Origin of the sequence: Clostridium sp. MCC353 (assembly GCF_018785315.1) — a bacterium.
Lineage (GTDB): Bacteria > Bacillota > Clostridia > Lachnospirales > Lachnospiraceae > CHH4-2.
In genome coordinates this window covers 1-41,499 of the sequence record NZ_WQPN01000048.1, presented here as the reverse complement: position 1 = coordinate 41,499, position 41,499 = coordinate 1, and the positions used below count along the sequence as shown (strand labels likewise).

Genomic DNA, 41,499 nt, shown 5'->3' with positions numbered 1-41,499 from the left:
GGATTTTCGAAAATGGCTTCCCCCTTTACTGTAAAGGGGGAAGCCATTTTCGAAAATCCCTTAGCCCTCTATTTTAAAAAAGGACAGAAAAAACCCCGTATTCATAAAATACGGGGCCGCTTTTCTTTAGGATTAGGATTTTTCAAAAAGGTTGGAAGGATAAATAGTTTTGTTAGTACATTTCTTATGATGGTTTTAGTATAACATACCGCTCGGGAAAATGTTTGTATATTGTTTGAATAGATTATGAAGATTTTCTTAATATAAATATTAACAATATAAGGGGAATGTAAATAAAATTACGTTAAAGGTCAACAGGAAATTTATATAAAAAAGTGTGCCCGTCCCGTATGTTTTTTATCCCCGGCATAGAATTTGCGGAAAAAATACCATCTGAAATTCCGAAATTCTCCCGGCCGCAGATTAAGAATATCAGAAAATCATGTTTTCCGCAAGTGTTATCAGTACGGCCTGGCATCTTAAAATGTCTTCGCATGGAACCGATTCATCCGGTTTATGCGCCAGTTCCAGATCGCCGGGGCCGTAGGACATACAGTTCATATTTCCTAAGGCGCCTGCAATGACGGCGCTGTCCGTATAACCTGGAAAGAAAGTGACGGCGGCATGTTCTCCTGTCACCTCTTCACATGCATGCTTGAGGGATTTCAGCAGAAATGAACGGTCGTCCCTTTCCACATAAGGCCGGTCCCCGGTGATCACATAGGAGGCGCGTATGCCGGGTACCTGGGCAGCCGCCTGGGTTATGGCTTCTTCCACCATATTGGCAGCGTCTTTTGTGGTAACAGGCGGAGCCAGACGCATATCAATCCATGTTTTGCACTTGTCAGGAACCACATAGGGCCGGTAACCTCCGGTTATCTGTCCGAATGTGACCGTAGATGCGCCCAGCTCTTCGTGTTTTGGACAGGCCGTGATCCGTTTTCTGATCCCGCAGATAATTTCGGCCATTCCCGCGATGGCGTCCGCGCCCTTCCACGGCGTGCTGGCATGCGCGGTGATTCCTTCCACATCCACCTCGAACCAGGCGCGGCCTTTGTGGGCAGCCTGAATCTGGCCGTTGGTGGGTTCCGTATCCAAAACCCAGCTGTTTTTTGTTACCCAGCCGCTTTCAATGGCTTTTTCCACGCCCCGCATGAAATCTTCTTCGTCAACTGTGGCGATCAGGGCAAAGCTGTGTCTGGGCTTTTGACCGCTTTGGGCTGTTTTGGCCGCAAGTTCCAGACAGGCCGACATGGCGCAGGCCAGCCCGGATTTCATATCACAGGCGCCTCTTCCGTAAATTCTTCCATTTTTGTATTCACCGCCCAAGGGATCACAGGTCCAGTTTTCCCCGATTACAACCGTATCCATATGGCAGATGAAGATCAGAGCGGGATCGTCGGTCTCTCCCTGGATTTTTGCCATGATATTGAACCGTCCCGGTAAAACCTCTTCTTTTGTCAGTTTGATCTGGGGATGATCCAGGGTTTTCCATATGAATTCCCCGATTTTCCCCTCATAGGAGCCCGGATCGGTGCTTTCGATACGGACTAACTGCTGTGTCAGCGTAATTGCATCAGTTTTCAACATAATATTCCTCCATTCCGGAGCGTTTTTATGCGCAAATTTTAGTAAACGCAAATCTTGGTAAACGCAAATATTGCTGAACGTAAATATTGCTGAACGCAAATCCTGCGTTGCGTAGGCACGCGCTGAGAATTTCAGATTCCCAGCTGCGATTCAAATTTGTGGCTCCGGCACAAATTTGAGTGTGAAAAATAAGCCATCAGGATTATTTTCCACAATCCCCCCCAGAAAATATGATGGTTTTAATTATAGGACTTTTTTCCCCGGATGTAAATCCATGGATGAGCCGCGGCCCCATGTTCCGCCGCCATTTGGAAATGTCCCGGGCCGGATTACGCTGTCACTGTTCACAGCCCCTGGACAATGTATTTGACAGGCGCAGTAACAATGGATACAATATATGTAATCTGATGTTTCATGACCGGTTTTTTCGGCCATGAGGATAAGCCGTCAGGAACGGCTGCCAATATATAATAGAAACTATGACAGAAAGAGAAAATAATTATGTATACTTGCGCAAAATGTAAAGTCTACGCCTGCCGTGGGAACCAGGCCGCAAAGCTTCCGAAAAATTGTCCCATAAGAAACCAGGAGGTTTTAAATGAAGCCCTGGAAGAGTATAAGAAAGAAGAAAACATTCAATTCTACATCACTTCGGCCGAGATCGAACGGCTGGGATACGGCCAATGGGTGCGCGTCCGTGAAACCATGGAATTCTGTGACCGGATGGGGTATCACCGCATCGGGCTGGCCTTCTGCGGCGGATTGTGCGGGGAGGCGGAAATCGTTTCAGACCTTCTGACAAGACACGGGTTCGAAGTGGTTTCCGTAATCTGCAAGGCAGGCGGCATTGATAAGGCGGAAATCGGCATTCAAGAAGAGTATAAGATGCATCCCAATGAATTTGAGCCCATGTGCAATCCGGTTTTCCAGGCGCGGCTTTTAAATGAGCAGAAAACGGACTTCAACATAGCCCTGGGCCTCTGCGTCGGTCATGATTCATTTTTATACCGCTATTCCGAAGCCATGGTGACCACTCTTGTGGTGAAGGACCGGGTGCTGGCCCATAATCCGGCAGGCGCTATTTACTGCGCAAAAGGGTATTATAAGAACAAATTTGGAGATGAGGTATAAGAAATGGAAACTGTTCAGGCAGTTCAGACCAAAGACTACATTATCCGGGCGATCCGTGATGAAATACTTTCGGGCCGTATGAAGCCGGGAGAAGAACTGGCCCAGGAAAATGTTGCCCAGATGCTGGGAGTGTCCCGCATGCCTGTGCGGGAGGCGCTTCAGGCGCTGGCCCAGGAAGGATTTCTGATCCGCCTTCCAAACCGCCATATGCAGGTGGCCGGAATGGACTGCAGAGAGGTCATGGATACATTTTCTGTGGCTGCGGCCATGGAAACCGAGATTTTAATGCTGATCCCTGAAAATGACCGGGATATTTTCTTCGGGGCCGTCCGCCGCTGTCTGGAAACCGGAGGAAAAGAGGACCAAAGCCGCGCAGCGGAAATGGAGATCGGGATTCATAAAACCGCGGTCTCTCTTTTGAGGAATGTGTACGTCAGCCGGCTTTTTTCAAAACTGCTGGACGGGTACATTTCCCATGCCGTTATGAACCGGAAAGGCAGAGAGGGAGACCGGGAACATTTTCTGTCACGGATATTGAGGGCATATGAAGCTTGTGACGAGAATGGATTGAAACAGGCGGTGAAGGCATACTATTCTGATTTGGCAAAGTCATTACTGAATTTTGAGGAGGGGCGGAATGAATAATCTGGGAAAAGTGAAATTACTGCCTGCCAGAGAGCAGGTGGCGTCCATACTGAGAAAAGCAATTCTGTCGAGAGAGCTGACGGAAGGGCAGGAGATCACCCTGGAAGGGATCGCGTCCCAGGTGGGAGTGTCCGCAACCCCTGTGAGGGAGGCATTTCAAATCCTCTCCGGAGACGGCCTGATAAAGCTCCGTCCCAACAAAGGAGCCGTGGTCTTAGGCGTTAATGAGAAGACGATCCGGGATCATTATGAGACGAGGGCTGTTCTGGAAGGGGAGGCCGCCGCCCGGGCCAGCAGGCCGGGAGTGGATCTTACAGAAGTTGAACACGCATTTTCTATCGCTGAAATGGCCTTGGAAAACAATGATTCCAAAGAATATTCAAAGCATAACCAGGCATTTCATATGGAAATCTGGACCGCTGCCGACAATGAGAAGATGAAGTCCCTGCTGTCCTCCATGTGGAACGGTTTATCCATGGGACATAAGGTGACGGAAGAGGACTATGCTAAGATATCCATTTTTGAACACAGACAGATTCTGGACGCGGTGAAGGCAAATGACGGCGAACTGGCCCGGAAGAGGATGCAGGATCATATAATCCGCAGCATGAATAATATTTTGACCAGGTTTGAAGAAAAATAGCATTGGAAAAATGTATCCTGCCACCATATCATATTGACAAACCAAATGCGCAGGTATATGATGGAATTAATAAATGGATACATTATCAAATATATAAGATAGTATATTTCATTAAGAAAATAGGAGGACACGACAATGAGTAAAGAACAGGCTGCTGCCCGGATGACAGACATCATGGCAAAATTCATTGCTTATTCCGGTAAAGTGCTGCCGGATGACGTTTATGCGAAGCTGGAAGAACTGAGGGAAAAGGAAAACAGCCCGCTGGCAAAAACAATTTATGACACCATGTTCAGAAACCAGGAACTGGCGGTGGAATTGGACCGGCCATGCTGCCAGGACACCGGAGTTTTACAATTTTTTGTAAAGTGCGGAGCTTCATTTCCTCTGCTGGGCGAATTGGAAGGCCTGCTTAGGGAGGCAGTGATGGAGGCGACTGTGAAGGCTCCCCTGCGCCACAACAGCGTTGAAACATTTGATGAGTACAATACCGGAAAAAATGTAGGTAAAGGCACGCCCACCGTATTCTGGGAGATTGTCCCGGATTCCGATTCCTGCAGCATTGACACCTATATGGCCGGAGGCGGATGCACGCTGCCGGGCAAAGCTATGGTGCTCATGCCCGGCGCAGGATACGAGGGCGTGACAGAGTTTGTGATGGATGTTATGACCAGTTATGGGCTGAATGCCTGCCCCCCTCTCCTTGTAGGCGTCGGTGTGGCCACATCTGTGGAAACCGCGGCCCTGCTGTCCAAAAAAGCCCTGATGCGCCCTCTCGGAAGCCGTAATTCCAACGAACGGGCCGCCGCCATGGAGAAACTTTTGGAAGACGGGATCAATAAGATCGGCCTTGGGCCTCAGGGAATGGGCGGAAATTATTCCGTCATGGGCGTACATATTGAAAATACGGCGCGCCATCCGTCCACAATCGGCGTGGCGGTCAATGTGGGATGCTGGTCACACCGGAGAGGCCACATTGATTTTGATAAGGATTTGAATTACACGATTACTTCACATAAGGAGGTAACTTTATAATGGAGAAGAGAGTATTGACAACGCCGGTTAAGGCGGAAGAACTGGAAGATATTCATGTTGGTGATATTATTTATTTAAGCGGGCACATAGTGACCTGCCGTGATGTCGCCCACCGGAGGCTGATCGAAGAGGGAAGGGAACTTCCTGTTGACATAAAAGAAGGGGCTATTCTGCATGCAGGTCCCATTGTGAGGCCGATTCCGGGCAGTGATGGACGTTTTGAAATGGTATCCGTAGGTCCGACTACCAGCATGCGCATGGAAAAATTTGAGAAGGAATTTATAGAAGAAACCGGAGTGAGGGTGATCGTGGGAAAAGGCGGCATGGGTGATAAGACTGTGGCCGGATGCAGAGAAGGGAAGGCCATTCAATGCGTTTTCCCGGCAGGATGCGCAGTGGTGGCCGCCGCCACCGTGGAAGAGATTGAGGACGCGCAGTGGACCGATCTGGGCATGCCGGAAACCTTATGGGTATGCCGGATCAAGGAATTCGGCCCATTGATCGTGGCCATTGACACCCATGGAAGGAACCTGTTTGAAGAGAATAAGGTGATTTACAACCAGAGAAAAGAAGAGGCCATGAAAGAGATTTTCAAACATGTAAGTTTTATTAAATAGTGTGAAAAGAATTTTGTTCAATAATAGTAACAGTTCAGACTTGTCTGAACTGTTACCAATAATAAGAAATCATTTGCCGGCCGCTGAAAGATCGGGGCAGATTGGAAAAAGGAGACCATTTTTATGAGAATAACTAAGATTGAATCGATTTTGGCCGGGGGAAGGTATCTTTTCGTCAAGGTCCACACCAACTGCGGCCTGGTTGGAATCGGCGAATGCGGGGCCTGGAGCTATCAGGAGGCGACGGCCACTGTTTTAAAACAGATGGAAAAGCTAATTGTGGGCCTGGATCCCATGCGGATCGAATTTATCTGGGACGCATTGACCCGAAATCTGCATTTCAGAGGGGCCGTGGTGCAGGCGGCGGTCTCGGGAATCGATATCGCTTTGTGGGATTTAAAAGGCAAATATTTAAATGTTCCCTGCTACGAACTGCTGGGCGGAAGGGTTCGGGATAAAATTAAGATTTACGTAAATGCCCGGGGAAAGAATGGGGAAGAAATTGCGGAAAGCGCCGGTAAGATTGCCGCAGACGGATTCAAAGCCATCCGTTTTTCCATCGGGCATCCAAAAGATGAAGACGGCAGATGCGGCGAAAGTTTCACAGCTTTAATTGGACGTGTGGAAGATACGATGAGACGGGTCCGCCAGGCGGTGGGCTGGGAGGTGGATGTGGCGGTGGAATGCCACCGGGGCCTGCGCACGGCGGAAGCTATTGAGCTGGGGCGCGCTCTGGATCAATACCGGCCTTACTTTTATGAAGATCCAATCCCTGACAATATGGAAGCCATGGCAGCGCTGATCGGCCAATGCAGGATTCCGGTAGCTACCGGAGAGCGGTTTATAAATCCTGCGGAATTTGATACGCTCATTTCCCATGCCAATGTACGCTATATCCGCCCTGATATGTGTGTGGCAGGCGGCATTACGGCAGGAAAAAAGATCGCCGCCCAGGCGGAGGCCAAAGGCATTTATCTGATCCCCCATAATCCGTTGGGGCCTGTTTCAACAGCGGCCTGTCTGCAGTTAGATGCCTGCATTCCAAACTTCGAAATTCAGGAATACCCTATGATGAACGGAAAATGCCGTCTGGACAGGGAGATGAAGGTTCCGTTTGCGGTTGAAAACGGCTATATTCTGCTCCCCCAAGGGCCGGGCCTGGGAATCGAATTAATAGACCATATAGAAGAAGTATTTCCTTTCGAAGGCAAATACGGAGGGATTCATCTGCATGAAGACGGTTCTGTCGTAGACAGATAGAGTACGGCAGACCATAATCTGATTATCCGTTTTTGAAGGCTGTAAATCCGTGGAACGGGTTCCCAGCTAAAAAAGATTACATATCTTAATAAAAAAGGGAAAAAAGGTTAAAATGTGAATCAAGTAAAAACATGGATTCATTGCGGCGAAGCCTACCACGCCGGTTATACCGGAAAAGGGGTGGGCGTTGCCGTTTTGGACACAGGTATATTTCCGCATGTCGATTTTGATGACAGAATCATTGCGTTTGCAGATATGGTACAGAAGAAACGAAAAGCCTATGATGACAATGGACACGGAACCCATATATCCGCAATTATCGGAGGAAGCGGGACAGCTTCCGACGGAAGATACCAGGGGATTGCGCCGGAATGCAATTTAATATCGATCAAAGTGCTGGATGAAAAGGGCAATGGATTTGCCTCCGATGTGATGGCCGGGCTGAACTGGATCCGCTATCATAAAGAGGAACTTGGAATCCGCATCATCAACATTTCCGTAGGCTCCTATAACCGGAAAGGGATGAATGAGAATTCCGCATTGGTCAAAGCCGTCAACGCGGCATGGGACGACGGCCTGGTGGTAGTGGTAGCGGCCGGGAACCAGGGCCCCAAGCCCATGACCATCACCACTCCCGGAATCAGCCGGAAAGTGATCACAGTCGGCTGTTCCGATGATGACAAGGAAGTGAATGTGATGGGCAACCGCATGGTGGACTATTCCGGCCGCGGCCCCACCAGCGCCTGCATCTGCAAGCCGGATATCGTAGCCCCCGGCTCGGGAATCGTAAGCTGTTCCAACGTGGCAGGACGCTATGCGGTGAAAAGCGGAACCAGCATGTCCACCCCGCTGGTATCCGGAGCCATCGCCCTTCTTTTGGAAAAATACCCCTATATGAATAACAGGGATGTGAAACTGATGCTTAGAGAACGGGCGGTGGATATGGGCCTGCCGAGGAACCGGCAGGGCTGGGGGCTGTTGGATGTGGGGGCGCTGCTGAGGTAGGAGAGGGTTTTTTATGTAAAGCGTGAAGGGATTTTCGAAAATGCCTTAGGGGTTTAAAGTAAAGCGTGAAGGCTTTTTTAAAAATGCCTTGAGGCTTAATGTAAAAATTGATCCAAAACAAGCCGGAAAGCGGAGAGCCATCGGTTATAGCCCCTCCCCGCTTTCCAGCGTATCTTTCAGAAATTCACTCTTCTGGCTGCTACAATTCAATTCCCAGCCATTCCAGCACCTTAAACCGCACCTCCACATCCCCTCTCACCAGCTCCGAATAATCCTCCGGCGCCAGCAGGTTTTTCAAAGTATTTTTGGAAGTATCGGGAACCTCAGCGTATACGGCGTCCGTAAAGCAGAGAGGCGGGTACAGCACGCACCACCAGTTATGGCCTGTTCCGCTTCCAATGGCTACGGTCACAGCCTCGTACTCTCCGTTGGGAAATGTCATGTCCCCATATGTTTTTTCGGGAAAATATTGGTTTGAAATCTCTATGGAAGTTTTATATTCAAAGCCCTGAGCTTCAATAAATGTATCAGAAAGCCGCTCTAAATCCGTTTTTTTTCGTAAAATGTAATCTTTTATCTCTTCTTTACTGGCAGAACTCCCTAAATCGTCATAAATAGTATTAAGCAGATAATCCCGGACCTGTAATTTCAATTCCTGGTCCTTTTTGCTGTCACTGTTTGCTCTCACATGAAAGCGTATGATTTCCGGTGCAATTCTGGAGGCCAGGTGCTCTCCGTGCTGTCTGTAGCCGTTCATGGCCAGTAAAAATACCATCAGGCCCAGGCTGACTGCGGCAATCAGCATCTTTTTGTATTTCATGATTTTAATCCTCCTTTTTTTCTGATCCTATTGGTAATTATTGACGCCTGTGTTATAATGTAAACCTGAAAAGCAAAATAATTTCCGCGGCGCCGGAGGGCGGTTGTCTGCACAGAGCAGCAGGCGGCGGAGACCAAGGTAATTGTGTCCGTAAAAAGGGCAGAAAGGTGTATAGATAAGATGGAAAAGCGTATGATAGCGGTAATTTTTGGCGGACAGTCATCAGAGCACAGTGTGTCCTGTATGTCGGCGGCCAATATCATTGAACAGATAGATGAAACAGCGTATGAAAAGCTGCTGATTGGAATTACAGAAGACGGAAACTGGTTAAAGGCCGGGAGCCTGGAAGATATCCGTACCGGTGAATGGAGAAACAGCAGGATCGGCGCGGTCATTTCCCCGGACGCCACGGAACAGTGCGTGATCCTTACCGAAGGGGAAGAGGTGGAGAAGATCCATGTGGATGTGGTATTTCCTGTCCTTCACGGATTATACGGCGAAGACGGAACTATCCAGGGGCTGTTGGAACTGGCTCAGATTCCCTATGTGGGCTGCGGCGTACTGGCGTCAGCGGTATCTATGGATAAGTTGTATACCAAGATCATTGTGGACGATCTTGGCGTGAAGCAGGCGGATTATGTGCCTGTGATGAAGCATCAGTTGAACGATATGGATGCGGTATTGAATAAAGTGGAGGCAAAGTTCTGCTATCCGGTATTTGTAAAACCGTCCAACGCAGGCTCTTCCAAAGGAGTGAGCAAAGCGTCGGACAGAGAGGAACTGGCAGCGGGACTTTTAGAAGCGGCAAAACATGACCGTAAGATATTGGTAGAGGAGATGATCCAAGGACATGAAGTGGAATGCGCCGTGTTCGGAGGAGGCGCCGCCCCTGTAAAGGCATCCGGCGTCGGTGAGATCCTGGCGGCTGCGGAGTTCTATGATTTTGACGCCAAATACAACAATGCGGAATCCAGAACGGTGACAGACCCAAAACTTCCCGGCGGCGCGGCAGAACGGATTCCCGAGATCGCGAAGAAGATCTTTCAGGCGGTGGACGGATACGGCCTGTCACGGGTTGATTTCTTCGTTAAAGAAGACGGGGAAGTGGTTTTCAACGAGATCAATACCATGCCGGGATTTACGGCTATCAGCATGTATCCCATGCTGTGGGAGGCCAGAGGCATTTCCAAAAAACAGCTGATTAAAGAGCTGATAGACCATGCCTTTGAGAGAAAACAGTAAAATGCCAGGGAGAGTGTGTGATATGGACAGAAATGCACCGGTCGGGGTATTTGACTCCGGCGTTGGCGGGCTTACCGTGGTGAGAGAGATCGTCCGGCAGATGCCCAATGAACGGATTGTTTATTTTGGAGACACCGCCCGCCTTCCTTATGGAAGCAAGTCAAAGGATACGGTTATCAGGTATTCACGCCAGATAATCCGGTTTTTAAACACCCAGGGAGTGAAGGCCATTGTAATCGCCTGCAATACAGCCAGTTCTTATGCCCTGGAGGAAGTGAGCCGGGATTTGGATATACCCATCATTGGCGTGATCAATGCCGGGGCCAAAACTGCGGTAAATGCAACGAAGAATGGAAAGATAGGGGTGATCGGGACAGAAGGAACGGTCAGCAGCGGCATTTATGAACAGACGATGAAGCAGATGAAAGACGATATAGAAGTGACGGAAAAATCCTGTCCCCTGCTGGTGCCGTTGGTGGAAGAGGGGCTTTTGCACGACTCCGTTACCGATGAGATCGCGTCCCGCTATCTGAGCGAATTAAAAGGGAAGTATATCGATACCTTGGTTTTAGGCTGTACTCATTATCCGCTTCTAAGATCCACCATCGGCAGGCTGATGGGGGAAAGCGTGACCTTGGTGAACCCGGCCTATGAAACTGCCCTGGAACTGAAGCAGCTTCTGGCGGACGAGGGATTAATTCGTACCCAGGCGGCCGGTTCAGATGACCAATACCGTTTTTTTGTCAGTGACCTTGCGGATAAATTTACCAGATTCGCCACGGCAATCCTGCCGGACCAGGTGAAAGAGACAAAGAAGATTAATATAGAGGAGTATTGATATGACGAAAGATGTGTTAATCAGCATCAGCGGAATACAGATCGCTGACGGGGATAACAGCGATGTGGAAATGATCACAACCGGCGATTATTTCCTGAAGAATGGAAAACATTACATTGTATATGATGAAGTGATGGAGGGATTTGACGGCACGGTGAAGAACACCATAAAGATCCATCCCGGCTGCCTGGACATCATGAAAAAAGGCATTGCCAATGTCCATATGGTTTTTGAAGAAGATAAGAAAAACATAGCCTGTTATGCCACCCCGTACGGGGATATGATGGTTGGAATCAACACCAATCACATTTCCATTGATGAAAGTGAAGATAAATTAAAGGTCCGCGTGGACTACTCCCTTGATATCAATTATGAACATGTGTCGGAATGCAATATTGTGGTGGATGTGCAGTCAAGAGACAAAGCGGAAATCTGTTTGTCTTAAAAAAGGAAGCGCCTGGAAACAGGGCTTCTTTTTTTGTCAGCGGAGTAATTTGGCAGGCAGTTCTGCAAAAGCAGAACTTGGCCTGAATAAGTACATGCATCTAAGCGGAATTGTATAGATTTTCCGGGGAATCGTCCATGTCAGACCAGCCGTAACCGCTTTATAATGGTCTTATACAGACAATAAAAAGCGGAAAGGAGTTTATCCAATGTATAATAATTTCTCATCATCCATCCCTAAAAATCCCCGCAATGAAACAATAATGAAGTCGGTCATTAAGGCGGCGCAACTCTATGGGAACCAGGAAATAAAAGAACTGCCGTTCAGCAAATATAAAATTTATTTTGAAACTGGCAGCAGGGTGGAATATGAAGCCTGCTATATTGAACACAGGCGGAGATTGAATGTATACACGGCCATGGCTTTGTATTCCCATGAAACCTGCTGGATCCATGGTCTGGAAGACATTCTGTGGGCGATCTGCGGCGAATTCACCTGGGCATTTCCGGCCCATATCAAAGATGAGAAAAACCTGCCGGAAAGCAGTACCACCATCGATTTATTTGCATCTGAAACCGGCATGGCGCTCAGCGAAACCTGTTATTTATTGTCTGACCGGCTTTCCCCAATGGTGAAAGAACGTGTCAAAAATGAAGTCTGGCGGCGTCTGATTATTCCCTATACAAACCGGGATATATCATTTTATAAGGACAACTGGTCGGCCGTATGCGCCGGATGCATAGGCATGGCTGTGATGTACTGGGGAAGCCGTGATGAATTCACACGAATAGAAGATAAATTGATGAGGTCCATGGAAGATTTCATCGGCAGCTATCAGGATGATGGGTGCTGTCTTGAAGGAGCCCTGTACTGGGGGTATGGGTTTGGCTACTTCTGCTATTTTGCCGAAATGCTCAGGGAGTACACATCAGGCAGGACGGATCTGTTTAAATGGAATAAGGTAAAACAGACCGCGCTGTTCCGTCAAAAGGTATATTTGGAGAAAAATGTGGTGATCCCCTTTGCGGATGCGCCCCACAATTACAGTTTCCACATAGGGCTTGCGCATTTTCTGGCAAAAGAATACGAAGAAGTGCAGGTTCCGGACGAAGCTTACGGAGCCGCATTTGACGATGACATCAGACACAGGTATGCTGATTTTATCCGGGATCTTTATTGGTATGACCCACGGCTTAAAAAAACGGAAAATGTCGAAAATACCTGCATATTCCCCCAAGCCCAGTGGTATATAAAAAAGACGGAAGACTATGCCTTTGCGGCTAAGGGAGGGAGAAACAACGAGCCCCATAATCACAATGACATAGGCAGCTTTATCATATACTGCGGAGGGAAATTCATCCTGGATGATCTGGGGTGGCCGGAATATGACGGGTCCTATTTTGGTGAACAGCGTTATGAAAATTTGTGCGCTTCTTCGGCCGGGCACAGTGTCCCCATTCTGGCCGGGGCTTTCCAGGAGAGAGGAAGAGCGCACCGATCGGAACTGCTGGAAGCCGGAAGCCGTTCCCTGCGCCTTGATATGGCCGGAGCTTATGGGAACGGGATCTGTGAAACGCTGATCAGGTCTTTTGTTCTGGAGGAGAAAACAATCCGGTTAAACGACCGGATAATCGGTGTGGACGGAGAGATCAGAGAGCGGTTTATTACCCGGATTCCTCCGGTGAAAACTGGACAGGGTGTGAGGATAGACGATTGGGTGATCTCCTGCATAGAACAAGACGCGGATGTAATTATTACGCAAAGAAAGTTTAAACCCAGGCTGAGCATTTGTAAAATGGATATGAAGCCGGTTGAAACGGCGTATTTGATCGATTTTGTGATGAAACCGGATGGAGGGGATAGAGAAATTGGGTTTTTAATTGCCAAAGGCCAGGTCATTTAAGGTTAAAGACCAGGCCGTTTACTGTGAGCGGCCTGGCCCTCGGTTAAAATACTGCTCCTCCCATTATACCTTTGGAGGCTTTATTTGATTATCCGGTTCCTGATTTTGCAGATACTGCCGCGGCGAACACCCTTCAATTTTTTTAAATACTCTGCTGAAATAAAAGGAATTTTCAAAACCCAGCTGTGCGGCTATTTCATAGATTTTCATATCCGTATGAAACATCAGATATTTGGCTTTTGAAACCTTTGCCTGCGTCACATATTCATTGAACCCCATGGAGGTGGTCTTTTTAAACAGATGGCCAAGATAGTTGGGGCTGATGGAGAAAATAGCGGCCACATCATTTAAAAGCAGTTTTTCATTTATATGATTTTCCACATACTGCATGATGTTTTGGATCAGCGTATTTTTCAGTTCCTTATACCGGCTTTGGTAGAAATCGATCACGGATTGGCTGAAAAGATCCAGCCAGTCCATCACCTGTTCCGTATTCTTTTGATTGTATAGAGACCGGTAGGAATCCCGGTATTGCGAAAATCTCTCGGCAAGATATTTTTCGCTTTCAGGGATCATGGTAAGGCACAAATGAAGGATGTTTGAGGTGACGTCCATGGCCTGGGCAAATCCGCCCGGACGGGAGCGGAAAAGCGTGCTGATGGAACCGGTAATATGCTGGAAGGCCCACATATCATACTCTTCAAAGGCTTTACGGATATCTTCTTTTAAGATTGTGATGTTAAATGTATTCTTAAATGGCGGCAGCTCCTGCTGCATCTGATTCTGGTAAAACAGGACAGGTTTAGCTTCTGTACACACTGGGAGAAGCTGGCGGGCTTCCTGATGGGAATCGGAAATCAGATGGATATCATCTTTATATCCGCCCACCGCACAGAAAATGGTGACATTAAAATAATTATGAATCATTTCAAACGCATCACTGAGCATTTCTGAAAATGCCTGCTGGCTATAATATTGGGAATTTTCATAAAATTCGAATAATATACAAAAATGCTTCATATCCAGGGAAACCATATGAAAGGAACTATATTTGCCAAGCAGGTTGGAGAGCATGGAAAATGTGTTCTGAAACAAGGTCATATATTGCTCATTTCCCAGGGAAAGCGGGCTGCAGCCGGAGATCAGGCAGTAGGCGGCGGCATACTTATCGGCATGGAAAGAGAGATTCAGCTCCCTGGCCTGAAGGGTGAACTGCTCCCCGCTGTCGAACAGGTTATGAAGCAGTTTTAATATGAATTTATCCTTATAGTTCTGTAAAAATATGGAATCATCAGTATGGGCGGAGGGCGCCTGTTTTTTTTCGGCCTGAATTTTCTTCAATGCCCGTTCCACCGCCTGGCATAATTCGCTGGGTTTCAGGCCCAGTTTGATGATATAATCCACTGCCTGGAATTCCAACGCCTTTTTGATATAAGGAAAGTCTTCATAGCAGGTTAAGATAATGAACTCAGGGGTGGGCTCCGGAAGGGATTTGCTGGCCTCCATGAGCTCCAACCCGTTCATAATCGGCATTTTGATATCGGTTATCACAATATCGGGGTGAAGGGAACGGATCATTTCCAGGGCCTGTCTGCCATTGGACGCGGTTCCGCATACAGATATCTGAAAATCAGACCATGTGATCATGGATTGAAGGCCGATCTGAACCAATGGTTCATCATCAACAATCAGGGCTTTATACAAGTTCTTCACGCTCCTTTCTTTGGCAGGGAAGGGTTATTGTGACTGTGGTGCTGCTTCCGGGGCAGCTTTCGATGGTGACGCCGTAGCCGGAGCCATAGGCGTACTGAATCCGCTTTTGGATGTTATTGATTCCTATTTTGCGGAACAAGTCGGAAGAATCCGGTTCATTGTTAAGGGCATCCGCGATTTGGGATTCGGTCATGCCGATGCCGTTGTCCGTGACCGAGATCACAATATCATTGCCATCGTTTAGATGACGGACCCATATTCTGATCATGCCGGGAGAGCCTTTTGGTTCAATTCCGTGGAAAATGGCATTTTCCACTACGATCTGGAGCAGGAATTTTAAAACCATGCAGTCGTAAAGATCTTCCTGTTCCACTGCGGTCTCCAATGAAAGGCCTCCGCCGTAGCGGTACTTTTGGATTAAGAAATAATGCTGAAGCAGATCCAGTTCTTCCCGTAACGTATGGAGGTTCGCCTTCTTTTTGGAAATGGACTTGAGCAGAAGGGACAGGGAAGACGCCATTTCAACAATTCCATTAGAACCCTGTGCGGCTGCCATCCATATGATGGAATTTAACGTATTGTATAAGAAGTGCGGGTTTACCTGATTCTGTAAGATTTCATATTCCATCTCATATTTTTTCTCCTGATCTTCCATTCTGGACTGGATCAAATGAGAGATGTCTTCTCCCATGGAATTGACGCCCTTTCCTATTTCCCCCAGTTCATTTTCCCATTCGATGTTCGGATCGGGCGAAAAATCGCCTGATGACACAGACCGCAGTTTCTTCTGCAGCCTGCGCAGGGGAATGTTGATGGTACGGTGAATGTAAAAAGTAAATGCCAGTCCCAGAGAGATTACTATGCTGATTATTAACAGCAGAGAAGACATGTAGATTAACGTCTGTTTGTACAGTGCGGTATGGGAAATAGTCTGGCTAATGTACCAGCCGCTGCCAGGAGGTTCATAGGAAACGAGTTTGTGAAACCGCCCCGCCTCATTTTGACCTGGTGTAAACGCAGATGGGACCAAACTGCCGGCGTCCGTTAACGACTGGTCTTCCCAGATATAGGTTTTCTCCCCTAATGTGATATAAAGACTGCTGTCGGAAGGGAGGTTATAACTTTTCAGCCGGTTTGTGAAGATTCCCGGCGTTATTGCCAGATAGCACCAGCCGGATACCTCTTTGCCGTAAACCGAATAGATCGGGCGCACAATGGGAAGCACCAGGTTGTTGGGAGAAAACGGGGTGATGGGATCTTGAATAAAACCTGTCCAAACATGGGTTTCGGCATCATACAGAGTGTCAAAAAACGGCTGTTCTTTTATGAGTTCGGCACATGGTAAATTTTGGTAGATGACAGACGGAGAGATCTGAATATAATTGTTAGTTAGATCGGAAACGATGATGCGGTTGAGATAGAGGGAACTGCTGTTGCTCAAATATTCTTCCTGAAGCCTTTTCCAGGCGTGGTTGGCCAGGGAGACGGTGTTATCCTGCTGCCGGTTGGACGCCTTTAAGTAGGAAGTTATGGTGCTGTTGGAGGTGCAGAAATCAGTTAAAGCCACAGCGTTGTTTATGTCATACTGAATGGTCTCCGCCAGAAGCTTGAGGCTGTATTCCGTGGACTGCTTCAAACTGTCATAGAGTATGGTCTGATAAGAAAAATAACAGTAGGTGGAAGTCAATAAAGCCACTGCCAAGGTGAAAAATGTGGTGATCAGGAGCAGCCTTTTTTTAATGCTTTTAAACCTCTTTTTATTATTCATGGTATTAACCCCTTAAAGATCAGTTTCGTTATTATTTTAATCATACTAAAGGGTCCCTGGCCTGTCAATGCGGCTGCAGCGGTCCCGTTGAATTGTATATAATTATAGTTAAAAAATGCAAATCCATATAAAACTAAGGTGCATATGGAAAATAATGAGTGGAAAATGATATGTAAACCTGTGTAAATAACAGATACAATATAATTATCAGAAAATAAGAGGATGGAGGTCTCTATTATGAAAAAACAAATGAGAAGATTGTCATTGATCATCGCATCGGCCGTCTTGCTTCAGTCCCTGGCCGGATGCAGAGCGCCGGAGAGACCGGCAGAAACCAGCAGCGCGCCGGAAAGCCAGGCGCCCGCGGAGAGCGGGGCCGGCCGGGAAGAGGCCAAAACGAAAGAAGGGAAGGACGGAAAGAAGGAGCTGAAATGGGCGGTATGGTCCGCCGATACCCAGCCATACTGGAGACCCATAGCGGAAGAATACATGAAACAGCATCCTGATGTTTCCATAGAATTGGTGGATTTAGGAGCCACTGATTATTCCACCGCACTGGCCACACAACTGGCAGGAAACAACGCGCCTTTTGACGTAGTGGCCATAAAGGACAGCGGAAGCTATATCAGTTTAATTTCAAAGGGGATTTTAAAGGAACTGGACAAAGAAAAAATCGGGGAAGAAGTCTACGGAGAGACTTTGAAGAACCTGATGTGGCAGGATCAGTACTACACCCTTCCGCTGAGAAGCGATTTTTATGTCATGTTTTATAATAAAACAATTTTCGACAAAGCCGGGGTATCTTATCCGACAAATGACATGACCTTTGAAGAGTATGACCAAATGGTTAAGAATCTGACTGATACCACATTTGGTGCGGAAACCTATGGATCTCATTATCATACCTGGAATTTCTGCGTACAGGGCATGGCGGCCGTAGGCGAGGGGAAAAATGTCCTGGAAGGGGATTACTCTTATATGAAACCTTATTATGAAATGGTGCTGAACCAGCAGGATGAGAAAGTGTGCATGGACTATTCGACCTTAAAGACCAGCGGTTTACATTATATGGGAGCTTTCGGCCAGGGAAATGTGGGAACCATGCTTATGGGGACCTGGGCGATCGGAACCCTGATAACCAGAATCAACGAAGGCCAGTATCCCGATTTAGGAGAATGGGCAGTTGCGGCCTATCCTCATAAGGAAGGAAAGGAACCTGGGGATACCCTTGGCAATTTCGTGGGCGTGTCGGTTGTGAAGGCGTCAAAAAATGCTGAGACAGCGGAAGACTTTGTCCGCTTTGCCGGAGGGCCGGAAGGCGCCAAGCTGGTTGCAGCCAAAGGATATATGCCGGGCGCCATGTCGGATGACGCCATGGATGTGATATTCTCCGTAGAGGGCTTTCCGATTGACGAACAGAGCAAAGAGGCCATTTTAGGCGTAAAACGGATATATCATGAGACGCCCATTGGCGAGAACTGCCCGGAAATCGACCAGGTGCTGAATACGGGCCATGACTATATCATGACCGGGGCTATGACGGTCGATGAGGGAATCTCATATATGAATGATGAAGTGGCCAAGTTAACAAAATAAACTGATACCCGTGATGAAAAGGGGGATAATGTGAAAAAGTTAAGCAAAAAAACAAGGAGAAATATGGTGGCATACTCGTTCATAGCCCCTAATTTCATCGGTTTTTCTATCTTTACTTTAGGGCCCGTGATCTTTGCTTTTGTGCTGGCCTTTCATTCCTGGGACGGCAACAACCCCATAGAATTTGTGGGTCTGGCCAATTTTATAAAAATGAGTTCTGACACCAGGTTTTGGGCGGCGCTTAAAAATACAATCGTATATACAATCTGTGTGGTTCCCTTCACCATGGCGGCTGCGTTAGGGCTGGCGCTGCTTTTAAACTCCAGGATAAAAGGCCGGGAAATATTCCGCACAATCGCATTTTTCCCTTATGTGGCATCTTTAGTGGCCTGTGCGGCGGTTTGGAATATAATCTTCAGCCCCGGAGCCGGTTTGGTTAACATCATTCTGAATTCCCTGGGGGTTCAGAATCTGCCTAAATGGGCGGCCGACCGGCAGTGGGCCATGTTTACAATTGTGGCTTTCAGCATCTGGAAAGATATGGGATATTATATGGTCATTTATCTGGCGGGATTACAGGGGATATCCGGCGATCTGTACGAAGCGGCAAGTCTGGACGGGGCCAATGGCAGGCAGAAGTTTTTTTACATAACATGGCCACTGTTAAAACCCACCACTTTTTTCATTATTATAATGCTGACAATCAACGGATTCAAAATATATGACAGAGTCCTGCTTATTACAGAAGGAGGGCCGGGTACGGAGACGCTGGTGCTTGTTTACCATATCTATGATACGGCTTTTGGCAGCAGCCAGTTCGGATATGCCAGCGCCATTGCGGTTGTTTTGTTTGTATTGGTGCTGTTTGTCACCCTGGTCCAGTTTAAAGGAGAGAAAAACTATGCGGGCAGTTAAAAAAAGCGTATTCCTGTATACAGGGCTGATCCTCTTTTCCATGGTATTTTTAATACCGTTTTTATGGATGGTTTCGTCATCACTAAAACCGGACAAAGACGTGCTAACCGTTCCGATCCAATGGATACCGGAAATTCCCCAGTGGCGGAATTACATAGACATATGGAACCGGATTCCTCTATTGCAGTATACGTTCAATACAGGAAAGATTACCGTCTGCACCACTCTGATCCAGCTTTTTACCAGCAGTTTTGCGGCATATGCATTTGCAAAATTGGAGTTTAAGAACAGAGACCGGATTTTTCTGGCTTATATTGGGACCATAGCGGTTCCGTGGCAGGTTTATATGGTGCCCCAGTTCATTATGATGAGAAGCATACATTTAAACGACACTCACCTGGCAATCATCCTCCTTCATGCGTTTACTGCGTTTGGAGTGTTTCTGATGAGACAGTTTTATATGAGCATTCCCGACGAGCTGTGCGAGGCGGCACGCATTGACGGCATGAGCGAATACAGGATCTATGCTAAAATCATGCTGCCCCTGTCGAAGCCGGCCTTATCCACCCTGGCAATTTTTACATTTGTCAACACATGGAATGATTTTCTGGGACCGTACATTTATCTGACCACAAAAGTGAAAAAGACCATTCAGATCGGTCTCAGGGTTTTTATGGACGACTACACCCAGGAGTACGGCATGATTATGGCGGCGTCCGTGCTTTCCCTGATACCGGTATTAATCATATTTCTGTCGCTTCAGAGATATTTTGTGGAAGGGATTGCTTCTGCCGGTGTGAAAGGATAAAAAAATAAAACCTCTGCTGGATGTTTCCCGGGTATTGGAATATAATAATGGGTATAACTATATTATGGATGCCATTTCGGGAGCACGCAGTGCTGAGTAATATGCGGCATCTGAGTTTAAGGAAAGGAGTCTGCATGGATAACAGAGCGATGTTCAAATTGGGGTACGGCCTCTATGTATTGACTGCCAGAGACGGCGAAAAGGATAACGGCTGCATTATCAACACGGCGATTCAGGTCACTACAACACCAAACAGGATTTCCGTAACCGTGAACAAACAGAACTATACACATGATATGATTCAAAAAAACGGAGAGTTCAATCTTTCTGTCTTAACCACTGAGACGCCGTTTGACGTATTCCGTCATTTCGGGTTCCAGAGCGGGAAGAACGTGGATAAATTCGAGGGATATGAGGGGGCGGAGAGAGCGGAGAACGGGATTTGCTATCTGACCGGTCCGGCCAACGCCTATTTATCGGGAAAAGTGATTCAGGAACTGGATCTTGGAACCCACACCATGTTTATCGCTGATGTGACGGCGGCTGAGGTGCTTAACGATACTCCTTCGGTAACGTATACCTACTACCAGGAGAACATTAAACCCAAGCCGGAAGCGAAAGAAGAGAAAAAGAAAGGGTTCCGCTGCCTGATATGTGGTTACATATATGAAGGCGATGAACTTCCGGCAGATTTCATCTGTCCGATATGTAAACACGGAGCAAGCGATTTTGAAAAAATATAATAATGGCGGCGGTTCAGAACTGTCTGAACTGTTCCATAAAATCATCGGAACATGATGTAAAAATGGGTGATGCAGCTTTATACCGGAGCGTTCCGGCCAGGCTGCATCACCCATATAAATTCTATTTATTCTTTTTATCTTTCTTATCTTTTTTAAACTTGTCCCAAAATCTCTTTTTCTTAGGCGGTGCCGGAATCGCTCCCCCGCGCACGCTCTTGATCTCTGTTATGTAGATGCCGCTGACAACTACTTTAACTTCAGTTTTAACCGGAAGTACGGCAAATACCTTTTCGTCAGCCATCATAGTCATAACTCTGGGGCCGACTTTTGCTTTTACTACGGGAACCTTTGCCCAGCGCATATACTTTGGAGTCTGCTCATATACGATCTTAGGAAGTCCGGCTTCTTTTAGTTTCATGCGTTTCTTGTCGATGACAAGCATGGAAACCGTCTGTGCTGCCGCTTCCAAAGCTGACTGCTGTTCGACCTGACGCTTTTCCAACTTGCGGCCAAGAAAATAAAGTACGACTAATGCGATGGCTATAATGAGCAAAATTACGACTAAAACGTTTAAAAATCCTCCCATGGGGAATACCTCCAATAGTTCTTTTAATAAGCACGTCTTTTTACTTATTAAAAATAAGTGCGCTTATCTGGAATAGTATATCATTGTTTATGGGAAAAAGCAAGCAAAAAATCCTTGACTCCTTGACAACGCTATGATAAGATGGAATGTGCACTATTGTGGCCTCATGTGCTCTACGGGAGCAGTGTGCCCAAAATTAGAATAGAAAACAGGGGTGAAACGTCAATGGAGAAAAGCAGAATGCGTCCCGTTAAAGCCGGGAAGAGCTTAAGAATGAGCTACTCAAGACAGAAAGAAGTCCTTGAGATGCCAAACCTGATTGAGATTCAAAAAGATTCCTATCAGTGGTTCCTTGATGAGGGATTGAAGGAAGTCTTTGAAGATATCTCTCCAATCGCCGACTTTGCAGGTCATTTAAGCTTGGAGTTTGTTGACTTTACATTATGTAAAGATGATATCAAATATACAATCGAAGAGTGCAAGGAGCGCGACGCAACCTATGCCGCACCTTTAAAAGTAAGGGTAAGACTTTGCAATAAAGATAAAGACGAGATCAATGAACATGAAATCTTCATGGGTGATCTTCCGCTTATGACGGATACAGGTTCTTTCGTAATTAACGGCGCAGAACGTGTTATTGTTAGCCAGTTGGTACGTTCCCCAGGAATATATTACGGCGTAGGGCATGATAAAATTGGTAAGGAATTATATACCTGTACGGTAATTCCAAACCGTGGAGCATGGCTGGAATATGAAACCGACTCCAATGACATTTTTTATGTCCGTGTCGACAGAACCAGAAAGGTTCCCGTTACTGTGCTGATCCGTGCGCTTGGTTACGGAACCAATGCTGAGATTATCGACTTATTTGGCGAAGAGCCAAAATTGCTGGCCAGTTTTGGTAAGGATACTTCCGACAATTACCAGGATGGTCTGCTGGAATTATACAAAAAGATTCGTCCGGGCGAGCCTTTATCCGTTGATAGTGCAGAGAGTTTATTAAATAGTATGTTCTTTGACCCGAGAAGATACGATTTAGCAAAAGTAGGAAGATATAAATTCAACAAAAAACTTCATTATAAGAACAGAATCACAGGCCAGACCCTGGCTGAGAATGTGGTTGACCTGTCCACAGGCGAGATTCTGGCAGAAGCTGGGACAACGGTTGACAAGGTTTTGGCCACACAGATCCAGAATGCCGCGGTTCCGTTTGTTATGATCCAGGGGATTACCCGCAACCAGAAGGTTATTTCCAACATGATGGTTGATCTGGCCGCATACGTTGACTTTGATCCGGCTGAGGTCGGTGTTTCAGAGTTAGTATTTTATCCTGTGCTCCAGAATATTCTGTCAGAAGCTGGAAGTGATGAAGAACTGAAAGAAGCGGTCAGAAAGAACATCCATGAATTGATTCCTAAGCACATCACAAAAGAAGATATAATCGCTTCTATCAACTATAATATGCATCTGGAAGAAGAAGTGGGCAATGCCGATGATATCGACCATTTGGGCAACCGCCGCATCCGCGCCGTGGGCGAACTTCTTCAGAACCAGTACAGAATCGGACTTTCACGTATGGAACGTGTTGTCCGTGAGAGAATGACAACCCAGGATATGGACGGCATCACGCCCCAGTCCTTAATCAACATCAAACCTGTAACCGCGGCGGTAAAAGAATTCTTCGGAAGTTCCCAGCTGTCACAGTTCATGGATCAGAACAACCCGCTGGCTGAACTGACCCATAAGAGACGTCTGTCCGCATTGGGACCAGGCGGTCTGTCCAGAGACCGTGCCGGATTCGAGGTACGAGACGTACACTATACCCATTATGGCCGTATGTGCCCCATCGAGACCCCTGAAGGTCCTAACATCGGTCTGATCAACTCCCTGGCTACCTATGCCCGGGTGAATGAATACGGATTTATCGAAGCGCCTTACCGCGTGGTGGATAAAACCGATCCGATGAATCCGATCGTAACCGATGAGGTTGTTTACCTGACCGCTGATGAAGAAGATAACTTCGTAGTGGCCCAGGCGAATGAGCCTTTGGATGAAGACGGACATTTCATTCATAACAACGTTTCCGGACGTTTCCGTGAAGAGACTTCCGAATTCCAGAAAAAGAACATCGATTTGATGGACGTATCTCCTAAGATGGTATTCTCAGTCGCTACTTCCATGATTCCTTTCCTGGAGAACGACGATGCCAACCGTGCGCTGATGGGATCCAACATGCAGCGTCAGGCAGTTCCGCTTCTGACTACGGAAGCCCCTGTGGTAGGAACCGGTATGGAATCCAAAGCCGCAGTTGACTCCGGTGTCTGTGTGCTTGCCAGAAACGCAGGTGTGATTGAGCGCTCCGCGTCCAATGAAATCATCATTAAAAGAGATTCCGATGGAAACAAAGATGTTTACCATCTTACGAAATTCAAGAGAAGCAACCAGAGCAACTGCTACAACCAGAAACCAATCGTCTATAAAGGCGACCACGTGGAAGCCGGCGAAGTGATTGCGGACGGACCTTCCACACAGAACGGAGAAATCGCCCTGGGCAAGAACCCGCTGATCGGATTCATGACCTGGGAAGGTTATAACTACGAGGATGCGGTTCTTCTCAGCGAAAGACTGGTTCAGGAAGATGTCTATACCTCCGTTCATATTGAAGAATATGAAGCGGAAGCCCGCGACACCAAATTAGGGCCGGAAGAGATCACCCGTGATGTTCCCGGCGTTGGTGAGGACGCGTTAAAAGACCTGGATGAAAGAGGCATTATCCGGATCGGTGCTGAAGTACGCGCCGGGGATATCCTGGTCGGCAAGGTAACCCCTAAGGGAGAGACGGAACTGACTGCGGAAGAAAGGCTTCTCCGCGCCATTTTCGGTGAAAAAGCCAGAGAAGTGCGTGATACTTCCCTGAAAGTGCCTCATGGCGCTTACGGTATTATCGTGGACGCGAAAGTGTTTACGAGGGAGAACGGAGACGAATTATCACCGGGTGTAAACCAGACGGTGCGCATTTATATTGCCCAGAAGAGAAAAATCTCTGTTGGTGATAAGATGGCCGGACGTCATGGAAACAAGGGTGTTGTTTCCCGTGTGCTTCCTGTAGAAGATATGCCGTTCTTACCCAACGGCCGTCCTCTTGATATCGTATTGAACCCTCTGGGCGTGCCTTCCCGTATGAACATCGGCCAGGTGCTGGAGATCCATTTGAGCCTTGCCGCAAGAGCTCTTGGATTCAACATCGCAACGCCGGTATTCGACGGTGCAAACGAGATTGATATTATGGATACCCTGGATGTGGCTAATGATTATGTTAACCTGCCATGGGATGAATTCCAGGATAAATACAAAGATCTGCTGAAACCTGAAGTGGTTGAATACCTGGGGGATCATCTGGATCACAGAGAATTATGGAAGGGCGTTCCGTTAAGCCGTGACGGTAAAGTAAGACTTCGTGACGGACGTACCGGAGAGTACTTTGACAGTGCGGTAACTATTGGACACATGCACTACCTGAAGCTGCATCACCTGGTAGATGATAAGATCCATGCCCGTTCCACAGGCCCTTACTCACTGGTTACACAGCAGCCGTTGGGCGGTAAAGCCCAGTTCGGCGGACAGCGTTTCGGTGAGATGGAGGTTTGGGCTCTGGAGGCATACGGCGCTGCTTATACCTTACAGGAAATCCTTACTGTTAAGTCGGATGACGTTGTAGGCCGTGTTAAAACTTACGAAGCTATTATTAAGGGTGAGAATATCCCTGAACCTGGTATTCCGGAATCATTTAAGGTGCTTTTAAAAGAGCTTCAGTCACTTGGACTGGATGTGAGAGTGCTCAGAGATGACAATACGGAAGTTGAGATGTCTGAGAGCGTGGATTACGGCGATACCGACCTGCGTTCCATCATCGAAGGCGACCGGCCGTTCAACCGTGAGGAGACAGAATCATTCGGCGAATTCGGCTACCAGCAGAAAGAAATCCAGGGTGAAGAAATGGTAGACGTTGAAGACGATTTTGAGGAAGAAGAGGAACTGTTTGACCTGGAAGAATCCATTGATGAAGATTCCTCTGATGAAGAATAATAGAAGGGAGTAACGCTCATGCCTGAGACAAACGAAACCACCTATCAGCCAATGACATTTGATGCCATCAAAATCGGTTTGGCTTCTCCTGAGAAGATTCTGGAGTGGTCCCATGGTGAAGTGAAAAAGCCTGAGACGATTAACTACAGAACACTGAAACCGGAGAAAGACGGTTTGTTCTGCGAAAGAATCTTTGGACCGAGCAAAGACTGGGAATGTCATTGTGGTAAATATAAAAAGATCAGATATAAAGGTGTTATCTGTGACCGATGCGGTGTTGAAGTTACCAAGGCCAGCGTTCGTAGAGAACGCGTAGGCCACATCGCTTTGGCAGCTCCTGTATCCCATATCTGGTATTTTAAGGGAATCCCCAGCAGAATGGGACTTATTCTGGACATTTCTCCAAGAACCCTGGAGAAAGTCCTGTACTTCGCGTCTTATGTGGTTCTGGATCCTGGTACGACCAGCCTTCAGTATAAGCAGGTATTGTCTGAAAAGGAATACCGGGAAGAGACGGAGAAGTATGGCTACGGCACATTCCGTGTGGGAATGGGCGCGGAAGCGATTCAGGAACTTCTGCAGGCCATTGACCTGGAAAAAGATTCTATGGAATTGAGAAAAGGCCTGAAGGACGCAACCGGACAGAAGAGGGCCAGAATTATCAAAAGGCTTGAAGTTGTGGAAGCGTTCCGTAATTCCGGCAATAAACCGGAGTGGATGATCATGAATGTGATTCCGGTCATTCCTCCGGATATCCGTCCTATGGTACAGTTGGACGGCGGCCGTTTCGCCACTTCCGATTTGAATGATTTATACAGAAGAATTATCAACAGGAACAACCGTCTGGCAAGGCTGCTGGAATTAGGCGCTCCTGATATCATTGTCCGCAACGAGAAGCGTATGCTTCAGGAAGCGGTAGACGCTTTGATCGATAACGGCAGACGTGGAAGACCTGTAACCGGACCTGGAAACAGGGCGCTGAAATCCCTTTCCGATATGCTGAAAGGTAAACAGGGCCGTTTCCGTCAGAACCTGCTTGGAAAACGTGTTGACTATTCAGGACGTTCGGTTATCGTCGTAGGGCCGGAACTGAAGATTTACCAGTGCGGACTTCCGAAAGAGATGGCCATCGAGCTGTTCAAACCTTTCGTTATGAAGGAGCTGGTATCCAACGGAACCGCTCATAACATTAAAAATGCCAAAAAGATGGTTGAAAGGCTTCAGCCGGAAGTTTGGGACGTACTTGAGGACGTAATCAAAGAGCACCCGGTTATGTTAAACCGTGCTCCTACCCTTCACAGACTGGGTATCCAGGCATTTGAGCCGATCCTGGTTGAAGGTAAGGCGATTAAACTGCATCCTCTTGTATGTACCGCGTTCAACGCCGACTTTGACGGTGACCAGATGGCTGTCCATCTGCCTCTTTCCGTGGAAGCGCAGGCGGAATGCCGTTTCCTTCTGCTGTCACCCAACAACCTGCTGAAACCTTCCGACGGCGGCCCTGTTGCCGTTCCTTCTCAGGATATGGTGCTTGGTATCTATTACCTGACCCAGGAAAGACCTGGTGCCAAAGGCGAAGGCATGATCTTTAAGAATGTAAATGAAGCCATTCTGGCATATGAGAACGGAGCTGCAACCCTGCATTCCAGAATCAAGGCCAGAGTTACCAAGAAGATGGCTGACGGAACTGTTAAGATGGGAATTGTGGAATCCACCATCGGCCGCTTCATTTTCAATGAGATCGTTCCTCAGGATCTGGGCTTTGTGGACAGAAGCATTGAAGGCAATGAATTAAAACTGGAAGTTGACTTCCATGTGGGCAAAAAGCAGTTAAAACAGATTTTGGAGAAAGTTATCAACGTTCACGGCGCAAGCCAGACCGCTGAGACTTTGGATGATATTAAGGCAATCGGTTACAAGTACTCCACAAGAGCGGCCATGACGGTTTCCATTTCCGATATGACTGTGCCTGAGAGCAAACCGCAGCTGATCGCGGACGCCCAGGCTACTGTGGACAGAATCGCCAAGAACTTCCGCCGTGGTCTTATCACAGAGGAAGAGCGTTATAAAGAAGTTATTGAAACATGGAAGGCTACCGATGACCAGCTGACCCATGACCTGTTGACCGGCCTGGATAAGTACAACAACATTTACATGATGGCCGATTCAGGAGCCCGTGGTTCTGATAAGCAGATCAAACAGCTTGCCGGTATGCGTGGTTTGATGGCCGATACAACCGGTCACACCATCGAACTTCCTATTAAGTCCAACTTCCGTGAAGGTCTGGACGTATTGGAGTACTTTATCTCCGCTCATGGAGCCCGTAAAGGACTTTCCGATACCGCCCTTCGTACCGCCGACTCAGGATATTTGACCCGCCGTCTGGTAGACGTTTCCCAGGATCTTATCATCCGTGAAGTGGACTGCTGTGAAGGCAAAGACATTCCGTACATGGAGATCAAAGGATTCATGGACGGACAGGAGACCATTGAGAGCCTCCAGGAACGTATTACAGGACGTTATATCGCTGAAACCATCACGGACCCGGATACCGGCGAAGTGGTTGTGAAAGCTAACCATATGTGTACGCCAAAACGTGCGGCCGCAGTCATGAAGGTGCTTGAGAAACTTGGCAGGGATTCTGTCAAGATCCGTACCGTACTGACCTGTAAATCCCACATCGGCGTATGCGCGAAATGCTACGGCGCCAACATGGCAACCGGCCAGGCCGTACAGGTAGGTGAGGCGGTAGGTATTATCGCGGCTCAGTCTATCGGTGAGCCCGGTACACAGCTTACCATGCGTACCTTCCATACCGGCGGTGTTGCCGGCGGCGATATCACACAGGGTCTTCCCCGTGTCGAGGAGCTTTTCGAGGCCCGTAAACCTAAGGGTCTTGCCATCATTGCCGAATTCGGCGGTGTGGTCAGCATCAAGGATACGAAGAAGAAGCGTGAAATCGTGGTAACAGATCCTGAGACAGGAAATACCAAGACTTATCTGATTCCTTACGGTTCCAGAATTAAAGTTATGGATGAGCAGGTATTGGAAGCCGGCGACGAACTGACAGAAGGTAGTGTGAACCCCCATGATATCCTGAAAATTAAGGGCGTCCGGGCTGTTCAGGACTACATGATCCAGGAAGTTCAGCGTGTTTACCGTCTGCAGGGCGTTGAGATCAATGATAAGCACGTTGAGATGATTGTCCGTCAGATGTTAAAGAAGATCAAGATTGAAGAGAGCGGTGACAGCGACGTGCTGCCAGGCGTTTCTATGGATGTTCTTGATTATAATGATATGAATGAAAAACTGATAGCCGAAGGCAAAAAGCCGGCGGAAGGAAAACAGGTTATGCTGGGTATCACCAAGGCATCTCTGGCAACGGATTCCTTCTTATCGGCAGCATCCTTCCAGGAGACCACCAAGGTATTGACGGAAGCCGCTATTAACGGTAAAGTGGATAACCTGATCGGCCTCAAGGAGAATGTTATCATCGGTAAACTGATTCCGGCCGGTACGGGTATGAAGAGATACCGCAATGTGAAGCTGGATACAGATGTGACTATGGATGATGAGATTCTGCTCTCTGATGACGACATTCTGTTGTCGGAAGATGGGGATGATTTTGATGAGGTTCTGGACTTCGGGGACGAAGATCAGGAGATTTAATAATTAGAATAAAAGAGGCTGCGGTGCGGAAGAATTTTCGCACCGCAGCCTTTTTGTGCAGAATGACGGGAACAGCGAACACAAAACTATATACATACTGCATAAAAATATATAAATAATATTAGTGTATACATACAAATAATATAAAATATGTTGACAAGTTACCGGACAGGCATTATAGTAAATTCATGGTTAAAGAAGGTAATAGTTCAGACCTGTCTGAATTGTTACTAAAGAAGGCCAATGTCAATTAAGAGGAGGATGTATATGAAAGTATTAAAACGTGCAACAGCTATGGTTCTTGCAGCATCGATGATCGCTTCACTGACTGCCTGCGGTTCTTCCGGTAAGGAAGCAGGAGGAACGGATACCACGGCGGCGAAGACAGAAAGCAAAGAAGAGACAAAAGCGGAGGCCACAGGTGAGAGCCAGGGAGAAAACCAGGCAGCGGCTTCTGACAGCGGTGAGACCGTGAATATCCGCATGAGCTGGTGGGGAGGCGACAGCCGCCACGAGGCTACCATCGCGGCTATCAAGGCATTTGAGGCGAAATACCCGAATATAAAGGTGGATACGGAGTATAGCAGCTGGGATGGATGGGCTGAGAAGTGCTCAACCGCTCTCGTTGCAGGAACTGCTCCTGACGTGATGCAGGTAAACTGGAACTGGTTATACCAATTTTCAGCCGACGGATCGAAATTTGTGGACCTGAACGAATATAAAGACACGATTTCCCTTCAGAACTATCCTGAGAAGACCCTGGATCAGTGTGTGGTAGCGAATAAGCTGCAGGCTCTTCCGATCGGCACCACGGGCAAATGCTTTTTCTGGAATAAAACTACATTTGAAAAGGCAGGACTAAAAACACCTGAGACCATTGATGATCTGATGAATGCGGGAACGGTATTTAAGGAGACATTGGGCGACGACTATTATCCCATTGCCATGTTCGGCTATGAGAGAATGCTTCTCATGCTCTACTATCTGCAGTCCAAGTACGGAAAACAGTGGGTGGAAGACGGCAAAGTGAACTACAGCCTGGAAGAGGTGAAAGAAGGTCTGGACTGGATCTGTTCTTTAGAGGAAAAGCATGTGATGCCTACTATCGCTACTCTGATCGGTTCCGGTTCCAACGTTCTGGAGAAAACCCAGGGCTGGATTGAAGGAAAATACGCCGGATTCTATGAGTGGGATTCCGCACAGCCTAAGTTCGAGCAGGCACTTGATCCGGGACAGGAATTCGTTCTCGGAGATTTCATCACAGGCATCGGTGAATACGAAGCTGGCCTTACAAAGATCTCCCAGTGCTTCGCCATTACGGAAAGCAGCCAGCATAAAAAAGAAGCGGCTATGCTGGTGGAATTTTTGACCTCTGATCCGGAAGGCGTATCAATTCTGGGGACGGAGAGAGGAATGCTGGCCAGTTCAGAGGCCAACAGGATTCTGGAAGAGGAAGGCAAACTGGAAGGTCTTACTTATGAAGCCAACCAGGCGGTTATGAAAGTGGCGAATTTCTCATTTGATCCCAACTTCGAGGATTCTTCTTTAAAAGACAGCACCGGCGTTTATTATGAAGTATTCGAGGCCATCAGCGACGGCGAAGACACCCAGGAATGGGCTGAGTATCTGATTGATTCTGTAAATGAATTGAATGAAAAGAAATCTTATTAATCCGGGGACTGCCTTTATTGTACAGGAAGGAAATGTATGGACATGGTATTTGAAAAAGCGATCCTCTCTTACGCTGAAACGGCGAAAGAGAAAAAAAGATGGGAATGGAATGGAGAAACAGCGCTTTTTTTATCAGGAATATGGAGTTTATATGAGACTACAAAGGAATTAATGTGGCTGGATACGGTGAAGGCGGCCATGGAGCAGCTGGTACAGGACTTAAAAGACCAGGGGGACAAGAGTATCACTTATGGATTATTAGGATGTGGAAGGTATCTCTTTCCTTTATACAGGCTGGAAAAGAAGGCGGCATATGAGACGGCAGCCGGGAAAATGTGGCGCTGGCTTCAAAAACGGCAGGATCTTCTGGAGGGGGACTGGGCGGAAAAATTCTATCTTTCGGTATCGTTTGATCTGGAATATGAGAATCAGTTCCATGGGAAAGAAGGCTATCACAGAATCCAGAAAGTGCTGGCAGATTATGCCGGACTTGCACAGAAACAGCTTTCCGGAATGAATGAGATGGCGGTGATGGAAGAAAAGAAGGCAGAAAAAGCGGCGGGATATTATCTGATGGGCCTCATTGACAGTACCGGCCTGATTTCGGAAGAGGTATTTGACCACTATAAAAATGCGGAAAGGTATTTTAAAGACGGTTTGAAACTGATTGACGACAGAACCTCCCCTTATGCGGTTTATGCTGTTTTAAAGGGCTGCCGCCTTGGAGCCCTGTTGGAAGAAAAATATCTGGAAGATGCAAAAAAGGCGCTTCTGTCCGATGGAGTATTGACAGATGATAACAGGGGAATTATGCTGATGGCATATGGAGAACTGCTGCGGGCCTGATTACAGGCCCGCCTGGCTTCCTAAAATATGAATGAGCAGCCTGAGAGGCGGAATGAGAGGTTTAAGCTATGATTTCATTTGATATTATTTTTAAAACGGCCAGAAGAATTGCGATTGAGCTGAAGGATCAGGGGATTTATTATACGGACCGGCCTTATGAGGTTTACATTAACGGTGAACTTTGGATGGAAGCAAAAAAGGCGGTTCAGACGGTCAAGGGCCTGAAACCGGATACGCAGTATCAGATTCAGATTAAAAATGAGGCGGATGCGTCGGAAGTGGTTACTTTCACCACGGATTATGAATTTGTGACTTTGGACGTGAAGAAATTCGGGGCCAGAGGGGATGGGGAACATGACGATACCATCTGCATCCAGGCGGCTATTAACGCCTGTCCGGCGGACAGCCGCGTATGGATACCAAAGGGTGTTTACAAGGTGTCTTCCCTGTTTTTAAAAAGCGATCTGATCCTGGAACTGGATGATGAAGCCGTGCTTTCCGCCTATACGGAACGCTCTAAATTCCCGATTCTGCCCGGGCTGATTGAGAGCTATGACGAGGGTTCGGAATATAACCTGGGTTCATGGGAAGGGAATCCGCTGGACAGCTTTGCATCTATCATTACGGGGATCAATGTGCGCAACGTGGTGATCACAGGCGGCGGAACCCTGGACGGCAATGCCAGCTTTGAAAACTGGTGGGAAGGAGAAGGCCGTCTGAAGACGGAAGGCGCATACCGGCCCAGGATGATTTTCTTAAATCACTGCGAGAACATCACCGTTCATGGGCTTACAGTACAGAACAGTCCGGCCTGGAACCTGCATCCGTATTTCTCAAACAACACCCGCTGGATTGATCTGACCGTATTAAATCCTAAGGTTTCACCGAATACGGACGGTATGGATCCGGAATCTGTGGACGGGCTGGAAGTGGTGGGCGTATCATTTTCACTTGGAGACGACTGCATTGCTATGAAATCCGGCAAGTTTTATATGGGGCATAAGTACAAAGTGCCGTCTCAGAATGTGGTAATCCGCCAGTGCTATATGAGACATGGGCACGGTTCTGTGACTTTGGGCAGCGAGATGGCTGCGGGAGTGAAACATCTGCTGTGCAAAGATTGTATTTTTGAAGATACGGACCGGGGGCTGAGGGTTAAGACCCGCCGGGGACGGGGAAAAGATGCGGTGATCGAGGATATCACTTTTGAAAATATTAAGATGAAGGGCGTTTTGACGCCATTTGTGGTGAATTCTTATTACTGGTGCTGTGACCCGGACGGCCATTCGGAATATGTGAGTTCGAAAGAAGCCCTCCCGGTCGACGACAGGACGCCCCAGATCAAGCAGCTTGCTTTCAAAAATATCGAGGCCCGTGACTGCCATGTGGCGGCAGCCTTTATCTATGGTCTGCCGGAATCCAAAGTGGAGGAGATCACCTTTGAGAATGTAAAAATCGATTTTGCAGAAAATCCACAGCCGGAGTATCCGGCCATGATGGCGGATGTGGAACCATGCACCAACAAAGGGATTTATATCAACAATGTTAAAAAACTGGTTCTGGATCAGGTGACCGTAACAGGAGCCAAAGGGGAGCCGGTGGAGATTGAAAATGTGGATGAAGTGATCCGCAGATAAAAAGGCAGCCCGGCATACGGGCTGCCAGTGGAACGATAAGGGCTTGGAAATGGAGGAAAATTATGAATTTATCTATGACATGTACGGAAATGACGCATCTGCGGGAAAAAGCCCCGGTAGTTTTCCGGGGCAGACTGGATCAGTGCTTGTCACAAATATCATCGTTGGGGTATAATGGAGCAGAAGTCCATATCCATGATTCGGAGCTGATCGATAGGAAAAAGATGAAGAATGAGCTGGCGCAGTATGGTTTGGAACTCACTTCCATCGGCACCGGTACGGCTTATGGTATCGACCATTTGTCATTAACCAGTGAAGAAGAAAGGGTCCGCCAGGCGGCGGTTGACCGTATAAAGGGTCATATTCTGACGGCTTCGGAATATGACCATGCGGTGGTCATTCTGGGATTGATCCGGGGGATTAAGGCCCAATGTTCGAATGCAGAGACCTATGAAAAGCTTTTGCTGGAAAGTCTGGGAGACTGCTGTGAATCCGCATCCCGGTACGGGGTGGTTCTGGGGATTGAAGTAATAAACCGGTATGAGTGTGACTATATCAACAACATCGATGAAGGGATCGCTTTATTAGAAACGGTGGATTCTCCTTCACTGAAACTTCATCTGGACACCTATCACATGAACATTGAGGAAAGCGATATCCGGGAGGCCATATTGAGGGCCGGAGACCGGATCGGACACGTACATATTGCCGACAATGACCGCTGGTTTGCAGGACATGGACATTACGATTTCGCAGAGACTGTAGCTGCGCTGAAAGACGCAGGGTATGGATATGCCCTGGCCGTGGAAAGCCTTAACTTTCCGGATCCGGTGTATTCCGCCCGGAAAAGCTATGAGACGATGCAAAGGCTGATTTAATACAGGAAGGAATGAGAACGGGTGCAGAAACTGGAAAACAAGGTATCATTGGTAGAAGAGGCATATGAAAAGATAAAACAGAAGATTTGTGATTTTGAGCTTTACCCCGGACAGGAGATTTCAGATTTTACATTGAGCAAAGAACTGGGGATGAGCCGGACCCCGATCCGGCAGGCCCTGGGCCAGCTGGAGAATGACGGGCTGATCTTTGACGGCGGGCAGGGCAGGGGCTATATTGTCTGTGAGATCACGGAAGAGGAAATTCGTGATATCTTCGCAGCCAGGGAATGTATTGAAACGATGAGCCTTAAACTGGCTATGGAACAGGGGATAAAAGAGGAATCTTTTGCTTATCTGGAGAAGATCAACCGGCAGATGGAGGAGATGGATCAGAAGGGCAATATCAAACGGCAGTTTTATTTTGATCAGCAATTCCATAACTATCTTGTTTTATTATCCGGAAATAAGCGCCTGATCAGGTTCTATGAGACTCTGAGGATACAGTTATCACGCCTGCGGGTGCTGTCCTATCTGGAACGGTCATACCAGAAAAAAGCTTATAACGACCACAGCCGGGTGATCGAATGCATCCGGGAAAAAGACGGAGAAGGGGCGGTACGGGCTTTGACCGTACACATCGAAACTTCCCAGGACGATTACTGTGACCTCTTGACAAACCGGATCGCTCTGGATTCTTATGGAATGCTGAGGTTTTTGATGAAGACCACGGAAGGGGACGAAGAGATCGGCTGAAAAAACGGGATCATCCAGAGAAACAATGGAATCTGTTCCTTAGGATGGTCCCGATATCAGTCAAGCGGCAGCCGTTTATGGGATTCAATGGTTCATCATGGTTTCAATATAGGCCAGAATTAAGGGAGCCACTCCTTTGGCCTCGTTTTTTACCACCGGCTCTCTCATGTAATATTCGAAAGTGCCTTCCCGGTGTTCTGCGTTGCCAAGTCCGGCCACGAGGCAGATGCCGTCTAACTGCAGTTCCCCGTCCACTTCGGATAAATATTTTTTACAGGTTCCGTAAAATGCTTTTTCTCCATATGAACGGTAGTTTTCCGGCAGGTATCCCAGCCGCACGCTCTTCATGATCGCATAGGCGAAGATAGCGGAGCCGGAGGTCTCCAGATAATTGGGCTCAATGCCGCCTCTGTTTACCACCTGATACCACATGCCGGTTTCTTTATCCTGGTAGGGCAGCATGGCGTCAATCAGTTCGCGGTAGATCTGATTCAGCTCTACTTTTTCAGCGGACAGGCTTTCCGGCATGATCTCCATAGTATCGATCAGTGCCATGGCAAACCACCCTAAAGCGCGGAGCCAGAAGTTTTCTGATAAACCGGTCACTTTATCGCACCAGAACATGGAACGGGAATCGTCATAGGCATGGTAGTAAAGGCCGTTTCTTAAATCACGCATCAGCATATGTACATTTCTGAACTGTGAAATGATGTCCATGCAGTTTTTACAGCCATTATATTCCACTTCATACAGCATATAAAAGGGCTGGGCCATATACAGGCCGTCCAGCCAGATCTGGTTGGGATAGATCTCCTTATGCCAGAAGTTTCCTGTAGAGGTGCGGGGCTGCTCCATGAGCTGGCTGTATACGGTTTCGATTCCTCTGCGGTACTTTTCTTTACCGGTTAATTTATATAGATCAAACAGTGTCTTTCCTGCGTTTACATTGTCTAAGTTATGTTCTTTCGGATCATAGGAAGTGATAGAACCGTCTTCTCTCACAAAATGATCGATAAAATCATCCGCGAATTCCAGATAGCGGTTGTTTTGGGTGATATGATACAGATCTAAAATAGCCTTGATCATACAACCGTCCATGTAATTCCATCCGGAATGTCCGTCTTTTCCAATCTCTTCCTTATACCAGATAGGAGCATCCGGAGTGCTTTTTTCTAACAGCTGATTAATGTAGCGGTCCAGTATTTCCATGTAATGACTCTCCTTATTCATATAATAGAAAATGAAAACATACAAACGTTTGCATTTCTTATATTATAGCATGGGGGAAAAGAAAAAAGAATTAGTGATATTGAATAAAAAAATAGTTTGATTATATACTAAATACACAATTGACACGGGGATTGATCAGTGATATAGTAAAAACATGAACAAGAGATTGCATGTTTGCTTTGATAAACCGTCAAGTTGATAGGAGTATATAGCAGAGATGCATAAAATTTAAGATGAATATGCAAACCTTTGCAGATTTATCAAAAATAAGAAAGGGAGAGTGTCTTATGAGAAAGAACTGGAAAAAAGCAGTATCATTGGTTATGGCAGCAGCTATGACAGCAGGTTTGGCCGGATGCGGCGGCGGAGCTAAGAAAGAGGAGGCTCCGGCAGCCACAACTGCAGCGGCTACGGAAGCAGCAAAAGCAGAAGAAACCAAGGCAGAGACCCAGGCGGAGACAACAGCAGAACCGGCAGCGGCAGAGGGACTTCAGGTTAACACCACAGATCCCATTGAAATTACCTTCAGCTGGTGGGGCGGCGACGCAAGACACGAAGCTACATTAAAAGCAGTAGATGCATTTATGAAGAAGTATCCTAATATTACGGTTAAGAGTTCTTATTCCGCATGGGACGGATGGGAAGATAAGATGTCTTCACAGTTCGCAACCGGAACAGCGCCGGATGTAAACCAGATCAACTGGAACTGGATCACATCCTTCAGCTCTGACGGAAGCGCATTTTATGATCTGAACAAAGTATCCGATATTCTGGATCTGACACAGTTCTCTTCCGATTATCTGGCACAGTGTACCGTAGCTGATAAACTTCAGGGCGTTCCGATTTCCATGACAGGAAGAATTTTCTACTGGAACAAGACTACATACGATCAGGCCGGCCTGGCTACGCCAACCACATTGGCTGAGCTGATGGAAGCAGGAAAGGTATTCCAGGAGAAACTGGGCGATGATTATTATCCGCTGGCTATGAACGAGTATGACAGAACCATTTTCATGGTATATTATCTGGAATCCAAGTATGGCAAAGCATGGGTTGAGAACAATGAATTACAGTATACAAAAGAAGAGATCCAGGATGGTCTTGAATTCATCCAGTCTCTGGAAGACGCGCATGTAATCCCGTCAATCGCAACCATCGCAGGCGACGGAGCGGCATCCTTTGATAAGAATCCTAAGTGGATGGAAGGCAAGTACGCAGGTATCTTCGAGTGGGATTCTGCGGCAACCAAACAGATGGGCGCTTTGAATGAAGGCCAGGAGTTCGTAGTTGGTGAAGAATTTGCAGATATGGGCGATTACAAAGGCGGATTTGCAAAAGTTTCCATGTGCTTCGGTATTTCCGAGAATACAAAATACCCGGCAGAGTGCGCAGCATTAATCAACTTCCTGTTAAATGAAGCAGAAGGCGTTGAACCGGTTGGTTCCGAAAGAGGTATTCCCTGCTCAGCAGCCGGCTTAAAGATCTGCAAAGATAAAGGTTTATTGAACGAAGTGGTAGCAGAAGCCAATGAAAAAGTTCTCGCATACGTTTCCTTCCCGCTGGATCCTAAATTCGAAGCGAGTGCATTAAAAGCGACAAATGAAGGCGTTTACTGGGATGTGATGGCCGGATTAAGCTACGGCGATTATGATCTGGACGAAGCGGCAGATACATTGATTGAAGGCATCAATAAAGTTTTACAGAAATAATTAGTTGATCGGCGGCGGAGACTGTAACAGGTTTCTGCCGCATTAGAAAGAGGAGGTATAGGTATGAAGCAACCAGCAGCTATGAACAAGCCAGCAAGCCGTAAGGGTTTGAAGAAAGCCATTCAGGCAAACGCCGGCTTTTTCTTTATCCTGCCATGGCTGATCGGATTTCTTATTTTTAAGGTATATCCGTTTGGATCATCACTATTCTACAGTTTTACGGACTATCATTTGTTTGACGGAATTTCGAAATATGGCCTGATGAACTACGACGAGATTATACATACTAAGAAAATTGTGAAAGCCTTTGTGGTTACGATGAAGTATGCGTTCATGACAGTGCCGCTGAAACTGGTTTTCGCTCTGTTCATCGCCTATATTCTGAATTTCAAGTTAAAAGGAGTGAATCTTTTCCGTACGGCTTATTACATCCCGTCAATTCTGGGCGGATCGATCGCAATCGCCGTATTGTGGAAGGCCGTATTTAAAGATGAAGGTATTATCAACATCCTGCTCAGCTACATCGGAGTTGAGGGGCCGAACTGGCTGGCAAGCCCGTCCCATGCCCTGTTCGTTATCTGTCTTCTCAGAGTTTGGCAGTTCGGTTCAGCCATGGTTATTTTCCTTGCGGCTTTAAAGGGCGTGTCCAATGATCTCTATGAAGCGGCGTCCATCGATGGAGCGGGTAAATGGAGACAGTTTTTCAGCATCACCGTTCCGCTGATCACACCGGTTATTTTCTATAACCTGGTTACTCAGTTATGTCAGGCCTTCCAGGAATTCAACGGGCCTTACATCATCACACAGGGCGGACCGAGAAGTGCGACCACTTTGATTTCCCTGTTGATTTACAACAATGCGTTCAAGAGCTACGAGATGGGTATGGCAAGCGCCCAGGCATGGCTGCTGTTCCTGATCGTTATGACATTTACCGTAATTGCATTTATCAGCCAGAAAAAATGGGTTTATTATTCAGATGAGGATGGGAGGTAGGAATCATGACAAGAGAAACAAGAAGAAAACTCAATACGTTCTTTCGTTATTTTGTACTGGTTGCCGTCGGTCTCGTTATGATTTATCCCTTGATCTGGATGGTTGGAGCTACATTTAAAACGAACAATGAGATATTCAGCGGAATCGGTTTCATCCCTAAGAACCCGACGTTCAGCGGTTATCAGAACGCGATGAAGAGCTACGGCGGAGATATCGACATTGTGAAAGCCATGATCAATACTTACTCCATCGTTCTTCCGAAAGTGTTATTTACAATTATTTCGGCCACGGTTACGGCATATGGATTCGCAAGATTCCAGTTCAGAGGAAAAGGGTTCTTATTTGCAGTATTGATGTCAACTTTGTTCCTGCCACAGGTAGTGCTGAACGTTCCCCAGTTCATCATGTTTAATAAATTCGGATGGGTTGATTCACCGGTTTACCTGGCTTTGATTGTACCTACTTTATTTGCAACGGATACCTATTTCGTATTCATGCTGATCCAGTTTTTGAGAAATATTCCTAAAGAATTGGAAGAGGCGGCGAGAATCGACGGCTGCGGATCAATTAAAACCCTGTGGTATGTGATTGTTCCCATGCTGAAGCCTTCCATCGTATCCTGTGCCCTGTTCCAGTTCATGTGGTCGTCCAATGACTTCATGGGACCGTTGCTCTATGTAAACTCACCGGCCCGCTATCCGGCTTCCATCTTCGTTAAGATGTCCATGGATGCGGATACCGGATTTGAGTGGAACCGGGTGCTGGCGATGTCGCTGATCTCCATCATACCTTCCCTGATCGTGTTCCTGTTAGCCCAGGATCAGTTTATCGACGGTATTGCGGCAGGCGGTGTGAAAGGGTAATATTAGATGAGCCGTCTGAACGGTTACTAATCTAAGTATTTTCAGTTGAGATAGAAAGTTACGCCGGAAAGAGGGAAAAACCAGGGCGGCAAAAGAGGAAAGGAACCCAGGATTGGGATTTCTTTCCTCTTTTTTCTCCATTCTTTGCAAAAACAGAAATACAATGCTATACTAACCATAATAAGGTGATTTCTTTCAAAAGAGGGTGTAGAATATGGCAGTGACGATTAAAGATGTGGCTAAACAGGCCGGAGTATCCTACTCCACCGTATCCAGGGCGTTAAACGATCCAAAGGCGGATAAATCGGACAAGAAGAAGAGAATTTTGAGAATTGCCCAGGAGATGGGGTATGTGCCAAACCAGGCGGCAATCAATTTAAAAATGTCCCGTTCCTATGTGATAGGGCTTTATTTTTCTACGATCAGTAAGATGACATCCCCCTTTGTGCTTCATGATGTTTTGACGGGAGTATACAGTGTGGTTGGCAGCAAATACAATATTGTGGTAAAAGGGATCGATATGCATGAACCGGGAACGCTCAATCCTACCTATTTTGACGGGATCATTGTGCTGTCTCAGAGGAATGAAGACCTGGATTTCATGGAGGAAGTGATCAGTAAAGGAATTCCCATGGTGGTCATCTGCAGGGCGGTATTTTTGGATGTGCCCAATGTGACTACGGATGAGGCCAAAGCCATGGAAAAGGCCATGGATTATCTGATTGAAAACGGCCATAGGAGAATCGGCGTGATCGAGGGCAATTCCAGGCTGGATTCCACCAGGCTGCGCCACCGGGGGTGGAGGACTTCCATGAAAAAGCATGGGCTGGATCCGGACAGCCTTCCCGTGGAACACGGTACATACCGGTATGCCAGCGGATATCAGGCGGCAAAACGGCTGCTGGAGCAGGATTTGACTGCCATTTTAAGCTTTAATGATGAGATGGCATTTGGCGCCCGGGAGGCGGTAACGGAGCTGGGGTTGAAAGTTCCGGACGATGTGTCGCTGGTAGGATTTGATAACTGGGATCTTTCCGGCTATGCCAGCATGAAGCTTACGACGGTGGAACGGAATATGGGAGAGATTGCCAGAGAGGGCACCCGGGTTCTTTTGAGACGGCTGGAGGATGGAATTATTGATAACCGGAGGATTTATCTGGATAATAAACTGATTATCAGAGAGACTGTGAAGAATTTAAATGAATAAGGGATGGAAGGTAAAACGGTTACTGTTGGGAAGTAAGAGAGACAGTAACCGTTTTTTTGAGGGCGTGGAAAGCGGCATAAAGTAAAAGATATGCAGCGGTTTAGACTGTGGGGGGAAAGGGATAAAGAAAGCAGCCTGAAACTCACTTGCAAGCTGTTTTTTTATCAAGTTTCCCTTTGGCGAAACTATTATTTGTATAATGATAATCAATATCAAAATTATTGACATTTATCCGGAACAGGAGTATAATACAGGTAACGTGATAGAAAGCGAGGGATTTGTCATGATTGACTGGATGATAGGCATTGTGATAGCCGGGGCGGTGGCCGCTGTTATTATAAAGAAAATAAAGGATAAAAAGGCGGGAAAGAGCGGATGCGGCTGTGGGTGCAGCGGCTGTGCTTTGAAGGGTAAGTGCCATGAATAAGAGAGGGATCTGCTGACAGCAGGTCTCTTTTTCATAGGAAAGTGCGTTCTATGAAATAAAAGAGCCCTCCGGGCAGGATTGCACTGCGTATCGCATATAATGCGGCGGTAGGGAATTATGCCGCTGAAGCGACCCGCCGCAGGCGGAGGGGCTGTAAAAAAACAGTCCTAAAGAAAAATCGCTGAAGTCTTACGACTTCAGCGATTTTTTGGTATAATTAATTATGC

Annotated in this window: 34 protein-coding genes; 28 read left to right on the top strand and 6 right to left on the bottom strand. The window is 47.1% G+C overall.

The window, feature by feature from the left end:
* The coding region (locus GPL15_RS10115; RefSeq protein ID WP_215698555.1) for a hypothetical protein at nt 1-204 on the top strand (204 nt) is incomplete at its 5' end.
* Nucleotides 205-432: 228 nt separating this feature from the next.
* Here the strand turns inward: GPL15_RS10115 and GPL15_RS10110 are convergent.
* Nucleotides 433-1,590 carry a M20 family metallopeptidase gene (locus GPL15_RS10110; RefSeq protein WP_215698554.1) on the bottom strand — a complete coding sequence of 386 codons (1,158 nt, stop codon included), beginning with the start codon at nt 1,588-1,590 and terminating at the stop codon, nt 433-435.
* A 501-nt stretch (nt 1,591-2,091) separates the two neighbouring features.
* On the opposite strand from GPL15_RS10110, the gene GPL15_RS10105 reads away from it, so the two are divergent.
* From GPL15_RS10105 to GPL15_RS10075, 7 genes are all read left to right on the top strand, one after another.
* On the top strand, nt 2,092-2,721 hold the full coding sequence (locus tag GPL15_RS10105; RefSeq protein ID WP_215698553.1) for a DUF1847 domain-containing protein: 630 nt from the start codon (nt 2,092-2,094) through the stop codon (nt 2,719-2,721).
* A gap of 3 nt (nt 2,722-2,724) precedes the next feature.
* Nucleotides 2,725-3,366, top strand: a complete 642-nt coding sequence (locus GPL15_RS10100) for a GntR family transcriptional regulator (RefSeq protein WP_215698552.1) — start codon at nt 2,725-2,727, stop codon at nt 3,364-3,366.
* A complete protein-coding gene (locus tag GPL15_RS10095; protein WP_215698551.1) occupies nt 3,359-4,009 on the top strand; it encodes a GntR family transcriptional regulator in 651 nt (216 codons plus the stop codon). Before GPL15_RS10100 ends, GPL15_RS10095 begins: the two co-directional genes overlap by 8 nt.
* Before the next feature lie 135 nt (nt 4,010-4,144).
* Nucleotides 4,145-5,044, top strand: coding sequence for a L(+)-tartrate dehydratase subunit alpha (gene ttdA / locus GPL15_RS10090; RefSeq protein ID WP_215698550.1), 900 nt, complete (start codon nt 4,145-4,147; stop codon nt 5,042-5,044).
* Nucleotides 5,044-5,661 (top strand): L(+)-tartrate dehydratase subunit beta, encoded by a 618-nt coding sequence (ttdB, locus tag GPL15_RS10085; RefSeq protein WP_215698549.1) that lies wholly within the window; start codon nt 5,044-5,046, stop codon nt 5,659-5,661. Before ttdA ends, ttdB begins: the two co-directional genes overlap by 1 nt.
* A gap of 123 nt (nt 5,662-5,784) precedes the next feature.
* The gene (locus GPL15_RS10080) at nt 5,785-6,921 is read left to right on the top strand and encodes a mandelate racemase/muconate lactonizing enzyme family protein (protein WP_215698548.1); all 1,137 of its coding nucleotides are present in this window, start codon (nt 5,785-5,787) and stop codon (nt 6,919-6,921) included.
* 114 nt (nt 6,922-7,035) lie between these two features.
* Nucleotides 7,036-7,926 carry a S8 family peptidase gene (locus tag GPL15_RS10075; protein ID WP_215698547.1) on the top strand — a complete coding sequence of 297 codons (891 nt, stop codon included), beginning with the start codon at nt 7,036-7,038 and terminating at the stop codon, nt 7,924-7,926.
* Between the two features lie 199 nt (nt 7,927-8,125).
* Here the strand turns inward: GPL15_RS10075 and spoIIR are convergent, their stop codons facing one another.
* Nucleotides 8,126-8,746, bottom strand: a complete 621-nt coding sequence (spoIIR, locus tag GPL15_RS10070; protein WP_215698546.1) for a stage II sporulation protein R — start codon at nt 8,744-8,746, stop codon at nt 8,126-8,128.
* Between the two features lie 180 nt (nt 8,747-8,926).
* On the opposite strand from spoIIR, the gene GPL15_RS10065 reads away from it, so the two are divergent.
* From GPL15_RS10065 to GPL15_RS10050, 4 genes are all read left to right on the top strand, one after another.
* The gene (locus GPL15_RS10065) at nt 8,927-9,988 is read left to right on the top strand and encodes a D-alanine--D-alanine ligase family protein (RefSeq protein ID WP_215698545.1); all 1,062 of its coding nucleotides are present in this window, start codon (nt 8,927-8,929) and stop codon (nt 9,986-9,988) included.
* 22 nt (nt 9,989-10,010) lie between these two features.
* A complete protein-coding gene (gene murI / locus GPL15_RS10060) occupies nt 10,011-10,826 on the top strand; it encodes a glutamate racemase (protein WP_215698544.1) in 816 nt (271 codons plus the stop codon).
* A 1-nt stretch (nt 10,827) separates the two neighbouring features.
* Nucleotides 10,828-11,271 (top strand): DUF1934 domain-containing protein, encoded by a 444-nt coding sequence (locus GPL15_RS10055; protein ID WP_215698543.1) that lies wholly within the window; start codon nt 10,828-10,830, stop codon nt 11,269-11,271.
* 208 nt (nt 11,272-11,479) lie between these two features.
* The gene (locus tag GPL15_RS10050; protein WP_215698542.1) at nt 11,480-13,174 is read left to right on the top strand and encodes a heparinase II/III family protein; all 1,695 of its coding nucleotides are present in this window, start codon (nt 11,480-11,482) and stop codon (nt 13,172-13,174) included.
* Between the two features lie 63 nt (nt 13,175-13,237).
* Here the strand turns inward: GPL15_RS10050 and GPL15_RS10045 are convergent, their stop codons facing one another.
* Nucleotides 13,238-14,878 (bottom strand): response regulator, encoded by a 1,641-nt coding sequence (locus GPL15_RS10045; protein WP_215698541.1) that lies wholly within the window; start codon nt 14,876-14,878, stop codon nt 13,238-13,240.
* Nucleotides 14,871-16,655 carry a sensor histidine kinase gene (locus GPL15_RS10040; RefSeq protein ID WP_215698540.1) on the bottom strand — a complete coding sequence of 595 codons (1,785 nt, stop codon included), beginning with the start codon at nt 16,653-16,655 and terminating at the stop codon, nt 14,871-14,873. The genes GPL15_RS10045 and GPL15_RS10040 overlap by 8 nt, the downstream gene beginning before the upstream one ends.
* Before the next feature lie 237 nt (nt 16,656-16,892).
* On the opposite strand from GPL15_RS10040, the gene GPL15_RS10035 reads away from it, so the two are divergent.
* From GPL15_RS10035 to GPL15_RS10020, 4 genes are all read left to right on the top strand, one after another.
* On the top strand, nt 16,893-18,251 hold the full coding sequence (locus tag GPL15_RS10035) for an extracellular solute-binding protein (RefSeq protein WP_215698539.1): 1,359 nt from the start codon (nt 16,893-16,895) through the stop codon (nt 18,249-18,251).
* 63 nt (nt 18,252-18,314) lie between these two features.
* Nucleotides 18,315-19,166, top strand: coding sequence for a sugar ABC transporter permease (locus GPL15_RS10030; protein ID WP_215698559.1), 852 nt, complete (start codon nt 18,315-18,317; stop codon nt 19,164-19,166).
* Entirely contained in the window at nt 19,153-19,974 is an 822-nt protein-coding gene (locus GPL15_RS10025; protein WP_215698538.1) for a carbohydrate ABC transporter permease, read from the top strand. The genes GPL15_RS10030 and GPL15_RS10025 overlap by 14 nt, the downstream gene beginning before the upstream one ends.
* A 134-nt stretch (nt 19,975-20,108) precedes the next feature.
* Nucleotides 20,109-20,717, top strand: a complete 609-nt coding sequence (locus tag GPL15_RS10020) for a flavin reductase (RefSeq protein WP_215698537.1) — start codon at nt 20,109-20,111, stop codon at nt 20,715-20,717.
* Between the two features lie 121 nt (nt 20,718-20,838).
* On the opposite strand, the gene GPL15_RS10015 is transcribed toward GPL15_RS10020, so the two are convergent.
* Entirely contained in the window at nt 20,839-21,303 is a 465-nt protein-coding gene (locus tag GPL15_RS10015) for a hypothetical protein (protein ID WP_215698536.1), read from the bottom strand.
* Nucleotides 21,304-21,528: 225 nt separating this feature from the next.
* Here GPL15_RS10015 and GPL15_RS10010 point away from each other — a divergent pair, with 225 nt between their 5' ends.
* The 7 genes from GPL15_RS10010 (at nt 21,529) to GPL15_RS09980 (ending at nt 34,843) form a co-directional block, all read left to right on the top strand.
* Nucleotides 21,529-25,389, top strand: a complete 3,861-nt coding sequence (locus GPL15_RS10010; RefSeq protein WP_215698535.1) for a DNA-directed RNA polymerase subunit beta — start codon at nt 21,529-21,531, stop codon at nt 25,387-25,389.
* An 18-nt stretch (nt 25,390-25,407) separates the two neighbouring features.
* Nucleotides 25,408-29,058 (top strand): DNA-directed RNA polymerase subunit beta', encoded by a 3,651-nt coding sequence (gene rpoC / locus GPL15_RS10005; RefSeq protein WP_215698534.1) that lies wholly within the window; start codon nt 25,408-25,410, stop codon nt 29,056-29,058.
* 267 nt (nt 29,059-29,325) lie between these two features.
* The gene (locus GPL15_RS10000; RefSeq protein WP_215698533.1) at nt 29,326-30,729 is read left to right on the top strand and encodes an ABC transporter substrate-binding protein; all 1,404 of its coding nucleotides are present in this window, start codon (nt 29,326-29,328) and stop codon (nt 30,727-30,729) included.
* Between the two features lie 36 nt (nt 30,730-30,765).
* Nucleotides 30,766-31,575 (top strand): glycoside hydrolase family 88 protein, encoded by an 810-nt coding sequence (locus GPL15_RS09995; RefSeq protein ID WP_215698532.1) that lies wholly within the window; start codon nt 30,766-30,768, stop codon nt 31,573-31,575.
* Nucleotides 31,576-31,643: 68 nt separating this feature from the next.
* The gene (locus GPL15_RS09990; protein WP_252198279.1) at nt 31,644-33,212 is read left to right on the top strand and encodes a glycoside hydrolase family 28 protein; all 1,569 of its coding nucleotides are present in this window, start codon (nt 31,644-31,646) and stop codon (nt 33,210-33,212) included.
* Between the two features lie 62 nt (nt 33,213-33,274).
* Nucleotides 33,275-34,090 carry a sugar phosphate isomerase/epimerase gene (locus GPL15_RS09985; RefSeq protein ID WP_215698531.1) on the top strand — a complete coding sequence of 272 codons (816 nt, stop codon included), beginning with the start codon at nt 33,275-33,277 and terminating at the stop codon, nt 34,088-34,090.
* Nucleotides 34,091-34,111: 21 nt separating this feature from the next.
* A complete protein-coding gene (locus GPL15_RS09980) occupies nt 34,112-34,843 on the top strand; it encodes a GntR family transcriptional regulator (RefSeq protein WP_215698530.1) in 732 nt (243 codons plus the stop codon).
* 84 nt (nt 34,844-34,927) lie between these two features.
* Here GPL15_RS09980 and GPL15_RS09975 read toward each other — a convergent pair whose 3' ends face one another.
* Nucleotides 34,928-36,052, bottom strand: a complete 1,125-nt coding sequence (locus GPL15_RS09975; RefSeq protein WP_215698529.1) for a glycoside hydrolase family 88 protein — start codon at nt 36,050-36,052, stop codon at nt 34,928-34,930.
* A gap of 308 nt (nt 36,053-36,360) precedes the next feature.
* Here GPL15_RS09975 and GPL15_RS09970 point away from each other — a divergent pair, with 308 nt between their 5' ends.
* The 5 genes from GPL15_RS09970 (at nt 36,361) to GPL15_RS09950 (ending at nt 41,272) form a co-directional block, all read left to right on the top strand.
* Entirely contained in the window at nt 36,361-37,782 is a 1,422-nt protein-coding gene (locus tag GPL15_RS09970; RefSeq protein WP_215698528.1) for an ABC transporter substrate-binding protein, read from the top strand.
* Between the two features lie 81 nt (nt 37,783-37,863).
* A complete protein-coding gene (locus GPL15_RS09965; protein WP_346344936.1) occupies nt 37,864-38,775 on the top strand; it encodes a sugar ABC transporter permease in 912 nt (303 codons plus the stop codon).
* Between the two features lie 5 nt (nt 38,776-38,780).
* On the top strand, nt 38,781-39,638 hold the full coding sequence (locus GPL15_RS09960) for a carbohydrate ABC transporter permease (RefSeq protein WP_215698527.1): 858 nt from the start codon (nt 38,781-38,783) through the stop codon (nt 39,636-39,638).
* Nucleotides 39,639-39,852: 214 nt separating this feature from the next.
* The gene (locus GPL15_RS09955; RefSeq protein WP_215698526.1) at nt 39,853-40,845 is read left to right on the top strand and encodes a LacI family DNA-binding transcriptional regulator; all 993 of its coding nucleotides are present in this window, start codon (nt 39,853-39,855) and stop codon (nt 40,843-40,845) included.
* A 259-nt stretch (nt 40,846-41,104) separates the two neighbouring features.
* The gene (locus GPL15_RS09950; RefSeq protein ID WP_346344935.1) at nt 41,105-41,272 is read left to right on the top strand and encodes a FeoB-associated Cys-rich membrane protein; all 168 of its coding nucleotides are present in this window, start codon (nt 41,105-41,107) and stop codon (nt 41,270-41,272) included.
* Nucleotides 41,273-41,499: the final 227 nt, after the last annotated feature.

What these genes read in the sequence shown, in the direction of transcription:
- GPL15_RS10050 (WP_215698542.1), top strand. Translation starts at nt 11,480, where the DNA reads ATGTATAATAATTTCTCATCATCCATCCCTAAAAATCCCCGCAATGAA.
- GPL15_RS09970 (WP_215698528.1), top strand. Translation starts at nt 36,361, where the DNA reads ATGAGAAAGAACTGGAAAAAAGCAGTATCATTGGTTATGGCAGCAGCT.
- GPL15_RS09965 (WP_346344936.1), top strand. Translation starts at nt 37,864, where the DNA reads ATGAACAAGCCAGCAAGCCGTAAGGGTTTGAAGAAAGCCATTCAGGCA.
- GPL15_RS10110 (WP_215698554.1), bottom strand. Translation starts at nt 1,590, where the DNA reads ATGTTGAAAACTGATGCAATTACGCTGACACAGCAGTTAGTCCGTATC.
- GPL15_RS10100 (WP_215698552.1), top strand. Translation starts at nt 2,725, where the DNA reads ATGGAAACTGTTCAGGCAGTTCAGACCAAAGACTACATTATCCGGGCG.
- GPL15_RS09995 (WP_215698532.1), top strand. Translation starts at nt 30,766, where the DNA reads ATGGACATGGTATTTGAAAAAGCGATCCTCTCTTACGCTGAAACGGCG.
- GPL15_RS10020 (WP_215698537.1), top strand. Translation starts at nt 20,109, where the DNA reads ATGGATAACAGAGCGATGTTCAAATTGGGGTACGGCCTCTATGTATTG.
- GPL15_RS09955 (WP_215698526.1), top strand. Translation starts at nt 39,853, where the DNA reads ATGGCAGTGACGATTAAAGATGTGGCTAAACAGGCCGGAGTATCCTAC.
- GPL15_RS10035 (WP_215698539.1), top strand. Translation starts at nt 16,893, where the DNA reads ATGAAAAAACAAATGAGAAGATTGTCATTGATCATCGCATCGGCCGTC.
- GPL15_RS10025 (WP_215698538.1), top strand. Translation starts at nt 19,153, where the DNA reads ATGCGGGCAGTTAAAAAAAGCGTATTCCTGTATACAGGGCTGATCCTC.
- GPL15_RS10065 (WP_215698545.1), top strand. Translation starts at nt 8,927, where the DNA reads ATGGAAAAGCGTATGATAGCGGTAATTTTTGGCGGACAGTCATCAGAG.
- GPL15_RS10095 (WP_215698551.1), top strand. Translation starts at nt 3,359, where the DNA reads ATGAATAATCTGGGAAAAGTGAAATTACTGCCTGCCAGAGAGCAGGTG.
- GPL15_RS10040 (WP_215698540.1), bottom strand. Translation starts at nt 16,655, where the DNA reads ATGAATAATAAAAAGAGGTTTAAAAGCATTAAAAAAAGGCTGCTCCTG.
- GPL15_RS10080 (WP_215698548.1), top strand. Translation starts at nt 5,785, where the DNA reads ATGAGAATAACTAAGATTGAATCGATTTTGGCCGGGGGAAGGTATCTT.
- murI (WP_215698544.1), top strand. Translation starts at nt 10,011, where the DNA reads ATGGACAGAAATGCACCGGTCGGGGTATTTGACTCCGGCGTTGGCGGG.
- GPL15_RS10055 (WP_215698543.1), top strand. Translation starts at nt 10,828, where the DNA reads ATGACGAAAGATGTGTTAATCAGCATCAGCGGAATACAGATCGCTGAC.
- GPL15_RS09990 (WP_252198279.1), top strand. Translation starts at nt 31,644, where the DNA reads ATGATTTCATTTGATATTATTTTTAAAACGGCCAGAAGAATTGCGATT.
- GPL15_RS09985 (WP_215698531.1), top strand. Translation starts at nt 33,275, where the DNA reads ATGAATTTATCTATGACATGTACGGAAATGACGCATCTGCGGGAAAAA.
- GPL15_RS10010 (WP_215698535.1), top strand. Translation starts at nt 21,529, where the DNA reads ATGGAGAAAAGCAGAATGCGTCCCGTTAAAGCCGGGAAGAGCTTAAGA.
- GPL15_RS10105 (WP_215698553.1), top strand. Translation starts at nt 2,092, where the DNA reads ATGTATACTTGCGCAAAATGTAAAGTCTACGCCTGCCGTGGGAACCAG.
- GPL15_RS10000 (WP_215698533.1), top strand. Translation starts at nt 29,326, where the DNA reads ATGAAAGTATTAAAACGTGCAACAGCTATGGTTCTTGCAGCATCGATG.
- GPL15_RS09975 (WP_215698529.1), bottom strand. Translation starts at nt 36,052, where the DNA reads ATGGAAATACTGGACCGCTACATTAATCAGCTGTTAGAAAAAAGCACT.
- ttdA (WP_215698550.1), top strand. Translation starts at nt 4,145, where the DNA reads ATGAGTAAAGAACAGGCTGCTGCCCGGATGACAGACATCATGGCAAAA.
- GPL15_RS10030 (WP_215698559.1), top strand. Translation starts at nt 18,315, where the DNA reads ATGGTGGCATACTCGTTCATAGCCCCTAATTTCATCGGTTTTTCTATC.
- ttdB (WP_215698549.1), top strand. Translation starts at nt 5,044, where the DNA reads ATGGAGAAGAGAGTATTGACAACGCCGGTTAAGGCGGAAGAACTGGAA.
- spoIIR (WP_215698546.1), bottom strand. Translation starts at nt 8,746, where the DNA reads ATGAAATACAAAAAGATGCTGATTGCCGCAGTCAGCCTGGGCCTGATG.
- GPL15_RS09960 (WP_215698527.1), top strand. Translation starts at nt 38,781, where the DNA reads ATGACAAGAGAAACAAGAAGAAAACTCAATACGTTCTTTCGTTATTTT.
- GPL15_RS10015 (WP_215698536.1), bottom strand. Translation starts at nt 21,303, where the DNA reads ATGGGAGGATTTTTAAACGTTTTAGTCGTAATTTTGCTCATTATAGCC.
- rpoC (WP_215698534.1), top strand. Translation starts at nt 25,408, where the DNA reads ATGCCTGAGACAAACGAAACCACCTATCAGCCAATGACATTTGATGCC.